Below are 57282 nucleotides of genomic sequence, written 5' to 3'. Positions count from 1 at the left end.
GGGTGTTGCTTGTTGATATCGTCAATCGCCAGCTGCGCGCCGTTTTCGAGATCCTTGCCGATACGCGCGGAAGGGCCGGTCAGCGGGCCCGCCAGGCCGATAATCACGGTTTCGCTGGCCGCAGACCATGCGGCGGATGAGGCGAAGCCACTGAGCAGAATAGCGGCGCTGAGCGCACTGATTTTGACTGTTTTCATTGTTTTTCCCTGATGCTGGTTAGTGTTATGCGGGCACTTCGCCCAAATAAATCTTTGCGATACGGTCGTCGGCCAGCAGCGCCTGCGAGGCACCACGTTCCACAATGCTGCCGCTGTCCATCACCCACGCGCTGTCGGTGGCCTCCAGCGCCAGACGCGCGTTCTGCTCAATCAGCAGCAGCGCCACGCCGCGCTGACGGAGAGTGGCGATCACGCGGAAAACGTTCTCGACCATCAGCGGCGCCAGCCCCATCGAGGGCTCATCGAGGATCAGCAGGCGCGGCTGGCTGAGCAGGGCGCGGTTGAGCGCCAGCAGCTGCTGTTCGCCACCGGAGAGCAGCCCGGCCAGCTGGTGCTGGCGTTCGGCGAGGCGCGGGAAGTTGGCGAAGATCTCGTCCATCTCCTGTCGGACCGCCGCGCTATCGCGACGCAGCCAGGCGCCCATCTGCAGGTTTTCCAGTACCGTCATGCGGGTAAAGATGCCGCGGCCTTCCGGTACCATCACCAGCCCTTCGCGCAGCAGCGACTCCGCTTTGCGTCGACGAACCGGTTGACCGTTGAAAATAATCTCGCCGCTAAAGGGTTCCAGCCCGGTAATGGCGCGGACGGTGGAGCTTTTTCCCGCGCCGTTGGCGCCGATCAACGTCGTCTGCTCACCCGCTTTAACGCTGAATGAGACGTCGCGTACCGCCTGGATGCCGCCGTAGTGCACGCTGAGGCCGGTTACGGTTAACAGATCAGACATGGACATTGCCTCCCAGCCAGGCGGCAATCACCGCCGGATCGCGGCGCACGGTCTCCGGCGTGCCGCTGGTTAATGTTTTGCCGTAATCCAGCACCATCAGGCGATCGCAGATCCCCATCACCAGCTTGACGTCATGCTCAATCATCAGCAGCGTTCTGCCGTCATCACGAATGCGCAGCAGCAGTTCGCCCAGCGCCATCTTCTCGGCGGCGTTCATCCCGGCCGCCGGTTCATCCAGCGCCAGCAGGCGCGGATCGGTAGCCAGCGCACGGGCAATCTCCAGCCGCCGCTGGTGGCCGTAAGCGAGGTCGCAGGCGCGGTAGTGGGCGAACTGCGCAATGCCGGTGTAGTCCAGCCAGTGCCATGCCAGCTCGCGGGTCTGCGCCTCTTCGGTGCGGGCGCGTTTATGGCGGGTAAGCGCGGCCCACAGACCGTTGCGGGTGCGCACGTGGCGGCCGACCATCACGTTCTCCAGTACCGACATCTGGTTAAACAGCCGCACGTTCTGGAAGGTGCGGGCGATGCCGGCGGCGGTGACTTTCTCGATATTCTTCGGGAAGTAGGGCTCACCGGCGATAGCGAACTCGCCGCTGTCCGCCGGGTACAGCCCGGTAATCAGGTTAAAGCAGGTGGTTTTCCCCGCGCCGTTGGGGCCGATCAGGCCGTAGATTTCACCTTCATTAATGGTCAGCGATACGTCATCGACCGCCGTCAGGCCACCAAAGCGTTTTGACATGTGGCGTACGCTTAACAGACTCATGCTTTGACTCCCTGATGACGCGCGGGCCAGATGCCCTGAGGGCGCAGGAGCATGACCAGCACCAGCGCCAGGCCGTAGAACAGCTGGCGCAGCACTTCCGGGTCAATCAGCACTTCGCCAAACAGCGCCTGCTGCAGCGGCGCCGCCTGGCTGCGCAGCAGCTCTGGCAGCGCGGTCAGCAGCACCGCGCCGAGGATCACCCCGGGGATATGACCCATCCCGCCCAGCACCACCATCGCCAGTACCGCAATTGACTCCTGTAGCGTGAAGGATTCCGGCGAAACGAAGCCCTGAAATGCGCCGAACAGCGCCCCCGCCACGCCGCCGAACGAGGCGCCGATAGCGAAAGCCAGCAGTTTGTAGTTACGCAGATTGATGCCCATTGCGCGGGCGACGTCTTCATCCTCGCGGATGGCGTGCCAGGCGCGGCCGATGCGCGAATGCTGTAGCCGCAGGCAGACGAAAATAATCGCCACAATCACCAGCATCAGCAGGTAGTACCACAGCCACAGCGCCGGGACTTTAAAACCAAACCAGTGATAGACGCCGCTAAACTTCAGCCCGAACAGGTTCAGCGAGTCGACCCCGGAAATGCCTTTTGCGCCGTTGGTGATGTTGACCGGGCGGTCGAGGTTGCGCATCAGGATGCGGATAATCTCACCAAAACCGAGCGTGACAATGGCCAGGTAGTCGCCGCGCAGCTTCAGCGTCGGCGCCCCCAGCACGATCCCGCAGCCTGCCGCCACCAGCGCGGCGAGCGGAATAATCACCAGCCACGAGGTGTGCAGGCCCTCCGGGAACCGGTTATTTAACAGCGGGAACACCTCCAGCAGATGCGGCGAGGCCAGCAGAGCGGCCAGGTATGCGCCGACGGCATAGAAGGCGATAAAGCCCATATCCAGCAGGCCGGTGTAGCCGACCACGATATTCAGCCCCAGCGCCAGCATGATGTAGAGCAGGGCGAAGTCGATGACCCGCACCCAGTAGTTGCCGCCGAGCTGGCTGGCGACCATCGGCGCCACCAGCAGCGCGCAGACGAACAGGGTCATCCCGGACCAGAAGCGGCGGGAGACGACGGGCGTATCGAGTTGTGCCGTTGTCATAATATTTCTCCTAGGCCCGGTGCGCGACGCGTTCGCCGAGTAAACCGGCAGGGCGGAAGACCAGCACCAGAATCAGCACCATAAAGGCGAAGATATCCTGGTAGTTGCTGCCAAAGACGCCGTTGGTCAGGTCGCCGAGATAGCCGGCCCCCAGGGATTCGATCAGGCCCAGTAGCAGGCCGCCGACCATCGCGCCGCGAATATTGCCGATGCCGCCGAGCACCGCGGCGGTGAAAGCTTTAATGCCGGGCAGAAAGCCCATGGAGAAGCTGGCGCTGCCGTAGTTGCTGGCCATCATCACGCCAGCCAGCGCGGCGAATACGCCGCCGATGGCGAAAGTGAGGATGATAATCGCGTTGGGGTTCACCCCCATCAGCGTGGCGATGCGCGGATTTTCCGCCACCGCGCGCATACCGCGACCTAAGCGGGTGTACTCCACCAGCAGCCACAAGCCGAGCATTACCGCGAGGGCCAGCGTGACGGTGACGATACCGGTGACGGTAATGAGCGCCGGAGGATGCGCTTCGCTGCCGTGGGTCACGGCGATCGGATCCATCGGCAGGATCTGCGGGAACATCAGCGGATTGCGCGACCAGACGATCATCGCTACGGTTTGCAGCAGTACCGAGACGCCGATCCCGGAGATCAGCGGCGCCAGGCGCGGAGCGTTACGCAGGCGGCGGTAGGCAAAGCGCTCGACCGCCATCGCCAGCAGGGCGCAGACCGCCATGGCCAGCAGCAGCGCCAGCCCCAGCTGCGCCAGCGGCGGCAGAGTGGGGAAATGGGCATTCAGCGCGTTCATCCCGGAAAGGGTGGTTAACGCGCCGACCATCAGAATATCGCCGTGGGCAAAGTTAATAATGCGCAGAATGCCGTACACCATGGTGTAGCCGAGCGCGATCAGGGCGTAGATGCTGCCGAGCATGACCCCGTTGATGATTTGTTGTATGAGTGTGTCCAACTGGTTCTTCCGACAAGATGCTCAAATAATAGCTACCATCCAACAAATGAATTAAATTGTAAAATACGCATATATTCTTTCTTATGATAAATGCGTTGTTAACTATCTTTATGATTTTTAATATAATTAAATAAATCATCGAGTAGTGAAATACGCTAAGAAAATCAATATATGAAAAAAACAGAACAGTCAGAAGGGCCGGTTAGTTGGTCTGAGAGTACGTTAGCCAACGATCCGCCGCTGCGGGCGGTGCGCGCCTTCGAGGCGATCGCCCGCCTGGGCAGCGTGACCCTGGCGGCGCAGGAGCTGGCGATTTCACCCTCGGCGGTAAGCCACCAGCTGAAGGTGCTGGAAGGCTATCTGCAGATCCCGCTTACCGAACGCCAGGGGCGGCGGCTGACCCTCAGCCAGCAGGGGCGGGAGTATTACCGCTCGATCCGCGCGGCGTTTAACGTGCTGCGCCAGGCCACCGAACATCTGGTCGATCAGGTGCAAACCCAGCAGGTGACGATCAGCCTGATCCCGTTGTTTGGCATGGGCTGGTTTATTCCCCGTCTGCCGTCGTTCGTGCACGCCAATCCGCATACCGAAATCAACGTGGTTTACGCGAACCACCGCAACTACCTTAGCGATGCTTCCGATATGTCGATTCGCTTTGGCAACGGTCACTGGGTGGGCTATCAAAGCGAAAAGCTGATTTCCGGTAAAATGGTGCCGGTATGCAGTCAGGCCTTTTTGCGTCTGCACGGGCATATCGATACCCCGGAGCAGCTGCTGCAGATGCCGCTGCTGCACGACGAGGAGCGCACGACATGGAACCAGTGGTTTGTGCAGCAGGGGGTTAAACGGCCGCCGCGCTCGACGGGGCCGCTGTTTGAAGATGGCCTGCTGACCCTGGCGGGGGTGCAGGCCGGGCTGGGCTGTGCGCTGATGCGCGAGCCGCTGATCGCCCCCTATCTGAAGAGCGGCGAGCTGGTGAAAATCTTCGATACGGCGATAGATGATGGCCGGGATTACTATCTCTGCGTGCGTCAGGATAGCGATATGACCCCCAACGGTAAGCTATTACAGAGCTGGCTGCGTCAGCAGGCCCTCGGATGAACTTCACTTAAGAATTTACTTAATCCAGCTCACACTTTTGTCCGGTCGCCGTTGTCATTGCGCAGGGACGCTTAGATAATCCGCCGAAATAACCCATTTTTATGATGGCGTGCTACTGCGAAAGCAGGCAAGACCAAAATAGAAATGCTCTCCCGCCAAGGGGAGCGTCTCTGTTTTGGTCTTTTTTTTTGCCCCAACACCAGGGAACACTATGAACTATAACGAAACAGCAGACAAAATCCTCCACGCGGTGGGCGGTGCGGAGAATATCCGCATGCTCACCCATTGCGCGACCCGGCTGCGCATGGAGTTCAACGACCGCGCGAAGGTTAACGATGCGCAGATTGGCACTATCCCCGGCGTGATCAGCGTCGTGGAGAAGGGCGGCCAGTTCCAGATTGTTATCGGCAATGAGGTGCAGCGGGTTTATCGCCTGCTCAATAAGGCCCTGCCTGAGAAGAAAAGCCCGACCGGCGGCGATAAAAACGCCAAACCGACCGGCATCGTTGCGCGGGTTATCAGCGTCATCTCGACCACATTTACCCCGGTGATCCCGGCGATCACCGGCGCGGGGATGATTAAAGCGCTGTTGGCCATTCTCAAGCTTACCGGCGTGATTAGCGAAACCAGCTCGACCTGGCAACTGCTCAATATCATTGCCGACGCCGCCTTCTTCTTCCTGCCGGTGCTGCTGGCCTACGGGGCGTCGCTGAAGTTTGAATGCAACCCGATTCTGGCGATGACTCTCGCGGGCGTGCTGCTGCATCCCGGCATCGGCCAGATGCTGGCGGCCGGTAAAGCGGTCGATTTTGTCGGTATCAACGTCCTGCTTTCCGATTACGCCGGGTCGGTGCTGCCGATCATTCTGACCGTGTGGCTGATGTCGTGGGTGGAGCGTTTTGCCGAAAAAGTGTCGCCATCGATTATCAAGTTTTTCGTCAAGCCGATGCTGATTCTGCTGATTACCGCGCCGCTGGCGCTGGTGGTTGTCGGCCCGGCGGGCATTTTGCTTAACGACCTGGTTGCCGCGGGGGCGGGGGCTATCGATCGCCACGCCAGCTGGTTGATCCCGATGCTGATGGGCACCCTGCAGCCCTTCCTGATCATTACCGGTACCGCATGGGCGATGACGCCGATCGCCACCGGTCAGCTGAGTAAAAGCGGTTACGAGATGATTAACGGGCCGGGGATGCTGGCATCAAACGTGGCGATGGGCGCGGCGACGCTGTGCGTGGCGCTGAAAACCAAAAATAGCAACCTGCGCCAGCTGGCCTCTTCGTCGGGCTTTACCGCGCTGCTGGGGATCACCGAACCGGCGCTGTACGGGGTGCTGCTCAAGTTCCGCCGGGTGCTGATTGCCGCGATGATCGGCGGCGGCTGTGCCGGGGTCTACGCCGGGGTGAGCGGGCTGGTACGCTACGCTTTTGTCTCCCCGGGACTGGCGGCGCTGCCGGCGTTTATCGGCGAAAACCCGATGAATATCGTCCATGCGCTGGTGACCTGCGCGATTTCCATCGTGGTGACCTTTACCTTGACCTGGTTTATCGCCTTCAAAGAGGTTCCGCAGGAGCAAGAGGAGGTGAGCGAGGCGCCGCAGCCCGCGGTCAGCGCGAAAAGCGAGGGCGAGTTTGAAGTATTAAGTCCGCTGCGCGGCCAGGTGGTAGCGCTCAGCGAAGTGAACGACGATGTTTTTTCCGGCGGTCTGCTGGGCGAGGGCGTGGCGATTCGTCCGCAGGAAGGGGTGCTGCGCGCGCCGTTTAGCGGCAAGGTGATGATGTTTCTGCCCTCCTGCCACGCGGTTGGTCTGCAGAGCGACAGCGGTCTTGAGCTGCTGATCCATATTGGTATCGACACCGTCAATCTTAACGGCCAGCACTTTAGCTCGGCGCTGAAGGTGGGCGATAGCGTGGAGGTCGGGCAGGCGCTGATCCGCTTCGATATTTCGGCCATCGAGCAGGCCGGGTACGACCTGATTACCCCGGTGATTGTGGTCAACGGCGATGAGCGGCACTCTCTGCGCCTCACCGCCGCCGCGCAGGTGGATTACGGTGAACCGCTGATGGTGCAATCCGCTAAGGAGGCGCAGGCATGATTTATCAACAGCAGGCCCGGTTCCCGGATGGTTTTCTGTGGGGGGCGTCCACTTCGGCCTATCAGGTTGAGGGCGCGTGGAATGAAGACGGTAAGGGGCCGTCGGTGGTCGATATGCTCAGCCATCCGCCGGGAACGGCGGACTTCCGCATCGCCAGCGACCACTACCATCGCGTGGAGGAAGACGTCGCGCTGATGGCGGAGATGGGGCTGAAGGCCTACCGCTTTTCGGTGGCCTGGTCGCGGGTGATCCCGGACGGCGACGGCCCGGTGAATCCGGGCGGGCTGGCCTTTTATCATCGGCTGATCGACGCCCTGACGCGCCACGGGATCACCCCCATTGTGACGCTGTACCACTTCGACCTGCCGTGGGCGCTGGAGCTCAAAGGCGGCTGGCTGAACCGCAACACCGGGGAGGCCTTCGTGCGCTATGCCCGGCTGCTGTTCAGCGAGTTTGCCGCTAAAGTCCCGCTCTGGCTGACGATTAACGAACAAAACACCATGATCCTCCACCCCGGGGCGATTGGCGTGCCCGCCGATCGCCCACTGCCGGACAAGAAGGCGCTGTACCAGCAAAATCACCATATGATGCTGGCCCAGGCGCAGATCTTCGCCCTGTGCCACCGCGAGTTTCCCGGAGTGCGTATCGGCCCGGCGATAAATACCACCTCGATGTACGCCGAAAGCTGTAAACCGGAGGATGCCATTGCCGCGCATAACTGGGAGACGCTGCGCTGCTGGAGCTTTCTGGATGTGGCGGTGCATGGCCGCTACAACGCCCTGGCGTGGGCCTATATGCAGGATCGCGGCCTCGCGCCGCAAGTGCAGCCAGAGGATGCGCTGATTTTGCAGCAGGGGCAGCCGGACTTTATCGCCATTAACTACTACTCCACCGCCACTATTGCCGCCAGTCGGGGCGACGGCGCAGACGTTGCGCCTCGCGCGGGCGACCAGCAAATTATGCTGGGCGAAGAGGGGGTTTATCGCCCGGCGGAAAACCCGTGGGTCGGCAAAACCCCCTACGGCTGGGTCGTCGACCCGGTGGGGCTGCGCCTGACGCTGCGCAAAGTGTGCGAGCGCTACGGTCTGCCAGTTCTGATTAGCGAAAACGGCATGGGCGCGCCGGATAAGCTCGAGCATGACGGGACGGTGAATGACGATTACCGCATCGCCTTCTTACAGGCGCATATTGAGCAAATGCGCCTGGCGATTGCCGACGGCGTCGAGCTGATGGGCTACTGCCCGTGGGCGGCAATTGACGTGGTCAGCACCCATCAGGGATATGCCAAGCGCTACGGTTTTATTTATGTCGATCGCGGTGAGGATGACCTGAAGCGTCTGCAAAGGATCCGTAAACGCAGCTTCTGGTGGTATAAGGATGTCATCGCGCAAAACGGCAACCACGATGAGTCGCAGAGATGATTGTTCAGAAGGTGCTCAATAATAGCCTCGTGCTCTCTATGGATGACGATGACCGGGAGGTTATCGTCATGGGGAAAGGCATTGGCTTCAACAGCAGACCCGGGGATGAGATTGATCCGGAGAAGATAGAGAAGCGATTCGTGACCCAGGCGCTTGGCGCGCGCAGCGGCTATCTCGAGGCGCTCTCCGCCATCCCGGACGAGGTCATCGAAATGGCCGCGATGATTATTTCCCGCGCCAATATGCAGCTTGCCAGCAAGGTTCGCGAGCAGATTTTCTTTACCCTCGCCGACCACCTGACCTTCGCCATCGAACGCAGCCGCAAAGGGATCGCCATTCAAAACCGTCTGCTGCCGGAAGTGAGACGTTTTTATCCGCAGCAGTTCCGCGTCGCCAGCGACGCGGTGACGATTATTCGCCAGCAGTACGGGATTGAACTGCCGGAGGAGGAGGCCGGAAATATCGCTTTTCATCTGGTTAACGGCCAGAGCGAGGGTGACGACGTGGCGCAGACCATGCAGTCGGTGAAGATGCTGAAGGATATTTTTAATCTCGTGCAGTACCACTTTAAGCAGCAGATAGACACCGAATCGATTAACTACTCGCGCTTTCTGGTCCATATGCAGTTCTTCCTCCAGCGTTTACAGGAGGGGGAACTGGACGACGCGCGGGACAGTTTTCTGCTGGTGCAGGTGATTAAGGAGTATCCGGAGGCCTACCGCTGCGCGCTGCGGATCCGCGATTACGTCAAGGCCCAGCTCGATATCACCCTCGGCGGCAACGAGCTGCTGTGGCTCACCGTGCATCTGGTGCGGATTAGCGGGCTGGATGCGTGAGCGTGTTCTATTAACGGGAGGTAAAGGCCAGGGATGTTCCATTCAAGAGACCATCTCTGCTATCACCCGGTGGCGCTAATGCCTTGCCGGGTCGGTGTTTGGTTTTCGTCGGCCGGGTCAGGCGTTAGCCGCCACCCGGCAGAGATACGCGCGCACGGTCTCATTCAAGTTGGTCAATTAAAAACGCCTGGCGAATCAACGATGGCGGAACTGCAGCGTCGCGGGCAGGTAGCGCCGTAGCGGCTCAGGCGTGTTGCCGTCGATCAGCTGGCTTATCAGATCGTAGCAGTGCCAGGCCAGCTGACGGTTATCCTGCTGGACGGTGTCGATACGCAGCGATAGCGAATCGTAGAGATAGTGATCGTCAAAGCTCGCCAGATGAATATCGGAATCCAGTAGATGGTGCTGGCTCATATAGCGCAGCACCCCTTCCAACAGACCGCAGGCGGCGGTGAACAGCGCCTTTGGCGGCCGCCCGAGACGCGCGCAGAGAGCGGCGAACATCTCGTAGCCGGAGCTCGGATGATAGTTGCCGTTAATCACCCACTCGGGACGCAGTTCGACACCGGCGTTTGCCAGCCCCTGAGTAAACCCTGCCAGACGATCGCGGGAGGGCGACAGACGCGGCTGCCCGCCGAGAAACCAGAACTCGTCGTGATGCTGAGGCGCGATGCGGGAAATCAGATCCGCCGTTGGGCTGATGGAGTCGGTCATCACCAGCGGCAGCGTGCTGTCGCTGGGACAGCGGTCAAACAGTACCACCGGCAGCTGTTCGCTGAGCTTGAGGTAATCGGCGTCGTTGTGCATACAGGAGGCGACGATCAGCCCGTCAACCTGGCGGGCAATCATATTATTGACCACCATGGTTTCCTGGCCGGGGTTTTCGTCGGTACAGGAGATCAGCAGCTGAACGCCCGCCTCGCGGCAGAGCATTTCCAGCTCATGAGAGAAGACGGCAAACCCGTAGTTGGTGATTTCAGGCACCACCAGACCGATGGTGTGGCTACGGTTATCGCGCAGCGAGCGGGCGTGAATACTGGGCTGATAATGTTGTTCGCGCGCGATGGCCAGCACGCGCTCGCGGGTATCCTGCGCCACGCGGAGTTCTTTGCCACGACCGTTCAGCACCAGGCTGGCGGTGGCTTTCGAGACACCCGCCAGCTCGGCGATATCTTTAATGGTAACGCGTTTGGTTTTCATCACGACAACATGCGCCTGAATTTAAAACGCTTATTCTACCATGCATGGCTCCAGCGACCAGTAGCAGAATGTTACCGGCGTCGCGCCGCTGAAAACCAGCTGTGCGGGATAGTCCGGGAAGAGGCGGCTGCTCATCACCCCTTCGCCGTCGTTAATGAAAATCTCCACGCTCGACTGGTCGATGAAGATCCGCAGCGAGCGAACCGTGCCGCGCCAATAGCGATAGAGCATTTCGTCGCTGGCGAGGCTGCGCCGCGCCAGACGAAGGCCGTGGCTATCGCGCTCGAGAGTCAACGCGCCGCCGAAATCGAGGCTAAACGCGTCGTCAGCGGCGGTATCGAGGGCGATTTCCAGCGGGGCCAGCGGCAGAACGTTGCCCTGCCAGCTGCGGACTTCGCCGCGCAGGGCGCTCAGTTCGCGCAGCGGGCGCTGATAGAGTTTGCCGTCCACCCACTCCAGTTCGCGCAGGCAGGTCATCTGGTGGATCCAGCCGTTGGCCCGCGTCGGCTGGCGCATCTCCTCGCCGTCCGGTACGCCCATCCAGCCAACCAGCAGCCGACGGCCGTCGGCTGTCTGCATGGTTTGCGGGGCATAGAACTCAAATCCGGCATCCAGCTCGTGCAACTCGCCGTGCGTGAAGGCGGCGCTGGCGTAATCGAAGCCGCCGGCCATCCACACCGCCGGATAGGTGTTGAGATAGCGCTCTTTCTCGCCGGGAATCCCCTGCGGGCAGCAAATCAGAATATGCTGATCGCCAAGCGGGAACAGGTCCGGACACTCCCACATATAACCGGCATCGTGCAGTCCGTTGATGCCGGCGCCGGCGATTTCGCCCTCGCTCGTCCACTCATGGAGATTTGCGGAGCTGAACAGCAGCACCTTGCCGCGCTTTTGCCGATCCTGCGCACCCAGCACCATGTACCAGCGGCCTTCATGCTGCCAGACTTTCGGGTCGCGCACGTGGCCGGTATAGCCCTCTGGCAGCGGCAGGACCGGGCCGGTTTTGTTGAAGGTGCCGTCGGGATTTTCCGTCGCCAGGCACTGCCAGGCGGTCCGGCTGCCGTCTGCAAATTTGACGTTACCGGTGTAGCACAGGGTCAACGTCCCGTTGTTATCCACCGCGCTGCCTGAGTAGCAGCCGTTGCGGTCATACTCTTCGTCCGGCATCAGCGCAATCGGTTCATGCCGCCAGTGCAGCAGATCGGCAGAACTCCAGTGCCCCCAGCATTTGAAGGTGTGATCGCAGGCGAGTGGGTTCCACTGATAGAACAGGTGATAGCGCCCGGCAAATTCGACAAAGCCGTTGGGATCGTTCATCAGCCCGGTGACCGGCGCGTGGTGCCAGCGGGGATAGTGGCTGTCGGCCAGCGCGCGCGGCTGGCCTTGCATAACGGCCTGCAAAATCGCAGGCAGGCGTGATGGAAGTGACATTATTCCGCGTCCGTTTTGTATTTCAGCAGCAGGGAGACGACAAAGGCAACGCCGAAGGCGATGACCATCCCGATAATGTAGTTCAGCAGCGAACTGGCCTGCACGATAGCCATGCCTGGAATCGCCGTCAGGCCGACCGCGGTCATATAGACGTGCATGGAGACGACCCATGCGCCGCCCGCTGCGCCGCCGATCAGCGCTGCAATAAACGGCTTCACAAAGCGTAAGTTGATACCAAAAATCGCCGCCTCGGTGATACCCAGCATGGCAGAAAACGCCGATGGCAGGGTAATGGCTTTGATTTTGGCATCTTTGGTTTTAAACCACACCGCCAGGCAGGCGCCGCCCTGAGCAACGTTGGCCATCGCCCAAATCGGCAGCAGGAAGTTGACGCCGATGGCGGGGTTGCCCAGCAGTCCGGCTTCGATAGCGTGGAAGCTGTGGTGAATACCGGTAATCACGATAACCGAATAGAGACCGCCAAACAGCAGCCCAGCCAGCCAACCGGCGTGGGTAATCAGCGTACTGAGCACGAATGAGATGCCGTCTCCCAGCGCGCGGCCCGCCGGACCGATAATCAGCAGGGCGATAAAACCGGAAATAATCACCGTCAGGAACGGCGTCAGGATCAGGTCCAGCGCATCGGGGATGACGCGGCGCAGCTGCTTCTCAACAATGCTCATAAACCATACCGCCAGCAGCACCGGGAACACCGTACCCTGATAGCCGATCATCGCAATCTCAAGGCCGAAGAAGTTCATGGTATGGAAACCGGCGGCCACGCCCCAGGCGTTGGTGAGCGCCGGGTGGGTCAGAATGCCCCCGAGCGTCGCGCCAAGGTAGGGGTTACCGCCAAATTCGCGGGCGGCGGTAAAGCCAATCAGGATCGGCAGAATAATAAACGCCGCCGAGCTGCACATATCCAGAATAATGTAGATAGCGTTGCTCGGGTCGACCCAGCCGTAGGTTTTCACCATGCCGAGCAGGCCCATCAGCAGACCGGAGGCTACGATAGCCGGAATAATGGGTACAAAGATGTTTGACAGCAGACGGGCGATACGCTGGAACGGATTAAGCTTTTTCGCCGCGATATCGGCGGCTTCCGACTTGCTGGATTCGCCGATGCCGGCGGCCTGAATAAACGCGGCGTAAACTTTGTTCACCACCCCGGTGCCAAAAATAATCTGCATCTGTCCGGCGTTGCGAAAACATCCTTTTACGCCTTCAATTTTGCCGATAGCCTGCTGGTCGGCGAGCGCATCATCGATCAGCACCAGACGCAGGCGCGTGGCGCAGTGCGCGGCGCTGGCGATGTTTTCCTTACCTCCCAGAAGCGGAAGCAGCGAGCGGGAAATCTGTTCAAAATCCATAGTACCCTCTGAATGCGTAATAATTATCGTGTTGTGGTCCCGGGTTTACGGGGGCGCAGTCTCTGCGTCGTTATTGTGTCCGGGGCGATGGCCGACTCGCCGCCGCCCCGGTGTTTCTGGCATCAGGCGCTAACCGTCAGAACCAGGTTTCCATTTGCATACCGAACGACCATTCGCCGCCTGATTTAAAACCGCTGCTGCCTAAGGCATCATCGCTGGCGTAATTATCCAGTTTTTTGCTCCAGTCCATCCACGAGGTGTAGAGACGGATCTCCGGACGGCTGAAGAAATCGCCAATGCTACCGACCTTAAAGGTGGGGGCGAAGGTGAGTTTATAGAAACTTCCGTTCACCGCATGGCGGTCGTTGTAGCCTTCGGGTTTGAGATCCATGTACTGGTAGGTGCCTTCGTAAGCAAGGGCGAAGTTCTGAGTGATCTCCTGAATCAGACGCAGGTTGAGCGTCGCCCACTGGTAGCTGTCGCCATCGACATAGCGATCTTTACTGCTCTGCGCCAGCACCGCCGGGGCGATAAACCAGTTCTCGCTGAGCGGCGTGGTGCCGTAGCTGGCGAAGCGCCAGGTATTTGCTCCCGGGCGCAACCCGCCGTCGGAACCGACGCCTTTCACTTCGGCACCCAGCCCGTGGCCATAGAGCAGGGCCGTTTTGCTGGTCCCTTCACGCAGGCCGTAAAAGCTGTCGTTGTGCAGACCGAGCAGCGTATGTACCCCGGTATTTGCCGCATCGCCTTTGACCAGATTACCGTTGGTATCTTTGCGCTCATCATTATCTTTCGCCCGCATCCCGCTGACCATCACCTGCACCGGGCCGATGAAGTTATTCATGCTGAGGATGTAGTTCTGCACGCTATTGCTTGAATCATCAATATCGCCGAAGTTGCGCCCGTATAAAGAGAAGTTACTCCGCAGGCTGTCGTTCCACTTCACGTCGTAAATACCGCCGCCGGTCCCGGCGAGGAATACCACGTCGGAGTCGACCCAGTGAATGTCAAAGTTGTCGCGGTCGAAACGTTTCCCGGCCCACAGGGTTGAACCTTTGAAGGGACCCTCGAAGGTGGGCAGATTACCCAGCTCGACGAAAGCCTGGCGCACGTTCAAATCGCTGCTGCTTGCCGTCCAGTCGTTGTAGGTGGTTTGGCCGTCGGCCACCATCACCTTGAAGCGCGTCGTTGCCCCGTTATCCAGGGTCTGCTTATGTTCGAGGTTCATTTCGACATAGGTGTCGGCCTGGTTCCCCAGACGGCCGATGGCCCCGCCGGTTTCCCCCGCCGGTGTCATATAGGCGCCGGATTTGGTACTGGCGGCGGAGTCGTTCATGATTACGCCGGAGCGGGCGTAGCCGTGGAACTCAAACCCGCTTTTCTCGTCGGCTTTTTTCTCCAGCTGGGCGGTGCGCTGGGCTACCTGCTGGGTGTTGTCCTGGGTTTTTTGCTGCTGGGTGGTGAGCTGCTCGACTTTCTTCTCCGCCGACTCGGCGCGGTTTTCCGCGGTCTGTGCCCGGTTTTCGGCATCCTGCAGGCGTTTTTCCAGGGCGATCAAACGGGCTTCGATACTGCTGAGGTCCGTTTGTGCATGAGCTGAGGCCGCGCCGGTGAGCAAAGTAATAACAACCGCGAGTGTGCTTTTTTTATACATGTAGGTCGCATCCCAAACGTAAAATTGACATTATTGTGTTTTTGCTAAACCGGTTTAGGCGCTATGTTAAACATGACCTTTAACATCTGTGAATATAAATTGCTAAACCGATTTAATAAATGTGATGGATGCAACAAAGTGGGCCGCCAGAGCAGCCCGAAAGGATCAAAATGAGAGGTTAAGATCGTGCTGGTAGGGAAGGGCGGTCATCGCCCCTTTGGCGGTAGTGGCCAGCGCTCCGCAGGTTTGCGCCTGCATGATTGCCGGTTCCAGCGCCGCGGGATCCGTTGGCATTCCCTTCGCGGCAAGACTGGCAAGCAGCCCGGCGACAAACGCATCGCCTGCGCCGGTCGTATCGACGCTGACCACCGGCTGCGCGGAGAAGTGGGTTAACTGCTGCTGAAAAGCGGTGAGCACCCCGGCTTTACCCTGAGTGACCAGCAGAAGTTCAGGCTGGTAGCGCTGGGTCAGGGCGGTTATCCCTTCGACTAAATCGTCTCTGCCGCTGATTAACGTCAGCTCTTCTTCGGACAGTTTTACCACGTTTGCCAGACGCAGCGCGCGATCGAGACAGGCGTGCAGCAGCTCCGGGTCCTGCCAGAGATCCGCGCGGATATTGGGGTCAAAGCTGACCCGACCGCCGGCTAATTTTATTCTCTCCATCGCCGCGAAGGTTGTGCTGCGGCTGGGTTCGGCGCTGAGCGCGATGGAGCAGACGTGCAGCCATTCGTTGGCGGCGAAGGGCGGAAGGTCTTCCGGCTGTAAAAACAGATCCGCGCTGGGGCGTACCATAAAGGTAAAGGTTCTTTCCCCTTCGCCATCGAGATCGACCACCACGGTAGAGGTCCGGTGCTGCGGATCGCAGCGCATGTAGCGGGTATCCACCTGTTCCTCGCGCAGAGTTTGCTGCATAAAGCGGCCAAAAGGATCGTCGCCGACGCGGCCGATAAACCCGCTGTTGCCACCCAGGCGGGCGATACCTACCGCCACATTGGCCGGTGCGCCGCCGGGACACTGCAACAGGCGACCGCCGCTTTCCGGCAGCAGGTCCACTACCGCATCCCCAAGCACCCAAACTTTTGCATTCATACTGTTTTCACCTCAATGCTAAACTTAATTAAACCGGTTTAGCTTATTTAAGCATAGCCCGCCGATGAACGAAACGCTGCGATCGATAAAGTGAGAAGCAGGACAAAAAACGGCGTGACGGAAGCGGGGAGCATCGTTCCCGGAGGCAGAACTCCAGCTGTGGACTTTTACTGCCTGGTGTTCTTCGCTATATTTTGTGAAGCAATGATTTGCCCACTGCCGGCGAGCGAGGGAGAGCGTATTTAAGGATGGTGAGTCGTTTTGGCAATATTCACGCTTTTTACCAGTCGCTGGAGCTGACAAGCCATCTGCCAGAGGTTATTGCCTGCGGTGAAGATCTTGAGCTGGCCAGCGGCGAGCGTTTCCAGCCCGCAGAAGGGTTCATCTACTTTTTGCGGCAAGGGCAGGTGACCCTTGCCGTAGACGATGAGCAAAATCTGCTGGGTATTGTTATTGAAAATATGCCGTTGGGCCTGCTGGAGCACTATTGTCCGCCGGCCAGATTCTTCTACCGCTGCCAGGAAAATTGTCGCTTTAGCAAAATTGCCGCCAGCGATTTTGAACGTATTTTTTATCATTCGTCGCCGCAGTACATGAAAGAGCTGACGACGATTCTGGTTTATATGGGCATCTTCGTACTGGATGTCAGCAATGAAAGAGGCAATCTGTCGGGGTTCCAGACCATCAAGTCGATGCTCTTTCGCTATCTGTACCGCCGCGAAATTGATACCGGCAAGCGCGAAAGTTTGTCCGCTTTTATTATCAAACGAACGAATCTTTCAAGAAGCTATGTCTATCAGGTGCTGGCGGCGCTGAAAGAGGGGGGATATATTACGGTGAAAAAAGGGCAGCTTATTTCCATTGACCGGAAAATCCCTGAAAAATTCTGATTAATACTCGCATGGAAAATTATTTTTAATTATTTCCCCGGCGTCGTGACGCCTTCATTCCGCTTACGGCTTAATTTAATTATCTCTCTGGAGTTATTCTATGACCCTGGATTATGTTGCATTGTCTATCCTCGTTGCGGTAGTCCTGATCCTGTTTTACGGGGTAATTGTGATTCACGATATCCCCTATGAAATTGCTAAAAAAAGAAATCATCCGCATCAGGATGCGATCCATTACGCCGGATGGGTGAGCCTGTTTACACTGCATATCCTGTGGCCGCTGCTGTGGATTTGGGCCACTCTGTGGCGTGAAGACCGCGGCTGGGGGATGCAAAAAATGGCGCAAGAACAGAGCGACCTGCATCATCGCCTGGAACAGGCCTGCACTCGTCTGGACACCCTTCAGCAGGAATTAAATGCGGTGAAACAGCGTGCCGCAGTCAATATAAATAATAAAGGGGCTGAATAATGGAAACGTTGCTGCTCCTGTGTTATGCCGCATTAAGTATTGCGATATTTAAAATTTTCCGTATTCCGCTGAATAAATGGACGGTGCCTACCGCCGTATTAGGTGGGGTGGTACTGATTGGCGCATTAATTCTGGGAATGAACTATAACTTCCCCTACACCGATATAGGTAAACAGGTCTTTCGCACGGTGCCTGTTGTCTCGCAAACGCGCGGCCGGGTGATGAGCGTGCCGGTGCAGCCGAATCAAATGCTGCACAAGGGGGACGTCTTGTTCACCCTCGACCCGACGCCCTTTCAGGCGCAGGTTGATGATTTGACAGCGCAGGTCAAAGCGGCCAGCCAGGATGCGCTGTCGCTCAACGCCGCTCTCAACAGTGCCCAGGCCGATCTCCAAAAAGCGATAGCGTTGCGCGATCGGGCGCAGCGGGAATATGCTCGCTTCCAGGCGGGCCACGACAAAGGCGCATTTTCAGATCAGATGGTGGATACCCGCCGTCAGAGCTGGAAGGCCGATGAAGCCGCGGTCGCCGCTGCTCAGGCGAGCGTAGTTCAGGCGCACAATAACCTGAATTCGGTGGTCAACGGCGAAAACACCAAAGTCGCCTCGCTGCTGGCGCAGCTGCGCGCGGCGGAGTTTAAACTGGAAAATACCGTCGTTCGCGCCCCGTCAGATGGCTACGTCAGCACCGTCGGTTTACGCCCCGGGACGATGTCGACAGCCCTCGGTCTGAAGCCGGTGATGACCTTTGTCCCGACGGGAGAAGCGGACAAACGTGAGTTCGTGGCGGCCTTCCGCCAGAATTCGTTGCAGCGTCTGGAAAAAGGCGAGCAGGCCGAGCTCCTGTTCCCGGCGGTACCGGGGACGGTATTTCACGCCGAGGTGGCCGAGGTGCTGCCGGCGATTGGCGAGAGTCAGTTTCAGGGACAGGGGACATTGCTGACAACTCGCGATCTGGATACCCGCGGTCGGGCGCTGGTGGTCTTCCGGGTGACGGATACGCGGCTACAAAACTACCATCTGCCGCAGGGAACCGATGTTGAAGCGGCGGTTTACTCCGGCCATTTAGAGCACCTGTCGCTAATCAGGAAGATCCTGATCCGCATGAAAAGCTGGGAAAACTACCTTTATCTCGATCATTAACCTGTCGTTTGCGTACGCCGTTAAGCGGGCGCTGGTCGGGCAACTCACGTGCCTGGCCAGCGTCTTATCATCCCTCTGCCAGACCGTCGATAATCACCTGCATTATCCCCTGAGAACAGGGTTCAATCCGGCCGCGCACGCCATAGACCGACGCAAGTATCTCCGGCGTAATCACCTGCGACGGCGCGCCGTCGGCCAGCAGCTGGCCTTCCTTCAGCATCAGCACATGATCGGCATGGCGCAACGCAATATTAATATCATGTACCACCACCAGGGTGATGATATTGCGCCGGCGGGTCTCCTGGCGTACCAGGTCCATCACGTGAAACTGGTAGTTCAAATCCAGCGCGCTGAGCGGTTCATCCAGCAGGAGTAATGACGGCTGGCGGATAAGCGACTGGGCCAGGCCGACGAGCTGTTTTTGCCCGCCGGAAAGCTGGTCCAGGTAGCTTAACGCCAGATGTGCAATACCCAGCTGGCGCAGCAGGGACATGACTTCCGCCTCGCTATCAGAACGTTCGCCTCCGGCAGCGTGCCGGGCGACGATAATTGACTCCAGCACGTGCAGATGCACGCCTGCAGGCAGCGTTTGCGGTAGATAGACCACTTTTTCTGCCCGTCTGGCAAACGGTAGCGTCAGCAGGTTTTCTCCGGCCAGTGACAGTTCCCCCGTCGATGGGCCGAGGCCCGCCATCGCCCGCATTAGCGTCGATTTCCCGCTGCCGTTGGGACCCAGAAGCGCCGTGATTTTACCGCACGGTAGATGAGGGACAGTCAGATCGTGAATGACCTGACGTTTCGGATAACCGGCGTTGAAATGGCCGAGCGCCAGTCCCGATTCCGCTGGGGTGTGCAGGCTCATACGTTCCCCCGATGGCGTAAAATAATGCTCAGGAAGAAGGGAACACCGACCAGCGAGGTGACTATCCCTACCGGGATGATCGCGCCGGGCAGCAGATTCTTCGACGCCACCGAGGCGAGCGATAGCACCAGCGCGCCAATAAAGGCGCTGGCGGGCAGATAAAAGCGGTGATCCTCACCAAAAACCAGGCGCGCAATGTGCGGTGCGACGAGGCCAATAAAGCCGATTGGGCCAACGAAGGCCACCGACAGCGCCGATAAGATGCTGATGCGCAAAAGCGTGGTCAGACGCAGACGACGGACGTTGATGCCAAAACTCATCGCCCGATCTTCGCCGAGGCGCAGCGCGGTTAGCTTCCATGCATTCAGCATGGAAAGTGGCATCACGACCGCCAGGACGGCAAATAAAATCCCCACTTTTTGCCAGGAGGCGCGATCGATACTGCCCATGGTCCAGAACACCAGGCCCTGTAGCGTGTCCTCATTGGCAACAAACTGCAGCATCGATACCAGGGCGTTAAAGGTAAATACCAGCGCGATACCAAATAAGATGACCCCGGAAGTGGCGACCTGGGTCCAGCGGGTGATGCCGTCCAGCAGCAGGGCGGCCAGTAGGGCGAACAGAAACGCGTTTGCGGAGGTAAACCACTGGTTGGGAATGCCGGGAAGGCCAATCCCCAGCACGATGGCCAGCGCTGCGCCGAACGCCGCCGCTGAGGAGACGCCGAGTGTAAAAGGGCTGGCGAGCGGATTGTTGAGGATCGTTTGCATCTCTGCGCCGGCCAGGCCCAGAGCAAGGCCCACCACCACTGCCATCAGCGCGTAGGGCATACGAATATCCCAGACAATGACCCGCGTTCCGGCCGCTGCGCTGCCGGGGTTCGTCAGGGTTTGCCATAGGGTATGTAGCGACATGCCTGACGGCCCGAGCACGAAATCGAGTAGCAGCGAGGCGACAATCAGCAGCAACAACAGCAGCATCAATGCGATGCGGCGACGCAGAATTTGGCGATAGTGGGCCATCACGCCGTCGGTACCGGTATTCCGTATACGGATGCCGGGTTCAGTAGTCGAACTCATGCGGGTTACTCACCTTGTTTCCAGGAAAAAACGAACGGCAGGTCTGGCAGGGAGGTAAAGCGACGCACGATGTCGTGGTACGTCTCATCGGGATTCAGGGTAGTGAACGCCCGCGGGTAGATATCTTTTGCCAGGTACTCCATGCCGACGATATTCCACGGATGGTTATAGAAATGGTGGTAAACCCCGTAGGCCCGCTTCGCTTTTACCGCCGGGATATCGCTGACGCCGGTTCTCGCCAGCAGCGCTTCACCCTGGGCATTAACCTCCTGCTGGCTGACCTGGTAGCCTAGCGGCAGTACCTGGCTGTTGCCGCGCTTCGAACCTGTCATGATGTAGGCATCGGGCTTCATGCTGATAATTTTTTCCAGCGATACAAATCCGGAGGCGCCGGGAAGCAGCTGGGAGCCAACATTAGTGGCGCCGACGGCTTCCACTAATCCGCCCCAACCGCTGTGCCCGTGGGTAAAGCAGCAGGCGTCGCTATTGCCGGCCAGCGCTTCGACGAAAACCGTGGCTTTTGGGGTGATTGTGGCCGTTTGCTGCTCGATAGCGTGCAGGTGCCGGCGGTAGAAATCGGTATAAGCTTTGGCGTTGCTCTCACGGTTAAGCACCTGACCTAACAGGTCGATGCTGGGGGCGGTATCGCGGGAAGGATTGACTTCATAATCGACAAATAACACCGGAATCTTCAGTGCGGTAAGTTTGCCGATCACCCCGCTTTCGGTCAGCGCCGGCTTTGCGCGCAGCTGTGCAATCATCAGATCGGGCTGGCGGGAGAGGACGCTTTCCAGGTCAACGTTGCCTTTGTCGCTAAAGCCCATATCAAGAATGGCTGCTGACTGCGGCCACTTCTGCTGCAGCATTTTCCAGGTCGCCACGTCCTGCTTTTTCGCCAGGTTGTTCCAGGCCACAACGCGTTGAAACGGGTTGTCCCGATCCAGCAGCGCCAGCGACATGAGATCCCGTCCATCCTGCAGGATGATGCGCTGGGGTTCATGCTGGAGCGTTATCTGACGGCCATCGAGGTCGGTAACCGTGAGGGGATATTGCGTCGCGTAGCTAAGCGCGGGGATCGAGATTAAGGCAGTAAGAATGAGTGAACTTACTGATTTTCTTGCCATAATTTGAGTTCCGTTTGCATATTTATAAATATAATGATTTTGATAATTATTCGCGTATAAAAATAAACGGCAGGTATATGAAAAAGCATTTTCATAAAATGTAACAACTTACTGGAATTTGCTGGTGCATCCTGAATAGCGTGGTGGTAAGACTGAAAAATGGGAAAAATAGACGGCGCTGGTTTTAAGAACTATCCCTAAAGTCATGACCGGAATGTTATGCCATGCTGTTGATGACTCATAACATTAAGCACGTTAGAGAGGAAATGATGAAAAAAGCAATGATTGCGTTATCTGCGATTCTGGTAGCAGCCCCTGTTTTTGCTGCGACAACACACGCAACTGATGATACCGTCGCGGCGGCCCATGAAGGGGCGAATACGGCGAAAGAAAAACTGCACCAGGCCCAGAACGAGGGCGAAGAGCAGAAGCTGAAAGCCGAACACGCGGCGCAAGGTAAAAGCGACAGCGTCGGCAGCCAGGTGAGCGAAGGTGCTCAAAAAACCTGGAATAAGACCAAAGAAGGGACGGAGAAGGGTTGGGATAAGACCAAAGAAGGGACGGAAAAAGGCTGGAATAAGACTAAAGCCGCCACCGAAAAAGGCTGGGATAAAACCAAGCAGGGTGCGGAAGAGCTGAAAAATAAAGTCACCGAATAATTCCGGTAGCGTTGCATAAAATAAGGTCGCGAAAGCGGCCTTTTTTTTGCCCCTTTTTTGCCCCTCATCGGCAGCGACGGTGATGACGTCGCGGCGACGCCACTCGCGGCGTTGATAGCGAACGATAATGCCAGGAATTGTCCTGGATATCCTGATACTCACTCTTTCTCCACATTCCGGCGGTAAAAAGGAGGCATATCAGGAGGTGTACAATGAAAAAAATGATTTCTCTGGCCGTTATGTTGTCCTGCGCATTAAGCTCGTTAGCCTGGGCCGACGGCCCGAACGGCAACGGTAACCCAGGCCAACAGCAGGTGTGGCAAAACGGCTCTGGGCACGGTAGTCCGGACGGCAATCGTCAGCAGGGACCGGGTAATAATGGTCCTCAGGGCAACGGCGACAGCCATCGTCAGGGCGCGGATAATCGCGGCTCGGATCGTCACAACCCCGGCGACAATCGCGGCAATAATCATGCACAAGGGAAGTCGCATCAGGAACGTCATGAACAAGACCACTTTGCGTGGAACGGGCATGACTTCCGTAAGGGGCAACCTGCGCCGGAGCGTTATCGCGGGAATGATTATCGGGTCAGCAACTGGAACGATCGCGGCCTGCCGCCGCCTCCGCAGGGGCAGCACTGGTCGTATATTAACGGCAACTATGTCCTGATTGCGGCGGCCACCGGCATCATTACGTCTATTCTGGTGAACGGCGTCCTTTCGCATTAATTTCGCACCGATGCTGCAGGGGCGAATCCGCCCTCGGGCAAACCCTCTCCCGTTCAGGGAGAGGGGATTACCGCCGGGTGACCTGTTATCCCGAGCAATCTATCTTTTATTCAGCGCCTCATCCGGCCAGTACTTATAGCCGTTGAGCATCGCCTGAGCGGCCAGCCCTTTCTCGGTAATTTCATAAACGTTCACTTTCGACGGCAGCGAAGAGGTATCCTTTGCGACGCCGCTTGCCGACGCGGCGACCGGCGCGACACCTTTATCATCATATTTCGCCGCAGCATTCGCGTCTGCGCCGACCATATAGCCCTGGGTAATAAAGGTGTGGAGTGCCGCTTTATCGTGGAACACCAGTACGGTGCGCTGCTGCTTCACGCCCATCCCCAGCCCGGCGCCGCCCTGAGCCATTTTCATATAGGTATCTTTGCCGGTGCGGAGATCTTTAACCACGCCGTAGCCGCTGCCAAATCCTAATACCAGAATTTTGCTGCTGTTGCTGGCAAATACGGCATAGCCATCGGCGTGCTGGATATCGCTACGGGCTTCCGGGTAGAGAGAATAGAGTTTGCTCAGCGTTTCGCTGCGTATTTTTTGAATACTGGCGCGCTGCTGGCTGGCGGTATCACCCTGGGCGCTACAGCCTGCCAGCGCCAGCGCTGACGCCAGGAAAAGAGCCTGATATTTCATATTTGAGTTCTACGCTATTCTGCGTCCATCTTATGGCGCGCGTTTATTTTTCCGTTGGTTCCGGAGGAGGCGTCGTGAATCATCTTCAGGTATGTCGTGGTGATTTCGCTGCCTGCGCTATCGGCATGCTCGCTGCCCGCAACATGGCGCCTCCTGAGGAAATGCGGGTATTTAATACGCTGATTTAAGCGTGGCGATCGTAGAATAAAAACTCGTTAACAATCCAATAATTAAAAGTTTATATTTAAATTTTGCCTTATTTGTGGGCTATATCACTATTAAAATAAGGTTTATTAGCATGGTGTTGCTGGCCTTTTTTACATTCTGTTGAACGCCTTACTCTTTTTCGCATTGCCGGTAACTTGCTGAATAATCATTAGTAAATGAGATGAAGCGCACGCCGGAAATCAGAAATCTTGCTTGCATTAAACGCTTATCCAGATAAGTTATTGAGTCTGAGATTATTCTTCATACTTCACGTTTTGGGGTTCTGGCATCCCACTTTTCGACAACCGTTTACCTGAAGCCTGAATGAATCAGAATATCTATTTCTTATTTCCCGGAGACCGGCATGAGCAATTTTGTGATTCCAGAAATTAAAGCAGCTGAAGAAGAGATGATTGCGATCCGTCATTATTTACATGCCCATCCGGAATTAAGTCTGGAAGAGTTTAATACCAGCGAGCTGGTGGCGGAAAAACTGGCGGAGTGGGGTTATGCGGTGACCCGCGAGCTGGGGAAAACCGGGCTGGTAGGGTCGCTTACGAAAGGGCATTCATCGCGCACGATCGGGCTGCGCGCCGATATGGACGCACTGCCGATTTTTGAAACCACGGAATTACCCTGGGCCAGCACCGTACCAGGGAAAATGCACGCCTGCGGCCACGACGGTCACACCACTATTCTGCTGGCGGCGGCAAAATATATTGCCTCGCCGGCCTGCCAGTTTAACGGCACGGTGCATGTGATTTTCCAGCCAGCGGAAGAGGCGATTGGCGGCGCAGACCTGATGATAAAAGACGGGTTGTTTGAACGCTTCCCCTGCGATTGCGTGTTTGCGCTGCACAATATGCCGGGACTGCCGGTCGGCAAGCTGGGCTTCTACGCCGGCAACTTTATGGCGTCGGCGGATACCGTCAAGATAACCATTCACGGCTACGGCGGCCACGGCGCCCATCCGGAGCGCGCGGTCGATCCCATTCTCGCCGGCTCGGCGCTGGTGATGGCCCTGCAAAGTATCGTCGCGCGTAACGTGCCGCCGGGGGAAACCGCCGTTGTCACCGTCGGCACCTTCCAGTCGGGCATCGCCTCTAACGTGATCCCGGAAAGCGCGGTGATGGAACTGACCGTGCGGGCGATGAAGCAGGAGGTACGCGACCTGCTGATTAAACGGATTCACGACATCACCGAATTTACCGCCAAAAGCTACGGAGCGACCAGCGAGATTGAGGTCTACGACTCCTACCCGGTGCTGACCAATAGCGTGGAGGAGACCGCGTTCGCCAAAGCATTAGCGACGGAACTCTTTGGTAGCGAACAGGTGCTGGAATCCATTTCGCCGATGAATGCCAGCGAAGATTTTGCCTTTATGCTGCAGGCGCGTCCGGGCTGCTATTTCCTGCTGGGTAACGGCGAGAAGGGCGATAAAGGCGGCTGCATGGTGCATAACCCTGGCTATGACTTTAACGATGACATTATTACCACCGGGGCGTCGTTTTTCGCCCGGTTAGTTGAAACACACTGCCGTTGATCTCTGGAGCTCGTAAATAATGAAAAAATCACTACTGCTGTGGGTCGCGCTGATGGCATCCGCATCGACGCTGGCCGCAGAACAAAAAGAAATTCGTTTTGGCGTCGATCCCACTTTTGCGCCGTTTGAATGGAAAGACCCGCAGGGCAAACTGGCGGGTTTCGATATTGATTTAGGCAACGCCATCTGCCAGCAGCTGCAGGCGAAATGCGTGTGGGTGGAAAGCAACTTCGACGGCATTATTCCGGCGCTGAAGGCGCGTAAATTCGACGCGATTCTCTCCGGCATGTATATGACCGAGAAACGCAAAGAGCAGATTGGCTTTAGCGACAAGCTATATAACGGCCCGGTGTTCCTCGTGGCGCGTAAAAATACGCTAACCGGCAATACGCCGGAGCAGCTCAAAGGCAAAACGATCGGCGTGGAGCAGGGCTCAGCGCAGGAGACTTACGTCAACCAGCACTGGCGTCCGGCGGGAATTAATATCGTGGCCTATCAGGGCGCTGACAGCGTCGTGCGGGATCTGGAGTCCGGGCGTATTGATGGCGCGGTGCTCTCCGGAATGATGGCGGACTACAGCTTCCTGCAGCAGCCGCAGGGCAAAGATTTCGCCTTTGTTGGCGGTCATTTGCAGGACGATAAGCTGTTTGGCGCCGGCGCTGCGATTGGCCTGCGTAAAGAGGACGACGCGCTGCGTCAGGAAATTAACCGCGCGATCGCGCAGATTCTTGCCGACGGAACCTATAAAAAACTGTCGGGTAAATATTTTAGCTTTGACGTCTATTCCGGGACATAATGTTGTGATGCGTCCGGCGGGCACGGATGGGCCCGCCGCAAGATTCCTTTTCTGACTCTCCACTCATAGTTCTTTCCCGCCCCTTGCGGCCTGGCGAAGGATGCAGAATATAAGCGATAAGGAGTGAACGGCATGAATACACGTCCATTGGGCAAAACCGGATTTTCCATCGCGCCGCTGGTCTTCGGCGGCAACGTGTTTGGCTGGACCTGCGATGAAAAAACCAGTTTTGCCATTCTTGATGCTTTTGTCGACCACGGCTTTGACGCCATTGATACCGCTGATGTCTACTCCCGCTGGGCGGATGGCAACCAGGGTGGCGAGTCGGAAACCCTGATTGGCCGCTGGCTGCAGGCGCGTCCGGGGATGCGTGATAAGGTAAAAATCTTCACCAAAGTGGGCTCTGATTTAGGGCTGCCCGGGCAAAAAGGGCTGAAGAAAGCCTGGATCCAGCAGGCCGTGGAAAACTCGCTGCGCCGTCTGAACACCGATTATATCGATCTCTATTTTGCCCACTGGCCGGACCCGGAAACCCCCATTGCCGAGACGCTGAGCGCTTTTCACGCGCTGCAGCAGGCGGGGAAAATTCGCGCGACGGGGGCTTCTAACCTGGATGCCCAGCAGCTTTCCGCGGCGCTGGAAGTGGCGCGGAAAGAGGGGCTGCCGGCCTGGCAGGTGCTGCAACCGGAATACAACCTCTATCACCGCTCCGCTTTTGAGGGGGCGCTGTGCGACCTGTGCATCAGCCGGGAAATAGGCGTCGTCACCTACTACAGCCTCGCCTCCGGCTTCCTGACCGGTAAATACCGTCAACAGGCCGATCTGGCGCAAAGCCAGCGCGGCAGCGGCATCGGGAAATACCTTAATCCGCGCGGAATGCGGATTATCGATACTCTGGAAGAGGTTGCCGCCCAGCATCATGCCAAACCTGGCGAAGTGGCGCTGGCCTGGCTGATGGGCCGGGAAGGGGTGACCGCGCCGATTGCCAGCGCCACCAGCGTGGCTCAGGTCGAGAGCTTTGCTCGTGCCGCTCAGCTGACGCTGAATGCCGCCCAGCTGGCGCGGCTGGAGATTGCCAGCGCCTGACGACGACGTGCCGGAGCCGCCAGGCTCCGGCGCTACGCTCAGGAAGAATGGTTCGTCACATTCAGAATCTGCGCGCTGGCCCCGACCGGGAAATTGCTCAGCGCGGCAAAATCACTTCCCTGATAGCCGAGAATCTTGCCGTCGGTGCGCATCTGCTGCAGATCGATAAGGATCACGCCCAGCGTCGGAATGATTTTCTCGCGCCAGACGAACAGCGTCAGATCGTCCGCCACCTGCACATAGTGACAGCGATCGACATCCGCCAGACCTTTCTCCACACCCTCCAGACACTGCCAGGCATAGAAGTTATCGTTGAGATAAATATGCTCGTAGCGTTCGGTCGGGCTGTAGGTGTACTGGTTACGCATTCCCACCAGCGCGCGGGTGAAGGTCGGTAGCGGTCCCGGCTCGCGGTTCAGTCGGGCAAAATGGAAGCGGGCTTCGACTGCCGTCAGCGGCAGCCCCTGCTCGACGCGGCTGAACGCATCGAGGCGCGCGGCCTGCTCCGTCGGCAGCTGACCGTAGACCAGGGTAGCGTTATTTTGCGTCAGGTTGCACACCGCGCTGATGCTGGCGTTCTCCTTGCCGGGATCGAGAAAATCGATAAACAGTACATCGGGGCGAATGGCGGTCACGCGCCCGGAAACGGGCTGCCCGTCCCAGAGCAGGGCGTGGTCATCGGCCATCGTCAGCTGATGACGGGCGCCGTCGGCCAAATAAAAGGTCAGTGGCTTTCCGCCGGGCAAAGAGGAAACCGGCAGCACGTTGCCGTGAGGCGCAAAGCCGTCCGCAAGCGCGCCGACCTGAATAAATACGGCTTCTGAAGTCATGTGAGATCCTTGTTGTGTAAGAACGTTAAGCAAATGCCAGCGTCGGGACATCAACCGCACTGGCGCCGCCGTCGGCAACCAGCGTCGCACCGCTGATAATCGACGCCTGCGGGGAACAGAGGAACTGGCAGGCGAGCGCAATCTCCTGCGCGCTGGCCGGGCGGCGCAGCGGGACGTCGCGACACACCTGCTGATAGGCCTGCTCAAGGCTGATCCCCTGCGCGTCCATCAGCGGCTGCATCTCCTCATCGGCCATCGGCGTAGTCACCCAGCCGGGGCAAATGGCGTTGGCGCGTACGCCTTGCGGGCCATAGTCCCGCGCGACTGAACGCATCAGGCCCATCACTGCATGTTTGGCGGTGACGTAGCCGCAGGCCTGCGGTCCGGCGGCGAGGGAGGCGATCGAGGCGACAAACAGCACGTTGCCGCGTCGGGCAATCAGCGATGGCAGGCAGGCGCGGACGCTGGCAAACGCGCTGTTGAGATTGCTCTCCAGCGCCGCACGCCACTGCCGGTCGCTGGTCTCCACGACGGCGCCGTTGCCCATGCCGCCCGCGCTACAGATTAAAACGTCGATATGGCCCGCGCGTTCGAGAATCGTCGGCAGCAGATGAGCCTGCCACTCATCGCCGCTGGCGGCATCGCCCGCCAGCGCCACCGCGCCGGTCTCTTCCGCCAGCGCCTGCAAAGGGGCAAGACGGCGGCCGGTAATGAACACCGTCTCGCCCGCCGCCGCCATCAGTCGTGCACAGGCGGCGCCAATCCCGGTGCCACCGCCGGTAATCACTACCACTCTACTCATCGTTTCTCTCCCAACACGCCTGCTTTGTACCTTAGAAAGGGGATATGCTCCCGGCTATCGCCCGAAAGAACGATCGCCGGATGAATCAATCGTGCTGCGGCGCCGGTATCGCCTGTGGCGCCGCAACGGGTTTCATGGTCTGAGGATCCACCGCGAGGTAGCGACCGGTTTTCGCGTCGATGCCGACATAGTCGATGGCTTTGCCGTCGGCGTGAACCACCATGGTGCGACCGGCAAACGCCGCGTAATCCTGACTCATGGTCTGCACCCGCTGCGGATATTGTGCGGCGACATCATGGGTTTCCAGCGGGTCCTGCTTAAGATTGAACAGCCCCCACGGCGCGTCGCCCGCCTGCGGGAAGGTTTTTACCAGCCGCCGAAGCTTCCAGTCACCGTCAATCCAGGCCGCCTGGTTATGCAGCTCGACGCCGTAGCGGGAGCGCGGCGGTTGTAAGCTTTCGCCGGTCAGATAGCGTTTAAAGCTGACGCCGACCATCGGCAGGACCGGTTTTTTCGCCAGCGCTTTCGTGGCATCGATACCGGCGAACTCATAGAGGGTGGGCGCGACGTCATACACCGCCATGGTGGTGGCGTCGATTTTGCCGCTATGGACAATCCCGGGCCCGGCAATCATAAAGTCGGTATTGATGCCGCCCTGGCCGCTGGTGGTTTTGTGGTAGCGCGCGTAAGGGGCGTTGCTGACGTTCGCCCAGTGCGGGCCATAGGAGACGAACGAACCTTTGCGGCCAATATTCTCGTAGCGATTGTCGAACTGCTTCCAGAACGCGGGTTCTGATTCGTAGTAAAAGCCTTCTGCCGGGTTAGCGCCGTTATCGGTTAAAAAGATCAGCAGCGTATTTTTATCCCGCCCGGTTTGCTTCAGCGTTTCCATCACCGTACCGATCTGCGCATCCATGTTGGCAATCATCGCGGCGTATACCTGCATCACTTTCGCGGTGTATTTTTGCTGCTCCGGCGTCAGTGCCGCCCACTCTTTATCGAGATCCAGCCCAGGAAGCGGCGTGTCGTCATGGAGAATACCTGACGCCTTCAGACGGGCAATTCGCTGGCGATAAACTTCGCCATAGCCCTGCTCGTACTGACCTTTAAAACGGGAAATCCATTCATCCGGCGCCTGCAGCGGGTCGTGGGGGGCGGTAAAGGCCAGCCAGGCAAAAACCGGCTGTTCCGACGGCGTTTCTTTGATCCACTGGTTCATCTGGGCGGCGTAGGCCTCGCTGGAGTAAAAGTCGGCGGGGAGCGAAACCCGCTGGCCGTCGCGGGTGTAGTAGGTGTGGAAGGCTTCGACGGTACCCAGCGGTATCGCATCGTCAAAATGGCTGGTGCCGCCGCCCATAAAGGCGAACGAGTGGCGAAAGCCCCGATCGTTTGGCGTGGCGCCGGGTACAAAGCCGAGGTGCCATTTCCCGGTCATCAGCGTGTTATAGCCGGCATCTTTAAATCGTTCGGCCATGGTAGTGACGCGATCGGTGAGGCGCAGTTCATACCCCTCTTTGCCAAGGGTGCTGTCATACCACCACATTCCGCCCATGCCGGCCTGCTGGTTAGTATTCCCGGTCAACAGCATCGAACGGGCAGGGGCTGACATCGGCGACGTGTAGTACTGGCTCATGCGCACGCCCTGTTCGGCCATCGCCTGCAGGTTAGGCGTCGGGATTTCACCGCCGAAGGGGCTGATATCGGAATACCCCATATCGTCGGCGATAATCACGATGATGTTGGGGCGCTCGGTTTGCGCGCTGTGCGCTGCGCCGGAGAGGATCATGCTCAGCGCGGCGGCCACTGTTTTTTTCTTCACTACCGGGTCTCCTGTTCAGGATCGGGGATTCATCGCGCCCGAAGATGAAGGCGGCGCGACCATGGAAAAATGTCGGTTAGCGCGTCACCCGACTGTCGATAAAGCGGGCGCGCCAGGCGCGCAGGCCGTTCAGATCGCGGGAGTAGGGGCGCAGCGGAGCAAGAATTTCGCTAAAAAAATGGAAGTAGCCGGCGCACAGCCGGTTGTAGCCGGCGTCGTTAAGATGGGCCGGACAGCCGCCCTGGCAGACTATTTTTACCGCGCACTGCTGACACTCCCGGCGTCGGCTTTTTTCGCTGCCGAAGGGCAGGCGGGTCGCGCTCTCCACCGCCTGAGCCAGCGGGCGGTCGTCGAGCTGGCCAAGATGATGCCGGTCGTTAATCAGGTGATCGCAGGCGTAGAGCCGGCCGTCGGGCTCCATCACCAGGTTGCTGCCGCAGCGAGCGGCATGGACGCAGGTGGCGCTGGTATGGCTAAAATATTGCCCCCACGCCTGCTCAATATTCATCACAAAAACCCGCCCGATATCGTCGCGCTTACGCCACTGGCGCCAGATAGCGACCATAAAGCGCCCCCAGTTATCGGCGCTGAGCCGGTAGCCCTGCGCCAGGGCATCGCCTTCGCTCATCAGCGGCTGAAACTGCAGGTAGCGGGCGCCAAGACTGACAATATGGTCGTAAATGGAGGCCGCGTGCCGGGTCATCTCGTCGTGGACCACCACCAGTAAATTAAATTCCACCTGATGCCGGTGCAGCAGAGCGATGCCGCGCAGCGCCGCCGGGTAGCTGGCCTGGCCGCGTTTATCCGGACGATGGTGGTTTTGCAGTGTTTCACTACCTTCCAGACTGACGCCGACCGTGAAGTGATGTTCCCGGAACAGGCGGCACCACGCATCGTTGATGAGCGTGGCGTTGGTTTGCAGGCTGTTGCTGATGGTGACGCCCGCGGGGGCATAGCGCTGCTGCAGCGCCAGCGCCTTCTGATAAAACCGCAGTCCGGCCAGCAGCGGTTCGCCGCCTTGCCAGACGAAATTAATCTCCCGGGCCCCGGCCGGTTGGGCGGCAATATAGCGGCGGATAAACGACTCCAGCGTCGCATCGTCCATTTTCCGCACCGGGGTATCGCCCTGTGGGTAATAACAGTAACGGCAGGCAAGGTTGCAGGCCGGGCCAATGGGTTTGATCAAAAGATGAAAGGGCACCGTTGCCCGAGGCTCCATAGCCAGCGGAATTTGCTGCTGGCGTAGTGCGGCGATATTCAGCATCGTTTTGATCCTGTCCGGTTAAGTTATTTTATTTGCCATTCTGGCGCGGGGCAGCACTCCGTCTCCGGTTAATTTTTTCGGCTTGCGGTTCTGTTTGGGCAGCAGAAAAACCTACGCTTCCCTGCAGAGTTAAGCGCCTGATGAAAATGACCTGAGTGTTATTTATCAGGTATAGAGGAGTCGTTGAAAAAGACTATCGTTCTAAAGGACGAGTTCGGCGCTGAAAAGCGTGAGAATGTGAAGCGCGCGGCGCCAGGGGATAAAGTTAATAACTTTTGTTTATGTTTTAATATTAGGTCGATAACACAACGCTATGCGCAATAATAATGTTTTAAATAACAGTGTGTTAAATAAAATTTTGCAACCAATATCACATTGTTAATATGTTAATGATTGTGTTACTTAAATGTGAAATGTATGCTTCTTGTATCGTTGGTCATCCGCGTTTAACGCACTTTCACCTCGACGGGAGGGGATCATGTCTGCTTTATTAAAAGCCAGTCGTAATGATGCGATAATTGCCCGTTGTTTACAGACTATTTCACAGTTAATTCCACTGTCGTCGGCGGTGTTTTATCGGGTCAATCATCGTTTAAAACCAGAACACTATATTTTGCATAATATTTCTGCGAATACGCACCAGCAATATCTGGAGTGTTTTCAGCCGTTAGATCCGCTGCTGCCGTCCCGCTTTAGCCATCAGGCAATTACCATGGCGGCGATGACGCCAGGCCTCTGTGACCGTAACCGTCATTACTATCATGAGTTTATGTTGCCGAATAATGTTCGCGACATGACCGAAGTGTTTATTCGCCGCGACCGACGGATTATTGCCGGTATCTCCTTAATGCGCGACGTCGCTTTCTCCAGCGAAGAGCGTCTGCGCGCCCAGGCGGTGCTGCCGCTGGTGGAGCTGGCCATCCACGATTGTCTCCAGGAAGAGGAAGACCTGCCGGCGATGCTGACGGCGAAAGAGCGTGAAATTGTTGGCATGGTCCGCGAAGGGGCCAGTAATAAGTTGATTGCCCGTCAGCTGGATATTTCTCTCTCCACGGTGAAGACCCACCTACGCAATATTTTTGCCAAGACCGAAGTGGTCAATCGTACCGAGCTCGTTTCCCGAACCTGGATGCCATCCGCTCAGCGCACGCTGCATCTGTAATCTGACTCAACGCATCCCGCGCGCGCCGCCGACCGCGGCGTTTTCCTGATGCCTGACGGTATCACTCCCTGGACTGCTGCCCGGGGGGAGACTTTTTTGACTGGAGCACGCACCACGATGTCGAGTACGCCTGTTGCCGAAAAGCTTTTATCCCAGCCGTCCGGGCTGGTTTTCACCGCCCGCCTGCTGGCGGCCATCGTCATTTTCGCTGCCGTTGCGCCGGGGATTCTGATGACCGCGCCAGCGGTCGCGGCGCAGTTGGCCAGCGAATGGCAGCTGACGCCGGCAGAGATTGGCTATCTTTTCTCCGCCGAACTCGGCGCCATGAGCCTTGCGACGCTGCCCGCATGGTGGTGGATGAGTCGTCTGAACTGGCGCCGCGTGGCCCTGTGCGCCTGCGCGGTGTTTCTCGTCGCCAATCTTGTCTCGGCGGCGGTCAGTCAATACGAAACGCTGCTGATCGCCCGCTTCATCGCCTCGCTGGCGGGGGGCACCCTGATGATCCTGTGTATCAGCTGTGCGGCCGGGACGGCCAATCCTTCCCGGGTGTATGCCTTCTGGGTGCTGGGACAACTGCTGCTGGGAATGGTGGGACTGCTGGTGTTACCCGCCCTGTTTGCCAGCTTTGGCCTGAAGGTGGTGTATCTGATCCTCGCCGCTATCATGCTCTGCTGTCTGCCGCTGGTCCCGGCCTTTCCTCAGCGCTTTCAGCCGATGTCGGCCTCTTCCCGCCAGCCGCCCGCGGCCGCACCGCGACGTAAGCTGTGCGCGGTGCTGGCGATCCTCACGTTTTATATCAGCCTCAGCGCGGTGTGGACTTTTATCGGCACCATCGGCAGCGCGGCGGGATTGACCGCGGCGCAAATTGGCATGGTGCTGGCGGCTGCGACGGTGTGCGGCATTATCGGCGCGGGCGGCGCCGCTCTGCGCGGCACGCGGCGCCCGGACCGGATACCGGTCTGGCTGGGCTACGGCCTGCTGATTCTCAGCATTGTGCTGCTGGTCAGTCATCCGCTGCTGATGCGCTTCGCGCTGGCCGCGCTGCTGTTCAAATTCACCTGGACCTTTGTTCTGCCTTTTATTCTCGCGCGCGTTGCCGGGCTGGATAACAACGGTCGCCTGATGAACAGCATCAATCTGGTGATTGGCGGCGGAATGGCGGCCGGTCCGGCGCTGGCCGGGGCGCTGCTACAACGTTTTTCCAGCGCCGATGCGCTGCTTGCGGCGGCAGGCGGCTGCGCGCTGATCTCAGCAGGATTAATTCTGGCGGCATCGTCCGCCGGGAAGAGTGAGCCAACGGGAGGATAGAGTGAAAAGAAAAACCGGTTTCTTCTTTGATGAACGTTGTTTCTGGCACAGTACCGGCCTGCATGCGGTGACGCTACCGGTCGGCGGCTGGGTACAACCTCCGGCAGGGGGCGGCCATGCGGAATCGCCGGAGACCAAGCGTCGGATGAAAAACCTGATGGATGTCGCGGGGCTGACTGCGCAGCTTCAGCTACGCGGCGGCGCGGCCGCCGGCGAGGAGGATCTGCGCCGCATTCACCCGGCACATTATCTGGAGCGCTTTAAGGCGATCAGCGATAGCGGCGGCGGTCTGCTGGGCAAAGAGGCGCCGCTGGGGCCGGGCAGCTATGAAATTGCCTGCCTTTCTGCCGGGCTGGCCTGTGCCGCGGTTGAGGCGGTGCTGAGCGGCGAGCTGGATAATGCCTACTCTCTGTCGCGGCCGCCGGGCCACCACTGCCTGCCGGATCAATCGATGGGCTTCTGTTTTCTTGCCAACATTCCCATTGCTGTGGAGCGGGCGAAGGCGCGGTTCGGGCTGGGTAAAGTGGCGATCCTCGACTGGGATGTGCACCACGGCAACGGTACGCAACATATCTACCTGCATCGTGACGATGTGCTGACAATCTCGCTGCACCAGGACGGCTGTTTCCCACCGGGCTATGCCGGAGAGGAAGATCGCGGCACCGGTGCCGGCGAAGGTTACAACATTAATGTTCCGCTGATGGCCGGCGCAGGGGACGACGGCTGGCGCTATGCGCTGGAAACGATCGTGCTGCCGGCGCTGGCGCGTTTTGAACCGGATCTGATTATCGTCGCCTGCGGTTACGATGCCAACGCTATGGATCCGCTGGCGCGAATGCTGCTCCACAGCGATAGTTTCCGCGCCATGACCGAACGGGTGCAGGAGGCGGCCGATCGTCTGTGCGGCGGTAAGCTGGTGATGGTGCATGAAGGGGGCTATGCCGAATCCTATGTACCGTTCTGCGGGCTGGCGGTGATGGAGGCGTTGAGCGGCGTGAAAACCGAGGTTGAGGATCCGCTGCTGGCGTTTATTCAGCAACAGCAACCGCGCGAGGCCTTTACCCGCTTTCAGCGCCAGGCGATTGACGAACTGGCGCACCGGTTTGGGCTGAAGTAATCTCCTTTCGCTTCTCCGCCAGGAAGGCGGAGAAGCGCTCTCCTGTGTGAGACTACTTTTCACTTCTCTTTGATGTCACTTCTCTGTCGCCGTTTGCGCCATCCACTGACCGATCGCCTGATGCAGCATATTCATAACGCTCAGCAGCAGCATCCGCTGATGTTTTTCGAGACGCAGATAGCGGCGCAGCGGCGGCATTTTGCAGACCACCTCGCTGGCGGCCCACGGCTCAATGCAGCAGCGCCAGCGCTGATTATCAATGGTTAAGGAGAAACGGCGGTAATCCAGTTCGCTTAATGTCTGCTGTAAACGCGGAAAACGGTTGAGGTAACGGGCGAGATCGGCGGCCGGTTTTGCCGCCCGGAAGGTCACCGGCTGGCGTTTAAGCCAGCCGGATTGATGGGCGCGAATGTTACCCTGAGCGGGCCGGGTGACCGGCCCCTCGACGACAAATTCGCAGCTGTGAATGCTGGCCATAAACAGCCTTTTCTGGCGAACGCTGAAGGTGACGTCGGTGGTGGCGTTCAGGTGCAGCACCGCACTGCGCTCGCTGAGCTTTTCGCTGTTCCAGCCGGCCAGGTCGCGCTGCACCGCATTCATCAGCGGGGTACTAAACGAGGGGACGGAGGGCATCTGGCGTCATCTCCCCTTGGTTCTGTTTCTCATAGTTGCCAATCGCGCGTTCCACCACCTCTTCAACCGGTACCGGACGGAACGGGTTGACCCGCTGGACGCACACCGTCCAGAAGAGGGCATAGGCGGCGGTCAGGCCGAGCATGATGCCAAATGGCACCAGCACTTCGCGGCTGTCCATCCCCGGCGGGGTGATATTGATGATGGCGATAATAATCCCGACGCTGGAGATAATTTGCGGCAGCGGGAACCACGGCGAGCGGTAGGCGCGAGGCAGATCCGGACGACGAATACGCAGCAGTACCACCGAAAGGGTCACCAGCAGATAGGCGACGCCCCAGGCGCAGACGGCGGCGAGGATCAGCGGCACGATACGATCGATATTGCCGTTCAGATACCAGGCGTGCAGGCAGGGTATCGCCACGCCAATGGCAATGGCGATAACCGGCGTCTTGAAGCGGGGATGCAGCCAGGTCAGGAAGCGCGGGAGCGCGCCATCCAGCGCCATGCCGTAGATAATCCGCGGTACGGCGGCCATCAGAGTATTAATGGTCGCGCAGCCCGCCAGCAGCAGGCCGACGCCCAGCCAGTACTGTCCCGCGTGGCCCATCACCCGTTCGGCGAAGGCCGGAATAGCCATCGGCGTATCCAGCAGGTGGACGTTGTTCGCCGCGTCCAGTACCACGTTCTCGACCTGACGGTTAATGGCCGCACCATAGATAAACATGCAGCTTGCGACGCCCAGCAGGCCGAGCGCCATCGCGCGAGGAATGGTGCGGTGCGCGTGTTTAATTTCCGGGGCCATGGGGGTCACCAGTTCACAGCCGACGAACATAAACATCGCCATGCCGATATAGCCGAACAGACCTGAGAGATCGCTGACATCAAGCGGCGTGCCGAACCAGCCGGAGAGATGGGTCACCGGCGCCATAAAAATTCCGCACAGGCCGAAAATGGTCAGCGTGCTCCACATCCCGAAGGTCAGTACGACTTCGACCTTTCCGAAGATCTCGACGCCAATGGCGTTCAGCAGGCCGAACACCACCACCATCCCGACGCCGACCATCCAGGTATTCTGATGGGCGGCCATCTGGCTGCTGATGGACTCAAAGTTCACCAGCGCCATCACCCCGGCCAGAATGGTTTCCGCGGTGCCGGCAAAAATATGCACGATCAGATAGGCGCACAGCGCGCCGGTAATGGCGAAAAAACGCCCCATCCCGCAGGCGATATAGTCATATACCGAGCCGGTCGTGGGGATTAGCGTCGCCGCTTCGGCAAAGGTGGTGACCTGCGCCTGCATCATGATAAACGCCAGCAGTACCGCCAGCGCGAAGGTATCGCCGCCCATCCCAAAACCGCTGGTCACGGTCAGGATCACCGGGCTGGCCATAATCAGTCCGACGGAGCTGGCGAGGGTAGTAGGAAAGCCGACGACGCCGCGTTCGAGATGGCTGGCGAGTCTTTTACTGAACATAGTCAACCTCTGCACAAGATAGGTAAGGGCAGGGAGTGGCTGGAAGTGAATAGCCATTCCGGATAGTCATAATTTAGGTTGGCATCCGGCTCAATGAATATCGTCCTGAAGGTGGAGAACGGCGGTTGAATCTGTGACCCAGTGCATGAATACAATCCCCGCCGCCGGGCACCGGGGATTGTCTGCGTTGGTTAGCGGCTTTCGACGTTCGCCAGGTAGTGTTTGACGAAGCGCGGGGTGAGGATTTTCCACTCCACTTCGGTGCCCTGCTTCACGAACCAGCTGTCGCCCGGGGCGAAGCGCTGCGGCTTGCCGCCAGAGACGGTCAGCTCAACTTCGCCTTCCAGCACGGTGGCGTGTTCGGTAAACGGATAGGTCATGGTGAAACTCCCCTGAGTGGACGAAAACAGACCGCAGGTAAAGGCGTCCTGTGGTTCGCCGTAAACCATAGCGCCCGCCACCTGCGGATCGCCTTCGGTTGGCGTTGCGCCCAGCAGGCTGACGCTGCCGATAGGCTGCAGTTCAGGAACCGGTTGATCGAGTTTAAATGCTTGCATGATGTTCTCCTGGTTAACTCCGGCCTTTCCAGTAACCGGCGGTTTGATGCATGAGTTTTCCGGCGGTGACCAGCAGCAGACGCAGGCTGTCACGACCGTGGATTGTGGCGTGAGGAATACTGCTCATCAGGCGGTAACGATCTGAGCCGCCGTTAATTCCTTCGGCGAGAATTTTGCACACGATATGCGAGGGGGTGACGCCAAACCCGGAATAACCCTGAACGTAGAAAACGTTATTGTGCTCGCGCAGGGTGCCAATTTGCGGGAACAGGTTCGCGCTACAGGCCATCGGGCCGCCCCAGGCGAAGTCGATTTTGACATCCTTAAGATAGGGGAACACTTCCGCCAGCAGCGTACGATTCCAGGCGGCAAAATCGTTCGGCGTATATTCAAGGTAGCGCGTGGCGCTGCCGAACAGCAGGCGGTTTTCCCGCGTAATTCGGTAGTAGTTGATGACCGGGCGAATGTCGCTGAAGGCGCCGCGCAGCGGGCTGATGCGTTCGATCAGTTCATCGGAAAGGGGCTCCGTTGAGACCTGATAAGAGTAGGTCACCAGCGTCTTGTTATAGATTTCCGGCTCCAGATTATTGAGGAAGCTGTCGCAGGCCCACAGCAGTTTAGCCGCCTTCACGCTGCCCATCGCCGTGCGAACCCGCACCTCTTTGCCGTAATTCACCTCTACGACCGGAGAGGATTCGAAAATTTTCACCCCTAATGAATGCGCCGCTTTTGCCGAGCCCAGCAGCATATTCAGGGAGTGGATCTGCCCGCCGCCCATATGCTTGAGCGCGCCGCAGTAGACGTCGGAGCCCACAATTTGCTGCACATCGCTGCCGGTATAGAGCGCGATATCCTCATCCGGAGTGGCGGCCTTAAACTCTTTTTCCCACTGGCGCAGGGTCTTCAGCTGACGCTGGTTATAGGCCAGATAGCCGTAACCCGGAACAAAGTCGGCATCGATATTGTATTTCTTAATCCGTTCGCGAATGATTCCTGCACCAAGGTTCGAGATTTTAAACAGCGTCTCCAGCCCCTCTTTACCCACATGTTTTTTCACCGCTTCGATGTCGTGACCAATACCGGCCATGACCTGGCCGCCGTTGCGGCCGGTGCCGCCGTAGCCTAAATGACGGGCTTCGAGTACGACCACGTTGGTGATGCCCTGTTCTGCCAGCTCCAGCGCAGTATTGATACCGGAAAAGCCGCCGCCGATGATCACCACGTCGGCGTCAATATCATCCTGCAGCGCCGGAAAATGCAGCTGATATTTTTTGGTGGCGCCGTAGTAGTTCAGCGCATCGATTTTGATATTCATAGCGTTACCCTGTCTGTCTCGCCTGGCTAAGACCTCCATCACAGCATGGCGGCGGGGCGCTGAATATCGTCCGAAAGAATGACGTTCTTTAGAACGATAGGCAGTCTGTTTCTGGCGTGATGTGATGAGGAACATTTCCTGAAAAAACGGATGCCACCGATGAGCGACGTGACCTTACTTGCTGAAGTAGCAGCTTTTTTACGCCAACCGCACGGGCAGTTTATTGCCGGAGAGGCTTTGCCCGGCAACGGACCGACGCTGGCGGTGATAAACCCCGCCACTGGCAAAGCGATTGCCGGGGTAACGTCGGCGGATGTCGGGCAGGCGGATCGGGCGATGGCCAGCGCCAGCCAGGCCTTTGCCTCCTGGCGTGCGATGCCGACCCTGCAGCGCGGCACGCTGCTGCTCAGGCTGGCCGATCTGCTGGCCAGCCATCGTGAGGAGCTGGCGCAGCTGGAGAGCCTGTGCTCCGGTAAAACCATCGGCCTGGCGCGAATGCTTGAGCTGGATCAGTTGGTGGCGTTCCTGCGCTACTTTGCCGGCTGGGCAGGCAAGGTCACCGGCGAAACGCTGGATGTCTCGCTCCCGTCCATGGCGGGAGAGCAGTACACGGCCTTTACTCGTCGTCAGCCGGTTGGCGTAGTGGTAGGGATCGTGCCGTGGAACTTTTCGATAATGATCGCTATCTGGAAGCTGGCGGCGGCGCTGGTGTGCGGCTGCACCATCGTGATGAAGCCGAGCGAGTATACGCCGCTGACGCTGCTGCGGGTTGCGGAGCTGGCGAAAGAGGCGGGGATCCCGGACGGGGTGATTAACGTGGTGAACGGCGCGGGCGGTGAAATCGCCCAGCGCTTGATCGCCCACCCGGCCTGCGCCAAGGTCAGCTTCACCGGTTCGGTGGCGACCGGCGAGAAAGTTCAGCATGCGGCGATCGGCGCCGGAAAACGCGTCACCCTCGAACTGGGGGGCAAAAACGCCGCGCTGTTTCTCGACGATCTCACCCCCGAGGCGATGGCGGACGGCATTATCGAAGCAGGTTATCTGAACCAGGGGCAAATCTGCGCTGCCGCCGAGCGGTTTTATCTGCCGCAGGGCAAGCTGGATGCGGTGCTGGAAATACTGAAGCAGCGCCTGTCTGCGCTGCGTCCCGGCTCACCGCTGGATGAACAGACGCTGATGGGGCCGCTGGCTAATCGGGTGCAGTTTGAGAAGGTGCTGCAGCTGATTGAAAAAGCGCGGGAAGAGGGCGACACCATTGTCTGCGGCGGCGAAGCGCTGCCCGGCGACGGCTATTTTGTCTTACCGACGGCGGTGAAGGTCCGGAGCGAAAACAGCACGCTGATGCAGGAAGAGACTTTCGGTCCGGTGTGCAGTTTTATCGGCTACCAAAGCGAAGAGGAGGCGCTGTCCCGGATTAACGCTTCGCCGTTTGGCCTGGCCGCCAGCGTCTGGTCGGAGAACATCCGCAAGGCGCTGCGCTATTCCGACGCGATTAACGCCGGAATTGTCTGGGTGAATATGCACACCTTTCTCGATCCGGCGGTGCCGTTTGGCGGCATGAAAGGGTCGGGGATTGGCCGCGAGTTCGGCAGCGCCTTTATCGATGATTACACCGAACTCAAATCGGTGATGGTACGCTATTAGTCCGGCGCCATCGGCCGCTATAGTGCTGAAGCGATCGTATATCGGGCCGTGCGATTTGTCGGATGTGGCCCGTATTTTCCCTTACCCCGTACGGTCAGCGCGCGGGGTCTGTCGTTTTCTCCCGCTCGTGAGAGCCGCTCCCCCCCATAAGAACGCCTTGTTTTCAGCAGATTATCGCTTTTGCGCGGGTCGGTTGTGATTAGGCTTGCACGCTATAAGATAATGAGTATAGTTCTCATTCTTCTTTTTGTTTGCAGGCTAAGAATGGACTAACCTGCGCCAGTGAGCCGCTCACAAGGAAACAGCGAAGGCGTAGGGTGGGGTTCAGTCTTGCTATGCCGGAACAACATAATATCGGCGCAGAGCTACCACCGGTTTATTGATTTTGTTAAGGATTTCAATGATGAAATACACCATTCCGGTATTAGCTCTGGTCATTTCTGCCGTCTTAAGCGGCTGCGCCACACCCCCTTCCACTAAGGTAACCCCGCCGGTCGCCGAGAAAAACGCCGTGACCGTCATACAGCCGCTCAAACGTCAACTGGCCGAGGGGCTGTACGAAATGGCGCTCAGCCCACGGGGCGATGCGCTGTACGTGGCCAGCGCCGAAGGTTTTAAAGACGTGCAGGGCGGGGCGGTCTATAAGCTCGACCCGAAAACGCTGAAGACCATCGGCCTGAGCTACACCGACCTGAAAAACTTTGCCGTCCAGATAACGCCGGATGGCAAAACGCTGTTCGTCACCAACTCGCTTGACGGCGGCATCAGCGCCATTGACACCGCCACCGGCAAAGTCAAAAAGCGCCTGCTGTTTAGCGAGCGCAACGAGAAGGGGCTGCCGTACGGCGCGCGCCAGATCCTGCTGCTGAATAATACCCTCTACGTGGGTGCCGTTGCCGATCCGGCGCAAATCTGGGTGGTTGATGCCAATACGCTGAAGCTGAAAGCGCGGATTAAAAATACCGGCAAATGGATGACCGGCCTGCACTATTCCGCGCAAACCGGACGTCTGTATGCAGCCAACGGCGGCGGGGAAATCCTCGTAATCAACCCGCGCAATAACCGCATTGAACAGCGCTGGAAGCCGCTGGGCGACAAGCCGGCGCTGCTGCTGAATATCGCCGAAGACAGCGAGACCGGCCGCCTGTTCGTCACCGATAACTCAAAAGCGAAAACCACTCTGGTGCTGGATATTCACAGCGGCAAGGTGATTAAGCAGCTCGACCTGGGCGACTCGCTGGCGGTGCTGTTCAACCCGAAACGCAATGAGATTTATATCTCCCAGCGCGAGTCCGGCAAGGTTATCAGCCTCGATGGCACTACCTATGCGCTGAAAAAACAGTGGGATATCCCCGTGAATCCAAACAGCCTGTTGCTTGATGCCGAGGGGCAGACGCTGTTTGTGACCGCTAAACAACCGTTCAACAAAGATCACTCCACCAAAGGTCCGGACAGCGTTGTCCGCATCGACCTGAACGCGCAATAAAAAATTCTGGCCCGGCAGCGGGCCATTTGTTCCATTTATCTTCATCACGGACTCATTATGCACATCACGTCTTCCCCATTCCCGCTGCGCAAAACGCTGCTGGCGTTAACCATTGGCGCCATTACCCAGAGCGCTGTAGCTGCAGACAACACCGCGAATAGCAACAAAAACGAAGAGGTTATGCTCGTTCAGGCGACCGAAGGCAGCGATTTTAAAGCCGGCGGCGACCTGGTGGTACCGGCCTTCCTTGACGGACAAATTGCCCACGGCGGCCGTATCGGTATGCTTGGCGAACAAAAGGCGATGGATGTGCCGTTTAACGTTATCGGCTATACCTCGAAACTGATTCAGGACCAGCAGGCGCAAACTATCGCCGAGGTGATCGGTAATGACGCCGGCGTACAGGCGGTGCAGGGCTACGGTAACTTTGCCGAAACCTATCGCATTCGCGGGTTTAAGCTGGATGGCGATGATATGACCATGGGCGGCCTGGCGGGCGTGGTGCCGCGTCAGGTGATGGATACCCAGATGCTGGAGCGCGTTGAAGTCTTCAAAGGGGCTAACGGTCTGCTCAATGGCGTCGCCAGCAGCGGCGTCGGCGGGATGATCAACCTCGAACCGAAACGTGCGGATGATGTACCGACCACCCGCGTTGGCGTGGACTATACCGCTGATTCTCAGGTCGGCGGCAGCCTCGACCTTGGCCGTCGCTTTGGCGAAGATAATCAGTTTGGCGCCCGGGTGAACCTGGTTCACCGCGAAGGTGAGGGCGCGGTTGATAATGACCGGCGCCGCACGACGCTGGGGTCACTGGGGCTGGATTATCGCGGCGACCGTTTGCGCTCCTCTCTTGATTTCGGCTATCAGAAAAAGACGTTCCATGGCGGAACGATGGGGATCAATATCAGCGGCGTCGATTTTGTTCCTGCGCTGCCGGATAACAGCAAAAACTACAGCCAGAAGTGGGGCTATAGCGATATAGAAAGCGAATTCGGTATGGCCAAAGCCGAGTATGACCTGACCAACAGCTGGACGTTGTACAGCGCCCTCGGCGGCCAGCACTCGCATGAAACCGGCACCTATAGCGCGCCGAAGCTGGTTAACGACAACGGCGATGCTACCGTCGGGCGTCTGGATACCAACCGCATCATCGACTCGATCAGCGGAATGGGCGGTGTACGGGGTAATTTCAACACCGGGGTTATCTCTCATCAGGTCAACGTCGGCTATGCCGCTCAGGTCAGAACCGATGCCACCGCCTGGCGTATGTCGGCGAAAAACCCGACCACCAATATCTATGACAACCATGATGTGGCGATGCCGGATAACGCCTATTTTGGCGGCAACTACTTCGACCCGCTCACCACGTCACGCAGCCGTACCCAGGGCTGGCTGCTGAGCGACACGCTAGGCTTCTTTGATAACAGCCTGCTGCTCACCGCCGCCGCGCGTCATCAGAAAGTGGTGGTGCGTAACTACAGCAACAAAACCGGTCTGGAAGATACGTCTTCCCGCTATACCCAGAGCCGCTGGACGCCGACGGTGGGTCTGGTCTACAAGCCGTGGGAGACGCTGTCGCTGTACGCCAACCACACCGAGGCGCTGCAGCCGGGGAGCGTGGCGCCAAATACCGCGACAAATGCCGGGCAGAGCACCGGGATCGCTCATTCGAAACAGGATGAGGTTGGGGTGAAAATTGATTATGGCACCCTGGGGGGATCGCTGGCGCTGTTTGAAATTAAAAAGCCTAACGCTATCTCCGATGCTAACGGCTACTACGGGCTGGATGGCGAGCAGCGTAACCGCGGCGTCGAACTGAACATCTTCGGCGAACCGACGCTGGGCCTGCGCCTGAACGGCAGCGTTCAGTGGCTGGATCCGGAGCAAACCAAAACGGCGAAGGGGATCAACGATGGTAAAGATGCCATCGGCGTTTCTCGCTTCTACGCGGTGTTAGGCGCGGAGTATGACATCAAGCCGGTTGACGGGCTGACGGCCACCGCACGGGTGAACCACACCGGTTCACAGTATGCCGACGCGGCGAACAGCAAAAAACTCGACAGCTATACGACCCTCGATTTGGGCGTACGCTACCGTCTGGCGCTGAACCAGAATCAAAACCAGATGGTCCTGCGTGCCGGGGTGGATAATGTGACCAATGAGAACTACTGGTCAGGTATTGATGATACCGGCACCTATCTGTTCCAGGGCCAGCCACGTACCGTTAAAGTATCGATGAGCTACGATTTCTGATCGTAAAATTCGGGGCGGGACAACGCCGCTCGCCCCTTCTGTGTATCCCTTTTCCGCCGTTCGTCACCATCCCTTGCCGCGCAATCAACGCATCTGCAACTTGAAGTCGGGCGAGCAGAAGTGTTAAAAGGTGCCCCTTCATAAAAACTCACAGGGGAAAGACGTGAAAGACGCGTCAACGCAGTCAGATGCCACAGCGGAGAGCGGCCCGACGCTTCATCGCGGTTTACAGAACCGACATATTCAGCTCATTGCCCTCGGCGGCGCTATCGGTACCGGCCTGTTTCTCGGTATCGGACCGGCGATTCAGATGGCCGGGCCGGCCGTCCTGATCGGCTATGCCGTCGCCGGGATCGTCGCTTTTCTGATCATGCGCCAGCTTGGCGAAATGGTGGTCGAAGAGCCCGTATCCGGCTCCTTTGCCCACTTCGCGTATAAATACTGGGGCCCGTTTGCCGGTTTTCTCTCCGGCTGGAACTACTGGGTGATGTTTGTGCTGGTGGGGATGGCTGAGCTCACCGCCGCCGGCATCTATATGCAGTACTGGCTTCCGGATGTGCCGACCTGGGTCTGGGCGGCGGCCTTCTTTGTCATCATCAATGCCGTTAACCTCGTTAACGTTCGCCTGTATGGCGAGGCGGAATTCTGGTTTGCCTTAATTAAAGTGCTGGCGATTATCGGCATGATTGGCTTTGGCCTGTGGATGTTGTTTGGCGGCCACGGCGGCAGCAAAGCCGGATTTGACAACCTGTGGCGCCACGGCGGTTTCTTCGCCACCGGCTGGCATGGCCTGGTGATGTCTCTGGCGGTGATTATGTTCTCTTTCGGCGGCCTGGAGCTGATTGGTATTACCGCCGCCGAAGCGCAAAATCCGGAAAAGAGCATTCCGAAGGCGGTAAACCAGGTGGTGTACCGTATTCTGCTGTTTTATATCGGTTCGCTGGTGGTGCTGCTGGCGCTCTATCCGTGGGTGGAAATCAAGTCCGACAGCAGCCCGTTTGTGATGATTTTTCATAATCTTGACAGTAACGTGGTAGCTTCTGCACTTAACTTCGTCATTCTGGTGGCATCGCTGTCGGTCTACAACAGCGGCGTTTACTCCAACAGCCGCATGCTGTTCGGTCTGTCGGTACAGGGCAATGCGCCGAAGTTTCTGGCCCGCGTCAGCAAACGCGGCGTGCCGGTCAATTCGCTGATCCTCTCCGGGGTGATTACCTCGCTGGTGGTGCTGCTGAACTATCTGCTGCCGCAGAAAGCGCTGGGTCTGCTGATGGCGCTGGTAGTGGCAACGCTGCTGCTGAACTGGATCATGATCTGCATGGCGCACCTGAAGTTCCGCGCGGCCCAGCGTCGAAAAGGGCGGGAGCCGAAGTTCAAAGCGCTGCTGGCACCGGGCGGCAACTACCTCTGTATTGCCTTCCTTGCGCTGATTCTGGTGCTGATGTGCACCATCGACGGGATGCGCCTGTCGGCCATTCTGCTGCCGGTATGGATCCTGTTCCTGTTTATCGTCTTTAAGCTGCTGCGCCGTCCGGCGTAATGCCTCCTTGCCCCGGCCTTCGCCGGGGCGTTCTGCCTTTTATTGTGATCGTCTTCGCGCTTAGCGTAATTAGCGCAGGATCTTCTTTTTGTAATCGATTACTTTTTATTTCGTGACGTTTTGTAATCGATTACTTTTTGAGGGAGGACAAAATGGTATCAACGACGGAAGGACGTGAAAGCGTTGGCGTGCAGCACCGGTTTCTGGTGCCGCGCCTGGCGTTAATGATGTTTATGCAGTTTTTTATCTGGGGAAGCTGGTCGGTGACCCTGGGGCTGGTGATGACGCGCTACGATATGGCGCTGCTGATTGGCGATGCGTTCTCTGCCGGGCCTATTGCCTCGATTTTGTCGCCGTTTGTGCTGGGGATGCTGGTCGATCGCTTCTTTGCTTCGCAGAAAGTGATGGCGGTGATGCACCTGGCGGGAGCCGCGATCCTGTGGTTCGTCCCCCAGGCGCTGGTCGCGCACAATGGCGCGCTGCTTATCGGCCTGCTGTTTGGCTATACGTTGTGCTATATGCCGACGCTGGCGCTGACCAACAATATCGCTTTCCACAGCCTGAATAATGTTGATAAAACCTTCCCGGTGGTGCGCGTCTTTGGCACCATCGGCTGGATTATTGCCGGGATTTGTATTGGCGTGAGCGGAATTTCCGATACCACGGCTATCTTTAATCTGGCGGCGCTGTGTTCGGTCTTACTGGCCCTCTACAGCCTGACTTTGCCGCATACGCCGGCAGCGGCGAAAGGCATTCCGCTGAAGTTTCGCGACCTGCTCTGCGCCGATGCGTTTGCGCTGCTCAAGACGCGCCATTTCTTTATTTTCTCACTCTGCGCCACGCTGATCTCGATTCCGCTGGGGACCTACTATGCCTACACCGCCTCCTGGCTGGCGGATGCCGGCGTGGCGGATGTCAGCACCGCGATGTCATTTGGGCAGATGTCGGAAATCGCGTTTATGCTGGTGATCCCGCTGCTGTTTCGCCGTCTCGGGGTCAAGTACATGCTGCTGGTCGGGATGGTGGCGTGGTTTGTGCGCTATGCCTTCTTTGCCCTTGGAGTGAGCGAAGAGGGGCGCTTCCTGCTCTATCTCGGCATCCTGCTGCACGGCGTGTGCTACGACTTCTTTTTTGTCGTCGGCTTTATCTATACCGACCGCGTGGCGGGAGAGAAGGTCAAAGGCCAGGCGCAAAGCATGATCGTCATGTTTACCTACGGCATCGGGATGCTATTGGGATCGCAAATTTCCGGCGCGCTGTATAACCAGCTGGTGGCCGGGCAGACCGTACCGCAGGCGTGGGTCACCTTCTGGTGGATCCCGGCGGTGGCCGCGGCGGTTATCGCGCTGATTTTCCTTTTCTCTTTCCAGTATCGCGAGAAAGAGCAGTATTAACTATCAGGAGGGGGTATGAAAACGATGAAGGGACCGGGGATTTTTCTGGCGCAGTTTATCGGCGCGCAGGCGCCGTTTAACACCCTGGACGGGATCGCCGCCTGGGCCGCCGGACTGGGCTATCAGGCGCTACAGATCCCGTGTAATCATCCGGCTATTTTTGATGTTGAACGGGCGGCGATGAGCCAGACCTACTGCGATGAGATTCGCGGGCGACTGGCGGAACATGGTCTGACCATCAGCGAGCTCTCAACCCATCTGGAAGGGCAGCTGGTGGCGGTTCATCCGGCCTATGACGCGGCGTTCGACGCCTTTGCCCCCGCCGCGCTACGCGGAAATCCGCCGGCACGCCAGCAGTGGGCGGTGGAAAAAGTACGTCAGGCGGCGGTGGCTTCGGCGCGCTTAGGCCTGCAGGCCCATGCGACATTTTCCGGATCGCTGGCGTGGCCTCTGTTTTATCCCTGGCCGCCGCATAATCCGTCACGAATTGATGAGGCGTTTGATGAACTGGCGCGGCGCTGGCGTCCGCTCCTCGATCTATACGATGAGCAGGGGATCGATCTTTGCTATGAAATTCATCCGGGTGAGGACCTGCACGATGGCGTGACTTTTGAACGTTTCCTGCAGCGGGTAGATAACCATCCGCGCTGCAATATGCTCTACGATCCCAGCCATTTGCACCTCCAGCAGATGGACTACCTGGCGTATATCGATATCTACCATTCGCGGATCAAAGCCTTTCATGTCAAAGATGCCGAGTTTCGTCGCGACGGCCGCAGCGGCGTGTACGGCGGCTATCAGAACTGGCTGCAGCGGGCGGGGCGCTTTCGCTCGCCCGGGGATGGGCAAATTGATTTCAAGAGCATTTTCAGCAAGCTGACCGAGTACGACTTTGACGGCTGGGCGGTGCTGGAGTGGGAGTGCTGCCTGAAGGAGGCGGAGGCCGGCGCGCGCGAAGGCAGCGAATTTATCCGCCGCCATATTATTCCCGTCTCCGAACGGGCGTTTGATGATTTCGCCAGCGGTCGCGAGGGGCAAGCATGATTCAGGTTGGCATTGTTGGGACTGGATTTATTGGTCCGGCGCATATTGAAGCGCTGCGCCGGGTCGGGGACATCGAGGTGGTGGCGCTGTGCGACAGCAATCTGGCGCAGGCGCAGCAAAAAGCGCGGCAGCTGAATGTGGCTCATGCTTATGGTCAGGTTGAGGAACTCCTGGCACATCCCGGTTTACAGGTGGTACATAACTGCACGCCGAACCACCTGCACGCGAAGATTAACCGCCAGGCGTTGCACGCCGGGCTGCATCTGTTCTCGGAAAAACCGCTGTGCATGCTTCCGGATGAGGCGCGTGAACTGGTCACGCTGGCGGAGAAGGCGGGGGTGGTGCACGGCGTAAGCTTCGTCTATCGCCAGTTCGCGATGGTCCAGCAGGCCGCCAGCATGATGCGCGCCGGGCAGGTCGGACGGCTTTTTTCGGCGCACGGCAGCTATTTGCAGGACTGGATGGTGCAGCAAAGTGACTATAACTGGCGGGTGGAGTCGGCGCTGGGCGGCGCTTCGCGGGCGGTGGCGGATATCGGCTCCCACTGGTGCGACACGGTGCAGTTTATGACCGGCAGGCGCATCACCGAGGTGATGGCGGATCTTTCTATCGTCTGGCCGACGCGCCACGCGGCCGTTTCCGGCGAGTCCACCTTCAGCCAGACGGGGGAATCTCCGCGTTTTGAGGTGCGCGAGGTAGATACGGAAGATATGGGGTCCGTGCTGTTTCGCTTTGATGACGGCAGCAAAGGCTGTTTTACCGTTTCTCAGGTCAGCGCCGGAAGAAAGAACCGCCTGGCGGTTGAAATTAACGGCAGCCGCTGTTCGCTGGCGTGGGATCAGGAGCTTCCGCAGCGGCTGTGGATTGGCCAGCGCGCGCAGCCAAATCAGCTGCTCAGCGATGACCCGAGTCTGATGCAGGCGGACATCGCCGCCAGCGCCCACTTCCCCGGCGGGCATAATGAGGGGTGGCCGGACGCCTTCAAGAATATGATGTTGAGCTTCTATCAGGCGGTACGCGCCGGGACGATGCCGGCAGCCGACGAACGGCGTTTCGCCTCATTTTATGAAGGGGCGGATGTGATGTATATCGTTGACGCGATTTTGCAAAGCCATCGGCAGCAGCGCTGGGTCAGCGTCAGGCGATAGCCGGCAGGTTGTGCGCCACTCCGGTGGCGCGCAATGACTTATTTTACGCCGAGATACCCGTCCAGATAGGCGGCGGAAAGTTCGTTGCCGAACAGCACCGCGTCTTTATTCTCCATGTCATTATTCCAGCTATCGCTGGCATTGCCGGTGAAGGTGTGTTGTGACCGGGTACCCTTCATAACCTGCTGCTTAATGGCATCGGCATTGCGTCGGGCATCGCTTTCGCTGACGCCGGCGGTTCGGTCCTGTTTGCCGCGGTGATAGATCTCGGTGAAGGTCGGCAGATTTAAGCGGTAATTTTCCTGCCGGTTAACGGCAAAATTACCGCCGACAAAATCAGAACGATGGGCGACAAAATAGTACGCATGGCGCTCCGGCGATGATTTTGAGGCGGTGCAGCCGGTGAGGGCGGCGAGAGAACCGCCGAGGACAAGCAGTGCGACTTGAATTTTCATTGATGACATCATCCCTAACGTATTGATAGTAAGCTTTTATAATTATCGGCGCCCGAGCGCGGTGTTTATGTTACCTGAAAAATCATCGCGCTTAACGCGCAAGGATAATAGCCCTGATAATTAATAGTTTTCCATCACGATGCGTAGGGGCATCAGCGGGCTGGCGCGCGCCCCGCTGCACACCGACGGCCCGTTTATGGTAGCCTGCGCATTATTCCCCTTATCCCAGGAAGTGCCGCCTTTATGTCAATTCAGAAAATCGCCCGTCTGGCGGGTGTCTCAGTGGCAACCGTATCGCGGGTGCTGAATAACAGCGATACCGTTAAACCGAAGAACCGCGAACGCGTGCTGCAGGCGATTAAAGAGAGCAACTATCAGCCTAACCTGCTGGCCCGCCAGCTGCGGACGGCACGGAGCTATATGATTCTGGTGATGGTGTCGAATATTGCGAACCCGTTTTGTGCGGAAGTGGTGAAGGGCATTGAAGAGGAGGCGGAGAAGCACGGCTACCGTATTTTACTGTGTAATTCCGGGTCCGATCTGGCGCGCTCGACTTCCGGGCTGAGGCTGCTGTCGGGGAAAGTGGTCGACGGGATTATTACGATGAACGCGCTCTCCAGTCTGCCGGAACTGACGACGATGATCGGTGATGCGCCGTGGGTACAGTGCGCCGAGTATGCCGATGCCGGCAGTATCTCCTGCGTCGGCATTAACGACATCGATGCGGCGCAGGGGGCGGTATCGCGGCTGGCGGAGAGCGGTCATCGGCGCATTGCCCTGATTAACCACGATCTGAGCTATCGCTATGCCCGCCTGCGCGAGCGCGGCTATAAAGACGTACTGCATGTGCGTGAACTGGCCTGGCAGCAGGTGGCTTATGCCAGCGACCTCAGCGCCGCCGCCGGTAAAGCGGCAATGGAAACGCTGCTGGCCTCCAGAGAGCGGCCGGATGCGGTATTTGCCGTCGCCGACTCGCTGGCGGCGGGCGCCCTGCGGGCGATCGCCCAGGCCGGACTGCGGGTGCCGGACGATATTGCGGTCATGGGATTTGATGGTACGGAGCTGGCGGAGATGGTCTCGCCGCAGCTGACCACCGTGGAACAGCCGTCGCGCGACATTGGCCGTACGGCGGTGACCCTGCTGCTGAAGAAAATCGACAACCCGGAGGCCACCGCCGAACGGGTGATGATGGACTGGCGCATCATTGCCCGCGCCAGTGCCTGAGCCTTACCCTTACCCGTGATTTGCCGCCGCCAGCGAACGTATATCGTTGCCGGTCGGTGACTGGTGGATACGCAGCCCGAATTCGTCCACCACGGCGAAAATGTGGTCAAAAATATCCGCCTGGATACTTTCATATTCTGCCCATACCACGGTGCTGGTGAAGCAGTAGATCTCAATCGGCAGGCCGTTGGCGTCCGGCGCCAGCTGGCGCACCATCATCGTCATATCTTTGCGCAGCCGCGGGTGGTTGCGCAGATACTCCTGTAAATAGGCGCGGAAGGTGCCGATATTGGTCATCTTGCGCAAGTTCAGCACCGAATGGTCGGCGGCGTTTTGCTGGTTCCACTCGCTGATCTCCTGATGACGCGAGTCCATATAGGGCTTAAGCAGCCGGGCCTGAATTAAGCGCTGCTGCTCCCGCTCATCGAGAAAATGGATACTGGTGGTATCAATATTCAGGCTGCGCTTAATGCGGCGCCCGCCGGAGGCGGACATCCCGCTCCAGTTTTTAAAGGAGTCGGAGACCAGCGACCAGGTAGGAATCGTGGTGATGGTATTGTCCCAGTTACGGACTTTCACCGTGGTGAGGCCAATATCAATGACCGCGCCGTCGGCGCCGTATTTCGGCATTTCCAGCCAGTCACCGAGCTTCAGCATGTCGTTGGCGGAAAGCTGAATGCCGGCAACCAGACCCAGGATCGGGTCTTTAAATACCAGCATCAGTACCGCGGCCATGGCGCCGAGGCCGCTGATCAATATTGCCGGCGACTGGCCAATCAGTAATGAGATCACCAGGATGCCGATAATAATCGCGCTGACCAGCTTAATGCCCTGGAATATCCCCTTCAGCGGCAGCTGGGATGCGGTGGCGAATTTCTGCGATAAATTGAAGACCACATCGAGCAGTGAAAAGAAAGACAGCAGGGCATAGATCATGACCCACAGCTGGGCGCAGGTGGTCAATATATTGGCGGCTTCACTGCCTTTTTGCAGCCACAGCACCGCCTGCACATTGACGATAATCCCTTGCAGGGTAAAGGCCAGCCGGTGAAACAGTTTGTTCTGGGTGATGATTTGCAGCCACAAATGGCTGCTGGCCTGCGCGCGCTTTTCGAAGGCGCGCAGCACGCCTTTATGCAAAATAAAATGAACGACAATGGCGGTCAGTAAAATAATGCCGAAGATAATAATGAGTGAAGTGGTGGGGGTAATTTCGATGCCTAAGGCGGCAATTTGTGAGATTAATTCCTGCATAACGTCTCCTGTACATCCAGCGGTAATGATGACCGCTGGATGTATATTATGCAAATCAGGCGTCATGCAATGATGGATTATGAGGCGGTAGCCACCGGACGAATATTGAGATGATGGCGCAGCCGCAGGGCCATCGCGCCTAAGAGCAGCATCATTGCCACCTCCACGGCCAGGAAATCGATCAGCGCCTGCGGATAGGTGCCGCCGCCGCGTTGAGCGAGGGTTAAAAACAGCGAGCCGAGAATTGCCGGACCTAATCCCAGCGTCGCCTGCTGCAGGGTGCTGAGAATGGCGCTCCCGGCACCGGCATCGCTGGCGCTGATATCGCGCATGCCAATGCGATAAAAACTGTTAACGATCAGCGCCTGGCCGTAGCCGATAAGCGCGGTAGAGGGCACCATCGCCAGCGACGAGGTGTGAGCGCCGAAGTGACCGAAGGTCGCCATCAGCAGCAGCAGACCGGCTATCTGCACTACCAGCCCAATCAGCAGAATACGTCCCATGCTGAAGCGGGCAATCAGCTTCGGCGCGTACAGCGCAGAGAGGAAATAGGCCACGCCGAGGGCGATAAAGCTGTTGCCTGACTGCCATGGCGCCATGCCGAGACCGGCCTGCATGGTCAGCGCCATGCAGAACATAAAGCCGGACCAGGCGCTGAAGAACAGCAGGGCGATAGCCATGCCAAAGCGAATGCTGGTGAGTTTCAGCAGACGGGGCGGCAGCAGCGGCTGTTCGCCGCGCTGCTGCTTACGCAACGCGCTGGCCCGCATCCAGATCAGCAGCGGCAGCACGGCCACCAGCAAAAGCTGGAGCGTCCACGGCCAGTGAAGTTCCGGCCCCAGCGCCATCGGAAACAGCAGACAGCAGAGGATCAGCGCCAGGCTGAAGGTGCCCTGCCAGTCGATAGCCGAATGGGCTTCGCGGCGGGTTTCCGGGACATAGCGGGGGCTAAACGCCAGCACCAGCAGGCAGATCGGGACATTGATAAAGAACGCGTTGCGCCAGCCCAGGCCGGCGATATCCGCCGAGACCAGCCAGCCGCCGCCCATCTGCCCGACGATAAAAGCAATCCCACCAATCCCGCCATACAGACTGATCGCGCGCGCATGGGCGCTGCCTTTCAACGTCACATGCAGGGTGGTGAGGATTTGCGGCACAATCAGCGCCGCGCCCGCGCCTTGCAGCGTGCGGGCCGCCAGCAGCCCGCCGATGGAGTTGGCCATGCCGCACAGCAAAGAGGCGAGGCCAAAAAGCGCGACCCCCCACATAAACAGACGGCGGCGGCCGTAGTTATCGCCCAGTTTGCTGCCCATCGCCAGGCACACCGCAAAAGAGACGCCGTAGAGCGCGACGATCAGCTCCAGCTGGGTGGCGCTGGCATCCAGTGAATGGGTAATGGAGTCCAGCGCCACGTTGGTAATTGAGGTGTCGATCAGCGGCAGCATCTGGCCGGTCAACAGAAGCAGTAAACCGGCGCGGCCGGGTGAAACAGCAGACGAATTCATCGGATCTCTCCATTGCGTCATTCAGCGGATGGCCGTAGCATTACCGATAAATTAAACGGGTACCAGTTCCTGTCTATACTGGTATTGGTACTACCATGCTGGAGTCAATATGACGGGAATGCCGCAACGTGAAACGGTGCCGATAGCGCCCGACGATAGCCGTAAGCAGCTGGGCGCCTTTCTGCGCTCCCGACGTGAAAGCCTTGATCCGCAGCGTCTTGGCCTGCCGCGAGTAGGGCGGCGGCGCACGCCCGGGCTGCGCCGGGAAGAGGTGGCGATGCTGGCCGATGTCGGCGTGACCTGGTATACCTGGCTGGAACAGGGGCGGGAGGTTAATCCGTCGGAATCGGTACTGGTGGGCGTCGCGAATGCGCTGCAGTGCAGTCCGCTGGAGACGCGCCATCTGTTCGTGCTGGCCGGTCTGACGCCGCCGGAAACCACGCAGGTCAACGTATGTGAAGGGATCGCTCCGGGGACCCGGCGGATGCTCGATAGCCTGATGCCGCAGCCGGCCAGCATCCAGAAACCCAATTTCGATATCGTGGCGTGGAACGACAGTTTTTGTCGGCTGATGGGCGTCGATTTTGCCGCGCTTCCCGCAGAAAACCGTAACTGTATTTATCTCTATCTCACCCACGAGACCTGGCGCAGCCGTATTGAAAATCGCGATGTGCTGCCGACGTTTGTCTCCTATTTCCGCGCGGCCATGGCCGAACACCGGGGCGACCCGCTGTGGGAAAATAAGCTGGCGCGCTTTTTTGCCGCCTCCGCCGAATTTGAAACGCTGTGGCATCAGCGTTATGACGTCCGCGGCGTGGAAAATCAGGTGAAGAATTTCAATCATCCCCAGCTCGGACGCTTTAGTCTGCAGCAGATGTACTGGTATTCCGCCCCGCGTAATGGCTCCCGGCTGCTGGTATACCTGCCGATGGACGACGCCGGCGAGCAGGCGCTGGCATGGCTGGATAAACAGGATTCTCTCTTATAGCGACAGGGAACGCAGATGAACGTAACCAGGAAACAACAGCGGGTGATTCAGCAGGCGCTGGATGAATGGCAGGCCGCGGGGGAGTTGAGCCACGCGGAAAGCCAGCGGCTGGCGGGCACTTTGCGCGTGAGCACCTTTGACTGGCAGCGACTGAGCCGCTATGCCTTCTGGACGGCGCTGGCCTGCCTGCTGATCGCGCTGGGCAGCCTGTTCGCCGATAGTGAACTGATTGCCTGGCTGGTGAGCCTGTTCAGCGACTCGGCGCTGGCGCGGATTGCGCTGCCTGCGGCGGTGGCGCTGGTTTGCTACCTCTGGGGATTCCGTCGCCAGCGGCAGGCCTCGCACTGGCACTACAGCAGTGAGGCGATTTTGTTTGTCGGCGTGGTGTTTACCGCGCTGGCGCTGTGGCAACTCGGCGTGCGGCTGGATGACGGCAGCGGCCATATTGCGCCACTGTTTCTGGTCGGCTGCGCTATTTATGGTGCTATCGGCCTGGCGGCCCGTTCCGGGCTGGTGTGGCTGTTCTTCCTGCTGGCGCTGGGCAACTGGTTCGGAGCGGAAACCGGCTACCTGGCGGGGTGGGGGGCCTACTGGCTGGGCATGAACTATCCGCTGCGTTTTGTGCTGTTCGGTGGCGTGCTGCTGGCGCTCTGTTTTATGCTGCAAAAGTGGCTGCTTCAGCGCCGGCTGTTTACCGTCAGTAAGGCCATGGGCCTGACGTATCTGTTTATCGCGCTATGGATTCTGTCGATTTTTGGCTATCGGGATCCCGACGCCTGGTACAGCATTTCACCGCTGCAGCAGCTGCCGTGGGCGCTGTTATTCGGCGTCGCGGCGGGCGTCTGTATTTATATCAGTCTGAAAACGGATGACGGAATGCTGCGCGGTTTTGGCCTGACCTTCCTGGCTATCAATCTCTATACGCGTTTTTTCGAGTTTTTCTGGGACGGGATGCACAAGGTGCTGTTCTTCCTGATCCTCGCCGTTTCGCTGGCGGTGATTGGCCGCTATGCAGAACGAATCTGGCACGCCGGCGAGCGGCGTGCGCGGGGAGATTAAATCTCGGTGATGGTGGTCGCCTGCGGCAGGCGTGATTTCGGCAGCGTGGCGTTGAAATCTTCCACGCTGTGGTGGCCGACCGGAACGATAACCACGCTGGTAAAGCCCTGTGCGGTCAGGTCAAATTCGGCGTCAAGAATCGCGGCGTCGAACCCTTCAACCGGCACGGCATCCAGCCCCATTGCCGCGACGCCGAGCAGGAAGTTGCCGACGTTGAGGTAAACCTGCTTCGCCATCCAGTGGTTGTCGTCATGCAGATCTTTACGGTGCATATCGGCAAAGAAAACGCGGCCTTTGTGGTTAGCGGCTTTGGCTTCCGGAGTAGTGAAACGTCCGTCGGCCTCTTCCTGGTCCACCACGCGCTCCAGCCAGGCGTCGTCCATGGCGGTTTTGGCACAGAAAACCACGACATGAGAAGCATCAAGAATTTTACGTTCGTTGAAAACATAGGTGCCGCTGGCGGCTTTCGCCACCCGTGCTTTCCCTTCATCCGTGCTGGCAACGATAAAGTGCCACGGCTGGGAGTTGGTGCTCGACGGGCTGTATTGCAGCAATGTTTTCAGCTTTTCCGCTTCTTCAGCCGTCAGTTTTTTTGTGGCATCGAAGGCTTTTGTGGAGTGACGCTTTAAGGCAACGGAGACGATATCCATAACTCTTCCTCACGGTTTATGCTCAAGATAATTCGAGTTTACAGCCCCTTACGGGGCGTTTAGTGGGAGAAGAGTACAGCGAAGGCGGGGAAATGATAAGAGACAAAAATGCGATAACA

The 57282-nt window shown here is 58.3% G+C and carries 51 protein-coding genes (1 of these 51 cut by a window edge); 25 read left to right on the top strand and 26 right to left on the bottom strand.

The features are described 5' to 3' along the window. The 5 genes in view from OQV00_RS19880 to OQV00_RS19860 are tightly spaced (at most 25 nt apart) and all read right to left on the bottom strand, a layout consistent with a single transcriptional unit that may run on beyond the window. On the bottom strand, positions 1–197 hold the 5' portion of the coding sequence (locus OQV00_RS19880) for a branched-chain amino acid ABC transporter substrate-binding protein (protein WP_004858995.1). The gene continues 961 nt to the left of window position 1, outside the view; 197 of the gene's 1158 nt are visible here — the first part of the coding sequence; the start codon lies at positions 195–197; its stop codon lies beyond the left edge, outside the window. Between the two features lie 25 nt (positions 198–222). Continuing rightward, entirely contained in the window at positions 223–942 is a 720-nt protein-coding gene (locus OQV00_RS19875) for an ABC transporter ATP-binding protein (protein ID WP_266279299.1), read from the bottom strand. Continuing rightward, positions 935–1702 (bottom strand): ABC transporter ATP-binding protein, encoded by a 768-nt coding sequence (locus OQV00_RS19870; protein ID WP_097357531.1) that lies wholly within the window; start codon positions 1700–1702, stop codon positions 935–937. The genes OQV00_RS19875 and OQV00_RS19870 overlap by 8 nt, the downstream gene beginning before the upstream one ends. Continuing rightward, positions 1699–2805 (bottom strand): branched-chain amino acid ABC transporter permease, encoded by a 1107-nt coding sequence (locus tag OQV00_RS19865; RefSeq protein ID WP_064357314.1) that lies wholly within the window; start codon positions 2803–2805, stop codon positions 1699–1701. The genes OQV00_RS19870 and OQV00_RS19865 overlap by 4 nt, the downstream gene beginning before the upstream one ends. 10 nt (positions 2806–2815) lie before the next feature. Beyond that, positions 2816–3730: a branched-chain amino acid ABC transporter permease gene (locus OQV00_RS19860; protein ID WP_226949282.1), complete on the bottom strand. Its 915-nt coding sequence runs from the start codon at positions 3728–3730 to the stop codon at positions 2816–2818. Between the two features lie 207 nt (positions 3731–3937). On the opposite strand from OQV00_RS19860, the gene OQV00_RS19855 reads away from it, so the two are divergent. The 4 genes from OQV00_RS19855 (at position 3938) to licT (ending at position 9216) form a co-directional block, all read left to right on the top strand. Next, a complete protein-coding gene (locus OQV00_RS19855) occupies positions 3938–4867 on the top strand; it encodes a LysR substrate-binding domain-containing protein (RefSeq protein ID WP_004859015.1) in 930 nt (309 codons plus the stop codon). A gap of 211 nt (positions 4868–5078) precedes the next feature. After that, entirely contained in the window at positions 5079–6959 is a 1881-nt protein-coding gene (locus OQV00_RS19850) for a beta-glucoside-specific PTS transporter subunit IIABC (protein WP_266279296.1), read from the top strand. Beyond that, entirely contained in the window at positions 6956–8380 is a 1425-nt protein-coding gene (locus OQV00_RS19845; RefSeq protein ID WP_142631592.1) for a glycoside hydrolase family 1 protein, read from the top strand. The genes OQV00_RS19850 and OQV00_RS19845 overlap by 4 nt, the downstream gene beginning before the upstream one ends. After that, positions 8377–9216: a BglG family transcription antiterminator LicT gene (gene licT, locus OQV00_RS19840; protein ID WP_004859023.1), complete on the top strand. Its 840-nt coding sequence runs from the start codon at positions 8377–8379 to the stop codon at positions 9214–9216. The genes OQV00_RS19845 and licT overlap by 4 nt, the downstream gene beginning before the upstream one ends. A 195-nt stretch (positions 9217–9411) precedes the next feature. Here licT and OQV00_RS19835 read toward each other — a convergent pair whose 3' ends face one another. From OQV00_RS19835 to OQV00_RS19815, 5 genes are all read right to left on the bottom strand, one after another. Continuing rightward, positions 9412–10416, bottom strand: a complete 1005-nt coding sequence (locus OQV00_RS19835) for a LacI family DNA-binding transcriptional regulator (protein WP_071359210.1) — start codon at positions 10414–10416, stop codon at positions 9412–9414. Positions 10417–10446: 30 nt separating this feature from the next. Then, positions 10447–11847 carry a sucrose-6-phosphate hydrolase gene (locus OQV00_RS19830; RefSeq protein ID WP_099842888.1) on the bottom strand — a complete coding sequence of 467 codons (1401 nt, stop codon included), beginning with the start codon at positions 11845–11847 and terminating at the stop codon, positions 10447–10449. Next, entirely contained in the window at positions 11847–13217 is a 1371-nt protein-coding gene (locus OQV00_RS19825) for a sucrose-specific PTS transporter subunit IIBC (RefSeq protein WP_004859031.1), read from the bottom strand. Before OQV00_RS19825 ends, OQV00_RS19830 begins: the two co-directional genes overlap by 1 nt. A 136-nt stretch (positions 13218–13353) precedes the next feature. Then, positions 13354–14871, bottom strand: coding sequence for a carbohydrate porin (locus tag OQV00_RS19820; protein ID WP_004859034.1), 1518 nt, complete (start codon positions 14869–14871; stop codon positions 13354–13356). 165 nt (positions 14872–15036) lie between these two features. Then, on the bottom strand, positions 15037–15960 hold the full coding sequence (locus OQV00_RS19815; protein WP_266279293.1) for an aminoimidazole riboside kinase: 924 nt from the start codon (positions 15958–15960) through the stop codon (positions 15037–15039). 248 nt (positions 15961–16208) lie between these two features. Between OQV00_RS19815 and OQV00_RS19810 the strand changes: the two genes are divergently transcribed. The 3 genes from OQV00_RS19810 (at position 16209) to OQV00_RS19800 (ending at position 18461) form a co-directional block, all read left to right on the top strand. Next, complete coding sequence (locus OQV00_RS19810; RefSeq protein ID WP_032716810.1) at positions 16209–16850, top strand: helix-turn-helix domain-containing protein; 642 nt, start codon at positions 16209–16211, stop codon at positions 16848–16850. 100 nt (positions 16851–16950) lie between these two features. Continuing rightward, entirely contained in the window at positions 16951–17319 is a 369-nt protein-coding gene (locus OQV00_RS19805; RefSeq protein ID WP_266279290.1) for a DUF3302 domain-containing protein, read from the top strand. After that, positions 17319–18461, top strand: coding sequence for an HlyD family secretion protein (locus tag OQV00_RS19800; protein WP_032716812.1), 1143 nt, complete (start codon positions 17319–17321; stop codon positions 18459–18461). The genes OQV00_RS19805 and OQV00_RS19800 overlap by 1 nt, the downstream gene beginning before the upstream one ends. A 67-nt stretch (positions 18462–18528) precedes the next feature. Here OQV00_RS19800 and OQV00_RS19795 read toward each other — a convergent pair whose 3' ends face one another. The 3 genes from OQV00_RS19795 to OQV00_RS19785 are packed head-to-tail and all read right to left on the bottom strand — an operon-like array spanning position 18529 to position 21526. Further along, positions 18529–19323, bottom strand: a complete 795-nt coding sequence (locus tag OQV00_RS19795) for an ABC transporter ATP-binding protein (RefSeq protein WP_044349161.1) — start codon at positions 19321–19323, stop codon at positions 18529–18531. Then, a complete protein-coding gene (locus tag OQV00_RS19790; protein WP_160873239.1) occupies positions 19320–20348 on the bottom strand; it encodes a FecCD family ABC transporter permease in 1029 nt (342 codons plus the stop codon). Before OQV00_RS19790 ends, OQV00_RS19795 begins: the two co-directional genes overlap by 4 nt. 59 nt (positions 20349–20407) lie before the next feature. Continuing rightward, positions 20408–21526: an ABC transporter substrate-binding protein gene (locus OQV00_RS19785; RefSeq protein WP_015584968.1), complete on the bottom strand. Its 1119-nt coding sequence runs from the start codon at positions 21524–21526 to the stop codon at positions 20408–20410. A gap of 269 nt (positions 21527–21795) precedes the next feature. Between OQV00_RS19785 and OQV00_RS19780 the strand changes: the two genes are divergently transcribed. Then, entirely contained in the window at positions 21796–22185 is a 390-nt protein-coding gene (locus OQV00_RS19780; RefSeq protein WP_015584967.1) for a hypothetical protein, read from the top strand. Positions 22186–22397: 212 nt separating this feature from the next. Continuing rightward, entirely contained in the window at positions 22398–22913 is a 516-nt protein-coding gene (locus OQV00_RS19775; RefSeq protein ID WP_004859066.1) for an RcnB family protein, read from the top strand. A 99-nt stretch (positions 22914–23012) separates the two neighbouring features. Here the strand turns inward: OQV00_RS19775 and OQV00_RS19770 are convergent, their stop codons facing one another. After that, entirely contained in the window at positions 23013–23603 is a 591-nt protein-coding gene (locus OQV00_RS19770) for a lipid-binding SYLF domain-containing protein (protein WP_004859069.1), read from the bottom strand. Between the two features lie 571 nt (positions 23604–24174). On the opposite strand from OQV00_RS19770, the gene OQV00_RS19765 reads away from it, so the two are divergent. The 3 genes from OQV00_RS19765 to OQV00_RS19755 all read left to right on the top strand — a co-directional run bounded on the left by OQV00_RS19765 (position 24175) and on the right by OQV00_RS19755 (position 27235). Further along, a complete protein-coding gene (locus OQV00_RS19765; protein WP_004859072.1) occupies positions 24175–25353 on the top strand; it encodes a M20 aminoacylase family protein in 1179 nt (392 codons plus the stop codon). A gap of 19 nt (positions 25354–25372) precedes the next feature. Further along, positions 25373–26149 carry an ABC transporter substrate-binding protein gene (locus OQV00_RS19760; RefSeq protein ID WP_004859075.1) on the top strand — a complete coding sequence of 259 codons (777 nt, stop codon included), beginning with the start codon at positions 25373–25375 and terminating at the stop codon, positions 26147–26149. Positions 26150–26281: 132 nt separating this feature from the next. Further along, on the top strand, positions 26282–27235 hold the full coding sequence (locus OQV00_RS19755; protein ID WP_004859079.1) for an aldo/keto reductase: 954 nt from the start codon (positions 26282–26284) through the stop codon (positions 27233–27235). Positions 27236–27273: 38 nt separating this feature from the next. Here the strand turns inward: OQV00_RS19755 and OQV00_RS19750 are convergent, their stop codons facing one another. The 4 genes from OQV00_RS19750 to OQV00_RS19735 form a co-directional block, all read right to left on the bottom strand. Beyond that, on the bottom strand, positions 27274–28065 hold the full coding sequence (locus tag OQV00_RS19750; RefSeq protein WP_151333911.1) for a MoaF C-terminal domain-containing protein: 792 nt from the start codon (positions 28063–28065) through the stop codon (positions 27274–27276). A 25-nt stretch (positions 28066–28090) separates the two neighbouring features. Then, positions 28091–28867 (bottom strand): SDR family NAD(P)-dependent oxidoreductase, encoded by a 777-nt coding sequence (locus tag OQV00_RS19745; RefSeq protein WP_044349154.1) that lies wholly within the window; start codon positions 28865–28867, stop codon positions 28091–28093. Positions 28868–28952: 85 nt separating this feature from the next. Further along, complete coding sequence (locus tag OQV00_RS19740) at positions 28953–30686, bottom strand: arylsulfatase (RefSeq protein ID WP_015584962.1); 1734 nt, start codon at positions 30684–30686, stop codon at positions 28953–28955. 76 nt (positions 30687–30762) lie between these two features. Beyond that, a complete protein-coding gene (locus tag OQV00_RS19735; RefSeq protein WP_004859093.1) occupies positions 30763–31950 on the bottom strand; it encodes an anaerobic sulfatase maturase in 1188 nt (395 codons plus the stop codon). Between the two features lie 478 nt (positions 31951–32428). On the opposite strand from OQV00_RS19735, the gene OQV00_RS19730 reads away from it, so the two are divergent. From OQV00_RS19730 to OQV00_RS19720, 3 genes are all read left to right on the top strand, one after another. Next, a complete protein-coding gene (locus OQV00_RS19730; RefSeq protein WP_004859096.1) occupies positions 32429–33112 on the top strand; it encodes a helix-turn-helix transcriptional regulator in 684 nt (227 codons plus the stop codon). A 117-nt stretch (positions 33113–33229) separates the two neighbouring features. Further along, complete coding sequence (locus OQV00_RS19725) at positions 33230–34420, top strand: MFS transporter (RefSeq protein ID WP_004859100.1); 1191 nt, start codon at positions 33230–33232, stop codon at positions 34418–34420. Between the two features lies 1 nt (position 34421). Beyond that, the gene (locus OQV00_RS19720; RefSeq protein ID WP_032716820.1) at positions 34422–35537 is read left to right on the top strand and encodes a class II histone deacetylase; all 1116 of its coding nucleotides are present in this window, start codon (positions 34422–34424) and stop codon (positions 35535–35537) included. 75 nt (positions 35538–35612) lie between these two features. Here OQV00_RS19720 and OQV00_RS19715 read toward each other — a convergent pair whose 3' ends face one another. From OQV00_RS19715 to OQV00_RS19700, 4 genes are all read right to left on the bottom strand, one after another. Continuing rightward, the gene (locus tag OQV00_RS19715; RefSeq protein WP_054829226.1) at positions 35613–36170 is read right to left on the bottom strand and encodes a DUF3156 family protein; all 558 of its coding nucleotides are present in this window, start codon (positions 36168–36170) and stop codon (positions 35613–35615) included. Continuing rightward, on the bottom strand, positions 36148–37647 hold the full coding sequence (locus OQV00_RS19710) for an APC family permease (RefSeq protein ID WP_004859112.1): 1500 nt from the start codon (positions 37645–37647) through the stop codon (positions 36148–36150). Before OQV00_RS19710 ends, OQV00_RS19715 begins: the two co-directional genes overlap by 23 nt. A 191-nt stretch (positions 37648–37838) precedes the next feature. Then, positions 37839–38204 (bottom strand): cupin domain-containing protein, encoded by a 366-nt coding sequence (locus tag OQV00_RS19705; RefSeq protein WP_004859114.1) that lies wholly within the window; start codon positions 38202–38204, stop codon positions 37839–37841. A gap of 13 nt (positions 38205–38217) precedes the next feature. After that, on the bottom strand, positions 38218–39519 hold the full coding sequence (locus tag OQV00_RS19700; RefSeq protein WP_004859120.1) for an NAD(P)/FAD-dependent oxidoreductase: 1302 nt from the start codon (positions 39517–39519) through the stop codon (positions 38218–38220). Between the two features lie 150 nt (positions 39520–39669). Here OQV00_RS19700 and OQV00_RS19695 point away from each other — a divergent pair, with 150 nt between their 5' ends. The 7 genes from OQV00_RS19695 to OQV00_RS19665 all read left to right on the top strand — a co-directional run bounded on the left by OQV00_RS19695 (position 39670) and on the right by OQV00_RS19665 (position 50028). Beyond that, entirely contained in the window at positions 39670–41163 is a 1494-nt protein-coding gene (locus tag OQV00_RS19695) for an aldehyde dehydrogenase family protein (protein WP_266279284.1), read from the top strand. Between the two features lie 403 nt (positions 41164–41566). Continuing rightward, positions 41567–42649 carry a YncE family protein gene (locus tag OQV00_RS19690; protein ID WP_048022967.1) on the top strand — a complete coding sequence of 361 codons (1083 nt, stop codon included), beginning with the start codon at positions 41567–41569 and terminating at the stop codon, positions 42647–42649. Positions 42650–42706: 57 nt separating this feature from the next. Continuing rightward, positions 42707–44902, top strand: a complete 2196-nt coding sequence (locus tag OQV00_RS19685; protein ID WP_266279282.1) for a TonB-dependent receptor — start codon at positions 42707–42709, stop codon at positions 44900–44902. A 163-nt stretch (positions 44903–45065) separates the two neighbouring features. Then, complete coding sequence (pheP, locus tag OQV00_RS19680) at positions 45066–46442, top strand: phenylalanine transporter (protein WP_004859136.1); 1377 nt, start codon at positions 45066–45068, stop codon at positions 46440–46442. A gap of 188 nt (positions 46443–46630) precedes the next feature. After that, positions 46631–47836 carry an MFS transporter gene (locus OQV00_RS19675; protein WP_162268840.1) on the top strand — a complete coding sequence of 402 codons (1206 nt, stop codon included), beginning with the start codon at positions 46631–46633 and terminating at the stop codon, positions 47834–47836. A 15-nt stretch (positions 47837–47851) separates the two neighbouring features. Next, positions 47852–48880, top strand: a complete 1029-nt coding sequence (locus OQV00_RS19670) for a sugar phosphate isomerase/epimerase family protein (RefSeq protein WP_004859143.1) — start codon at positions 47852–47854, stop codon at positions 48878–48880. Continuing rightward, on the top strand, positions 48877–50028 hold the full coding sequence (locus OQV00_RS19665; RefSeq protein ID WP_004859146.1) for a Gfo/Idh/MocA family protein: 1152 nt from the start codon (positions 48877–48879) through the stop codon (positions 50026–50028). The genes OQV00_RS19670 and OQV00_RS19665 overlap by 4 nt, the downstream gene beginning before the upstream one ends. A 38-nt stretch (positions 50029–50066) precedes the next feature. Here the strand turns inward: OQV00_RS19665 and OQV00_RS19660 are convergent, their stop codons facing one another. Beyond that, positions 50067–50483 carry an Exc2 family lipoprotein gene (locus tag OQV00_RS19660; RefSeq protein WP_004859150.1) on the bottom strand — a complete coding sequence of 139 codons (417 nt, stop codon included), beginning with the start codon at positions 50481–50483 and terminating at the stop codon, positions 50067–50069. 243 nt (positions 50484–50726) lie between these two features. Here OQV00_RS19660 and OQV00_RS19655 point away from each other — a divergent pair, with 243 nt between their 5' ends. Next, complete coding sequence (locus tag OQV00_RS19655) at positions 50727–51707, top strand: LacI family DNA-binding transcriptional regulator (RefSeq protein WP_266279280.1); 981 nt, start codon at positions 50727–50729, stop codon at positions 51705–51707. Between the two features lie 9 nt (positions 51708–51716). Here the strand turns inward: OQV00_RS19655 and OQV00_RS19650 are convergent, their stop codons facing one another. Beyond that, complete coding sequence (locus OQV00_RS19650) at positions 51717–52961, bottom strand: mechanosensitive ion channel family protein (protein WP_004859156.1); 1245 nt, start codon at positions 52959–52961, stop codon at positions 51717–51719. Between the two features lie 77 nt (positions 52962–53038). Next, a complete protein-coding gene (locus OQV00_RS19645; RefSeq protein ID WP_015584952.1) occupies positions 53039–54466 on the bottom strand; it encodes an MFS transporter in 1428 nt (475 codons plus the stop codon). 109 nt (positions 54467–54575) lie between these two features. Between OQV00_RS19645 and OQV00_RS19640 the strand changes: the two genes are divergently transcribed. Both OQV00_RS19640 and OQV00_RS19635 read left to right on the top strand, forming a co-directional pair. Further along, the gene (locus OQV00_RS19640) at positions 54576–55454 is read left to right on the top strand and encodes a helix-turn-helix transcriptional regulator (protein ID WP_004859162.1); all 879 of its coding nucleotides are present in this window, start codon (positions 54576–54578) and stop codon (positions 55452–55454) included. Between the two features lie 15 nt (positions 55455–55469). Beyond that, positions 55470–56513: a DUF2157 domain-containing protein gene (locus tag OQV00_RS19635; protein ID WP_065905960.1), complete on the top strand. Its 1044-nt coding sequence runs from the start codon at positions 55470–55472 to the stop codon at positions 56511–56513. Here the strand turns inward: OQV00_RS19635 and nfsB are convergent. Beyond that, complete coding sequence (nfsB, locus tag OQV00_RS19630; protein WP_142631602.1) at positions 56510–57163, bottom strand: oxygen-insensitive NAD(P)H nitroreductase; 654 nt, start codon at positions 57161–57163, stop codon at positions 56510–56512. The genes OQV00_RS19635 and nfsB overlap by 4 nt on opposite strands. Positions 57164–57282 lie beyond the last annotated feature (119 nt).

Source organism: Klebsiella sp. DY2415 (assembly GCF_026314315.1).
Taxonomy (GTDB): domain Bacteria; phylum Pseudomonadota; class Gammaproteobacteria; order Enterobacterales; family Enterobacteriaceae; genus Klebsiella; species Klebsiella ornithinolytica.
Note: the sequence above shows the minus strand (reverse complement) of the source record. Positions and strands in the feature narration are given on the sequence as shown.

Coding starts and splice junctions, on each gene's coding strand:
- OQV00_RS19875 (WP_266279299.1), bottom strand. CDS start 942: ATGTCTGATCTGTTAACCGTAACCGGCCTCAGCGTGCACTACGGCGGC.
- OQV00_RS19870 (WP_097357531.1), bottom strand. CDS start 1,702: ATGAGTCTGTTAAGCGTACGCCACATGTCAAAACGCTTTGGTGGCCTG.
- OQV00_RS19865 (WP_064357314.1), bottom strand. CDS start 2,805: ATGACAACGGCACAACTCGATACGCCCGTCGTCTCCCGCCGCTTCTGG.
- OQV00_RS19860 (WP_226949282.1), bottom strand. CDS start 3,730: ATGCTCGGCAGCATCTACGCCCTGATCGCGCTCGGCTACACCATGGTG.
- OQV00_RS19855 (WP_004859015.1), top strand. CDS start 3,938: ATGAAAAAAACAGAACAGTCAGAAGGGCCGGTTAGTTGGTCTGAGAGT.
- OQV00_RS19850 (WP_266279296.1), top strand. CDS start 5,079: ATGAACTATAACGAAACAGCAGACAAAATCCTCCACGCGGTGGGCGGT.
- OQV00_RS19845 (WP_142631592.1), top strand. CDS start 6,956: ATGATTTATCAACAGCAGGCCCGGTTCCCGGATGGTTTTCTGTGGGGG.
- licT (WP_004859023.1), top strand. CDS start 8,377: ATGATTGTTCAGAAGGTGCTCAATAATAGCCTCGTGCTCTCTATGGAT.
- OQV00_RS19835 (WP_071359210.1), bottom strand. CDS start 10,416: ATGAAAACCAAACGCGTTACCATTAAAGATATCGCCGAGCTGGCGGGT.
- OQV00_RS19830 (WP_099842888.1), bottom strand. CDS start 11,847: ATGTCACTTCCATCACGCCTGCCTGCGATTTTGCAGGCCGTTATGCAA.
- OQV00_RS19825 (WP_004859031.1), bottom strand. CDS start 13,217: ATGGATTTTGAACAGATTTCCCGCTCGCTGCTTCCGCTTCTGGGAGGT.
- OQV00_RS19820 (WP_004859034.1), bottom strand. CDS start 14,871: ATGTATAAAAAAAGCACACTCGCGGTTGTTATTACTTTGCTCACCGGC.
- OQV00_RS19815 (WP_266279293.1), bottom strand. CDS start 15,960: ATGAATGCAAAAGTTTGGGTGCTTGGGGATGCGGTAGTGGACCTGCTG.
- OQV00_RS19810 (WP_032716810.1), top strand. CDS start 16,209: ATGGTGAGTCGTTTTGGCAATATTCACGCTTTTTACCAGTCGCTGGAG.
- OQV00_RS19805 (WP_266279290.1), top strand. CDS start 16,951: ATGACCCTGGATTATGTTGCATTGTCTATCCTCGTTGCGGTAGTCCTG.
- OQV00_RS19800 (WP_032716812.1), top strand. CDS start 17,319: ATGGAAACGTTGCTGCTCCTGTGTTATGCCGCATTAAGTATTGCGATA.
- OQV00_RS19795 (WP_044349161.1), bottom strand. CDS start 19,323: ATGAGCCTGCACACCCCAGCGGAATCGGGACTGGCGCTCGGCCATTTC.
- OQV00_RS19785 (WP_015584968.1), bottom strand. CDS start 21,526: ATGGCAAGAAAATCAGTAAGTTCACTCATTCTTACTGCCTTAATCTCG.
- OQV00_RS19780 (WP_015584967.1), top strand. CDS start 21,796: ATGAAAAAAGCAATGATTGCGTTATCTGCGATTCTGGTAGCAGCCCCT.
- OQV00_RS19775 (WP_004859066.1), top strand. CDS start 22,398: ATGAAAAAAATGATTTCTCTGGCCGTTATGTTGTCCTGCGCATTAAGC.
- OQV00_RS19770 (WP_004859069.1), bottom strand. CDS start 23,603: ATGAAATATCAGGCTCTTTTCCTGGCGTCAGCGCTGGCGCTGGCAGGC.
- OQV00_RS19765 (WP_004859072.1), top strand. CDS start 24,175: ATGAGCAATTTTGTGATTCCAGAAATTAAAGCAGCTGAAGAAGAGATG.
- OQV00_RS19760 (WP_004859075.1), top strand. CDS start 25,373: ATGAAAAAATCACTACTGCTGTGGGTCGCGCTGATGGCATCCGCATCG.
- OQV00_RS19755 (WP_004859079.1), top strand. CDS start 26,282: ATGAATACACGTCCATTGGGCAAAACCGGATTTTCCATCGCGCCGCTG.
- OQV00_RS19750 (WP_151333911.1), bottom strand. CDS start 28,065: ATGACTTCAGAAGCCGTATTTATTCAGGTCGGCGCGCTTGCGGACGGC.
- OQV00_RS19745 (WP_044349154.1), bottom strand. CDS start 28,867: ATGAGTAGAGTGGTAGTGATTACCGGCGGTGGCACCGGGATTGGCGCC.
- OQV00_RS19735 (WP_004859093.1), bottom strand. CDS start 31,950: ATGCTGAATATCGCCGCACTACGCCAGCAGCAAATTCCGCTGGCTATG.
- OQV00_RS19730 (WP_004859096.1), top strand. CDS start 32,429: ATGTCTGCTTTATTAAAAGCCAGTCGTAATGATGCGATAATTGCCCGT.
- OQV00_RS19725 (WP_004859100.1), top strand. CDS start 33,230: ATGTCGAGTACGCCTGTTGCCGAAAAGCTTTTATCCCAGCCGTCCGGG.
- OQV00_RS19715 (WP_054829226.1), bottom strand. CDS start 36,170: ATGCCCTCCGTCCCCTCGTTTAGTACCCCGCTGATGAATGCGGTGCAG.
- OQV00_RS19710 (WP_004859112.1), bottom strand. CDS start 37,647: ATGTTCAGTAAAAGACTCGCCAGCCATCTCGAACGCGGCGTCGTCGGC.
- OQV00_RS19705 (WP_004859114.1), bottom strand. CDS start 38,204: ATGCAAGCATTTAAACTCGATCAACCGGTTCCTGAACTGCAGCCTATC.
- OQV00_RS19700 (WP_004859120.1), bottom strand. CDS start 39,519: ATGAATATCAAAATCGATGCGCTGAACTACTACGGCGCCACCAAAAAA.
- OQV00_RS19695 (WP_266279284.1), top strand. CDS start 39,670: ATGCCACCGATGAGCGACGTGACCTTACTTGCTGAAGTAGCAGCTTTT.
- OQV00_RS19690 (WP_048022967.1), top strand. CDS start 41,567: ATGAAATACACCATTCCGGTATTAGCTCTGGTCATTTCTGCCGTCTTA.
- OQV00_RS19685 (WP_266279282.1), top strand. CDS start 42,707: ATGCACATCACGTCTTCCCCATTCCCGCTGCGCAAAACGCTGCTGGCG.
- OQV00_RS19670 (WP_004859143.1), top strand. CDS start 47,852: ATGAAAACGATGAAGGGACCGGGGATTTTTCTGGCGCAGTTTATCGGC.
- OQV00_RS19665 (WP_004859146.1), top strand. CDS start 48,877: ATGATTCAGGTTGGCATTGTTGGGACTGGATTTATTGGTCCGGCGCAT.
- OQV00_RS19660 (WP_004859150.1), bottom strand. CDS start 50,483: ATGAAAATTCAAGTCGCACTGCTTGTCCTCGGCGGTTCTCTCGCCGCC.
- OQV00_RS19655 (WP_266279280.1), top strand. CDS start 50,727: ATGTCAATTCAGAAAATCGCCCGTCTGGCGGGTGTCTCAGTGGCAACC.
- OQV00_RS19650 (WP_004859156.1), bottom strand. CDS start 52,961: ATGCAGGAATTAATCTCACAAATTGCCGCCTTAGGCATCGAAATTACC.
- OQV00_RS19645 (WP_015584952.1), bottom strand. CDS start 54,466: ATGAATTCGTCTGCTGTTTCACCCGGCCGCGCCGGTTTACTGCTTCTG.
- OQV00_RS19640 (WP_004859162.1), top strand. CDS start 54,576: ATGACGGGAATGCCGCAACGTGAAACGGTGCCGATAGCGCCCGACGAT.
- OQV00_RS19635 (WP_065905960.1), top strand. CDS start 55,470: ATGAACGTAACCAGGAAACAACAGCGGGTGATTCAGCAGGCGCTGGAT.
- nfsB (WP_142631602.1), bottom strand. CDS start 57,163: ATGGATATCGTCTCCGTTGCCTTAAAGCGTCACTCCACAAAAGCCTTC.